We start from the raw sequence: 57671 nt of genomic DNA, 5'->3' as shown, positions 1-57671 counted from the left end.
GGTCTTGGGATACCTTTTTTACTTTATGGTCTTTTTATGTCTTCGGCGATATTCGAGTTTACACTCTTATTGGTAGTAGGTACTATGCTGAATTTTATTTTTGTAGCCTTGGCTTTTAATATAGCCCTGTCAAATGAAAATAAGATCAAAGGATTTGGCTATGCCATACTGATGTGGTTGTTTTTGGCAGTTATTTATGACGGTGTCTTCCTGATATCATTGGTGATGCTAAATGAATACCCACTTGATAAATTTGCCTTGTTCGCCACTATGTTTAACCCTATAGATCTTTCGAGAATATTGATCTTATTAAAGCTTGATATTTCTGCGCTTTTAGGTTATACAGGAGCTGTTTTTAAGAAATTCTTCGGCACTGACTTAGGGTTTTTCCTCTCTTTTGGCGTTATGGCGCTTTGGGTCATTCTTCCGGTTTGGAGGATACGGGTAAAACTAAAAAAGAAAGATTTTTAAGTCATTATTTTGAAGTGCCTCCAATAATGGGATGGCCTGCGTTGATCCAGTTAAAAAAACCTTCATCAATCACTGCCGTGTGTTTGTATCCTTTTTTTCTTAACATGTCAATTACTTTATCCGATGCGGCATGAGGGCAGGAACAATAAGCTATGATCCATGTATCGTCATTCGGTAAGCCCTTCGATACCTTAGCCTCAGAAATATAATACGGAATAGGAATGGCACCTGGAATATGCGCATTATGCCACTCTGAACTGGTCCTGGTATCCAGAAGCACGATTTTGTTTTTATTTTTTAATGCCTTGGCTACTTGCTCCATCGGAACATACCTATCTTGTTTTAAAGTAAAGTCAGGCCTTGCTCCTTGAGGATTGGTGACATAATCCTTTGGTTCTGGATAAGGCGATAATTCTCTTGGTTCTGGGCTCCAACCCGATGTCAGGCTTCTGATATAGGCGGTAAGATCGTCTAATTGTTCTTGAGATAATTGTGTTTTGAAGGCTTTCATTTCAGTGTCTTCCCTTCCGTTTTCTATGGCATGTTTGATATAGGCATCAGTGGCAAAAGCTAAAAATGCCGGATTGGCCAATGCAGGAGCAGTAAGGCCTTCTGCTTTTGAACCATGACATTCTGCGCATTTTTGAGCGAATAATTTAGAGCCTATTTTGAGATCTCCCTCAATGGGATCCATCGACAGTTCAATCGTTTCATGGCCAGCTTTGTATTTAAGCCAGATGGCCAAATTAAAAATCTCTTTCATTGACATAGGGCCTCCAGAGTCAGCCAAATAAGGCGCCATAGCGGTATTGGGTCTTCCAAAACCTATAGAGCTTGCTAAAAAATTTAAAGGCATGGTAGACATGAGTGACTTTGACTTAAGTGATGGAGCATAGTCTGCAGCCCCACCTTCGCGGTCAGCACCATGACAGAGCATACAGTATTTTTGATAATTTTGTTCAGCACGGTCCATGTCAATTTTAGTTAATGGGGCATTTCTTATTTGCCCATAACTCATGCTGGTAAAAAAAAGCAAAATAAGTATGAATTTGCGGTTTATAATCGAAGTGGAATTTACGGCTTGAGACATTAGAGCAAATTATAAAAAAGAATGCAAAATTACTAATGGGTTTTAATATCTTTGCAATCGAAAAATTAAATTTTTTTTAAGGTATGGAAAATCAAGTATCGACTGGTTCAAAAGAGCAATTAGGAATAAAAAGTTATCAAGCAGTGTTCATCACAAAAGTATACAATTGGATGGCATTGGCGCTTTTAATCACAGGATTGGTTGCCTATTTTACCGCTACAACTCCTTCATTAATGAATGCAATTATTGGTTCTAAAATTCTTTTTTTCGGACTGATCATTGGTGAATTAGGTTTGGTGATTTACTTGACTCGCTCTATCAATAAACTTAGCAGAAATGCAGCTATTGGCGCATTTTTGATTTATTCGATGCTTAACGGACTTACCATGTCTGTTATATTTTTGGCTTATACATCAAATTCAATTGCGACGACTTTTTATATTACTGCAGGAACCTTTGCTGCTATGAGTTTTTATGGATATACCACTAAAAGGGATCTTACTAGTATTGGTAATATGGCATTTATGGCCCTTATCGGAATAATCATTGCTTCTGTTGTCAATATGTTTTTACAGAACGAAATGATGTACTGGATCATTAGTTATTTGGGCGTTGCCATCTTCGTTGGACTTATAGCTTATGACACACAAAAACTAAAGGAAATCGGTAGTCGGGGTTTTGTAAATGAAGACAATATGGAGAAGACTTCGATTATGGGAGCTTTGTCATTATACCTTGATTTTGTCAATTTATTCCTTTTCTTACTAAGGATTTTTGGAGATAGAAAATAGTCCTGGATATTTAGACTTATTTTACAATTTTATAGAAATAAAAAGCTGTTAAACAGTAGTTTAAAAAAGGGTGAAAAAGATCAATTATCGATCTCTGTCTTTGCTTTTGGGGCTATCAATTTGTATATTTATCGAGTGAATGAGGCGGTGATCAACCTGGTCAAAGCCCAATCTTATCAAGTTTTATGGGAAATTACAAACCAAGAAAAAGACTAGAAGCAAATCAATATATTGATGGTGTCTTAAAAGGTGACAGGGTACTTTTGTCAAGGGCCATTACGATAGTTGAAAGTAATCTGGCGAGTGATAAAGTATTAGCAAAAGAGATTATTCAGTCTATATTGCCTAGTTCCGGAAATTCTTTAAGGATTGGAATAACCGGTGTGCCTGGAGTTGGGAAGAGCACCTTTATTGAGGTTTTTGGAAAACACCTAATAGAGCAGGGGCATAAAGTAGCGATTCTATCAATTGATCCTAGCAGCCAAAGATCTAAGGGAAGTATACTTGGTGATAAAACCAGGATGGAAGAACTTGCTAATCGCGAAGAGGCATATATTCGGCCATCAGCTTCAGGAGATACTTTAGGAGGTGTAGCAAATAAAACCGGAGAGACCATGTTGCTTTGTGAGGCAGCTGGATATGACATTATTCTTATTGAGACAGTAGGGGTAGGGCAGTCTGAAACGGCTGTACACGGTATGACAGACTTTTTCCTATTACTTATGCTTTCTGGTGCCGGGGATGAATTACAAGGCATTAAAAAGGGTATTATGGAAATGGCTGACATGCTTGTTATCAACAAAGCTGATGGCGATAATATTCAGAAAAGTCAGATAGCGAAGAGACAATATGAAAATGCCTTACACATTTTTCCACAGTCGGCATCTGGTTGGACTCCAGTTGTGACAACAGCATCTGCTTTAAAGAATATAGGCATACCTGAGGTTTGGGATAAAATGATGGAATTTAAAAAACTTGTGCACGGAAATGGCTATTTCGAAAAGAATAGAAGAGAGCAGCAAATTCAGTGGATGTATAACAATATTCATGAAGACTTAAAACAATTATTTTATGGTTCTGATCATATCGCAGAACACCTCGATATATTGGAAAAAGACATCATAGAAGATAAGATTTCCCCTGTGAAGGCTGCTGAAAAAATTATAGAAGAGTTTAAGTCAAGCCTTTAATTATCCATCATAAAAAAAGGCCTCATCATCGATAAGGCCCTTTAGTATAAGATCATTGTTCATTAATCTTCTAGATACATTTTCATCATTTTAATAGCTGATTCAGCGATTACAGTTCCAGGTCCAAAAACGGCTGCAACTTTTCTTTCAAATAGATAGTCATAGTCTTGAGCTGGAATCACTCCTCCGGCGAAGACCATAATATCAGTTCTTCCTAGCCTTTCAAGTTCATCAATCAATTGCGGAATCAAAGTTTTATGTCCGGCTGCTAAACTGGAAGCACCCACAAAATGAACATCATTTTCAATAGCCTGACGTGCTACTTCTTCAGGAGTTTGAAACAATGGACCCATGTCAACATCAAAACCAAGATCGGCAAAGCTGGAAGCCACTACCTTAGCACCTCTATCGTGGCCGTCTTGCCCCATTTTGGCAACCATAACTCTAGGTCTTCTTCCTTCAATTTCTGCAAAATGATCAGCTAATTTTTGAGCTTCTGCAAAAGTACGGTCATCACTCACTTCTTTTCGGTAAACGCCACTGATTAGTTTGGTATCAGCCTTATGTCTTCCAAAGTGTTTTTCCATGGCATCAGAGATTTCACCGAGCGTGGCAAAATTTTCAGCCGCATCAACAGCAAGTTCAAGAAGGTTGCCTTTTCCGTTTTCGGCACAGGCTTCAATTGCTTTTAATTTCTCAGATACTATAGACTGGTCTCTTTGTGCTTTTAGTTTTGCTAACCTTTCAATTTGAGAATCTCTAACCACAGTATTGTCAACTTCAAGAATATCAATATTTGAAGCTTCTTTAGTCTGGAATTTATTCACACCAACCAGGATGTCTTGACCAGAATCCAGCCTTGCTTGTTTTCGTGCTGAGGCTTCTTCTATTCTCATTTTAGGAACTCCAGTTTCAATAGCTTTGGCCATTCCGCCCAGTTCTTCTACTTCTTCAATAAGTTTCCAGGCTTTTTTAGCTATTTCCTGAGTCAGGTATTCCACATAAAAAGAACCAGCCCAGGGATCAACTGATTTCGTGATCTGGGTTTCTTCCTGAATAAAGATTTGCGTATTTCTGGCAATACGTGCTGAGAAATCTGTTGGTAGCGCTATGGCTTCATCCAAGGCATTGGTATGCAGTGATTGCGTTCCACCAAGACCGGCAGCCATGGCTTCAACGCAGGTTCGGGCCACGTTATTAAAAGGATCCTGCTCACTTAAACTCCATCCAGAAGTTTGGCTATGCGTTCGCAGTGCCATTGATTTAGGGTTCTTGGGGTCAAATTGTTTGATTATTTTAGCCCATAGCATTCTGGCGGCGCGCATTTTTGCAATCTCCATAAAATGGTTCATTCCAACCGCCCAGAAGAATGATAATCGCGGCGCAAATTCATCGATTTTTAATCCTGAATTTAATCCGGTTCGAATATATTCCAAACCATCTGCCAGCGTATAAGCCAACTCGATATCGGCGGTTGCACCTGCTTCTTGCATGTGGTATCCACTGATTGAAATTGAATTGAATTTGGGCATGTTTTTGGTTGTATATTCAAAAATATCTCCAATAATTTTCATTGATGGAAGTGGCGGATAGATATAAGTATTACGAACCATGAATTCTTTAAGAATATCATTTTGTATGGTTCCGCTTAATTTATCAAGACCAACTCCTTGCTTTTTTGCAGCAGCAATATAAAAAGCCATAATGGGCAGTACCGCTCCATTCATGGTCATCGAAACAGACATTTTATCCAAGGGAATTTGATCAAACAAAATCTCCATGTCTAATATTGAATCAATAGCAACTCCGGCTTTACCGACATCTCCCGTAACTCTGGGATGATCTGAATCATAGCCACGGTGCGTTGCAAGGTCAAAGGCTACTGATAGTCCTTTTTGTCCTGCAGCCAGGTTTCTTCTGTAGAAGGCATTTGACTCCTCTGCAGTTGAGAATCCGGCATATTGTCTTACCGTCCATGGTCTTGAAACATACATGGTGCTATATGGCCCCCTTGTAAAAGGTGGTAGCCCGGCAGCAAAATCTAAATGTTCCGCTTCTTTTATATCTTCTTTTGTAAAAACATTTTTTACAGGGATGCCTTCAGGTGTTATCCAAGGTTCTTGTTTATCTGAAGGTCTTGCTTTTTCTTCAACGCTCGTGTTGATACTTAGATCAGAAAAGTCAGGTCTCATATCTCCAAAGGTTTAGTGGTTTTTGAAATTTTGTTTTGAATAGCAGAGAGGGTTTTAAAAATATCGGATCTTACATGGACAAAGCCATCTAAGCCAGCATCTAAAAGCGACTCTTTAATTTGTTCAGGATATCCAGCCAGCATCAGTATTTTAGAACTGTTTTTCGATCTGAATTCGTTCACAAAGTCTAAGGCTGAGTTAAGATAGTCAGGGTCTGAACTACAAATAACAACTATATCAGATGCTGATGTAGCTGTTTGTTGTGCAGCCGTTTTGGCTGATTCAAAACTCTTCTCGTTTTCAATTTGGTATCCGCTTACACCTATGAAGTCATAAGCAAAGGCAGCTCTCGCTTTTCTCATGGTTAATTGACCAAAACTTGCTATTTCAACAGTTGGTCTAAAACCATTTTCACTGACGAATGTTTCGGTGACCAATCTTATTTTCTCTAATTCTAGTCCGGCACGTTGTGGAGCTAAAATTTTAGAATTTGATGGCGTATCCAGATCAGCAAGGAATTCTTTAGGTACAGACTCCATCAAATTTGGATATTTATTCACCCCAACCATGGCCAGTCTTCTTTGAGACAGCAATTTGGTCTTTTTCATTCTCATCTCAGCAATTTGAGATTGGATATTTTCATTTTCGATTTGTTTGTAAAAACCGCCAAAAGCTTCAATTTCTTTAAAAATTCCAAGCGCATTTTGAGCCAGTTTCAAACTCAATTCTTCAATATAATAAGAGCCATCTACCGGATTAGAAACTTTTCCAAAATAAGACTCTTCTTTTAAAATTGTAGCAATATTACCGGCTACCCGGCTAGAGAAATCACTTGAGTTTTTAAATTCATGATCATAAGGATCCAGTTCAATACCGTCTGCATTCCCTAGTAGTGCCGCCATGGCCTCAGTAGTAGTCCGCAGCATATTGGTATTTGCATCAGTAATTGATTTAGACCAGACAGATGTTTTCGCCGTTAAACCAACATTTAACTTGCTTATGCCATATTTCAAAGCGATCTCTGAAAGCAAACTGTTAAAAACCCTTAGTTTGGCGATCTCAACAAAATATTCAGCGCTTAGCCCTAGGATGAAGTGAAGGTTTTCAAATACCTGTTCATTGCTAATTCCATTTTCTGTCATTTTTTCAATGAGGAAAATTAAAGAATTTAAGGTGTATGCTATTTCTTGAACTTGATTGGAGCCAGCATCCTGATACGTACTTCCTGAAACTAACAAAGTTTTTAAATTTGGGTAAGCCGCATATAATTTGGTCAATTCACTTAATTCCTCAAACTTGTTTTTATCAAGTATTCCCGTGGTGAGGTAGTCATCAAAAAGTTGAAGGTCAACATATCCAATTACCAATTGAGGATCTATAGCCTGTGCTTCTAAAAAGCTTTTGTATGAATTTTTAAAGGAATAAGATTCCTTGTTAAGCACAAATGAAATTGATATGCCATTGAAATCAATATCTGCGAGCAATTGTTCAGCAGAAATTTCTGAATTAATCTCAAAAAGCAGCCCTGTCATTCCTTCTTCAAGGGCCTTCAATCCAAGTCGATTGGCTTCTTTTACTTCCTGTACATTAATCCTTCTGTAATTAACTACCTGGGCACTATTTTCGCCGGTATTTGCCAAGACCTTTTCTTGATCATTTTTTGTGTAAAATGGCTGCACGTCTATGCCATTAAGGTTTTTCCATACCAATTTTTTATCAAAATCAGCTCCTTTAAGATCAACTGTAACTTTTTCAATCCAGTCTTGCTTCGTTGGAGGAATGAAATCCTGAAACAGCATTTTGCTTTTGCTATCTTTATTCATAACCTGTGATTTATGTCTTTAATTTGATTTAATTTTTATGTTTGATAAATTTAGTGATTATATGCTCACAAGCGTACCTCCAAATCTTTCGTGGATAGCCTTGTCTAGATCTTCACGATGATCAGGATGTGCGATGTCTCTTAATGCTTGTGCTCTCTGTTTAAGGTTTTTACCAAAAAGTTCAGCCACACCAAATTCAGTCGCAACAAATCTTGCATGCGCTCTGGTTGTTACAACACCTGCACCTGGTTTTAAGGAAGGAACTATTTTAGAAACTCCTTTTGCCGTTGTTGAAGTGATGGCAATGATCGGTTTTCCTCCTAGAGAAAGCGCTGCGCCTCTCATAAAGTCCATTTGTCCACCAACACCTGAGAACATTCTCAAGCCTATTGAATCAGCACAAACCTGGCCACTCATGTCAATTTCTATCGCAGAATTAATGGCTGTTACTTTTGGGTTTTGTCTGATGACGGCGGTGTCATTAACGTAAGCGATATCTCTCATCTCTATCTCGGCATTGTCATCCATAAAATCATAAAGTCTTTTGGTACCCATCGCAAACCCTGAAACGATTTTATATGGATTGACTTTTTTATGAGCTCCGTTCACTATCCCTTTTTCTACCAGATCAACAATTCCTTCTGAAAACATTTCAGTATGTACACCCAAATCTTTGTGATTGTGCAAATAAGTAAGGACCGCATTTGGAATTCCACCGATTCCCATTTGTAAAGTGGAACCGTCTTCGATAATTTCGGCAATATTTTTACCGATTTGCTTCTCAGCAGCTGAAGGCGCCACAAATTTCATTTCATGAATGTCTTCATCAAGTAACACACAAGCATCAAAATTATTGAGATGGACAATTCCATCACCAAAAGTTCGAGGCATATTCTTGTTAATCTGTGCAATTACTTTTTTCCCCATTTCAATGGCAGAAACCACAATATCAACGGATACACCTAATGAGCAGAATCCATGCTTGTCAGGATGCGATACGTTGACCAAAACAACATCAAGATCCATATATCCCTGACGAAACAGGCTAGGAATATCACTAAGGAAGATTGGAATATAATCGGCAGTTACACCAATCATTTTTCTGATGTTTCCTCCAATAAAAAAAGCATTGGTATGAAAACTGTCTTTCATTTCAATTGATGTGTAGCCACATTCTCCCTCTGTGTGAAGATGGACTACTTCTACGCCTTTTAGTTCAGGGCCTCTGGCAACCATGGCTCTTACTAAAGCTTGTGGTGTAGCTGCTCCCCCTTGAATTAATACTCGGTCTCCTGATTTGATTAGCTTAACAGCTTGTTGGGCTGTCATTATATTGGGAATTTTCATTTGATCTATATTTAGTAGTTATAATTATTGTTCACGTTGTGTTTAAGATAAAAAACTAAGAATAATACCGGCCGCTATAGCAGAACCAATAACCCCTGAAACATTTGGTGCCATGGCGTGCATTAAAAGGTAATTATGAGGATCTGACTTGAGCGCCTCAGCATTTACCACCCTTGCGCTGTCAGGTACTGCAGAAACTCCTGCTGCTCCTATAAGCGGGTTGATTTTATTATCACCTTTTAAGAATCGGTTCATAAATTTAGCAAAAAGTAGCCCACCCATTGTTGCGATAACAAATGAAACTGCACCTAAGCCAAAAATTAATAATGAATCTTTAGTGATAAATATATCTGCTTGAGTCGAAGCACCTACCGTAACACCTAATAATATGGTCACAATGTCAATTAGTTTTGTTCTTGCTGTATCAGCTAGTCTTTCAGTTCTTCCAGATTCTTTTAAAAGGTTACCAAAGAATAACATTCCTAAAAGAGGTAAGGCACTTGGAGAAATAAATGTTGTTAATAGCAAAGCAACAACCGGAAAGATCATTTTTTCTTTTTGAGAAACTGCACGAGGTGGCTTCATTCGAATCTTGCGATCTTCTTTCGATATCAGTAATCTCATTAAAGGCGGTTGAATTACCGGAACCAGTGCCATATAAGAGTACGCGGCAATTGCTATAGGCCCTATAAGATTTTTAACTGTTGTTCCGTCGGCAAGGATATTCACTCCATTTGCCAGTTTAGAAGATAAGAAAATAGCAGTTGGGCCATCGGCACCTCCAATAATTCCTATAGCTCCGGCTTCGGGCAGGTTGAATCCTAAATAAAGCGCACCAATAAATGTGGCAAATACACCAATTTGTGCGGCAGCTCCAAGTAACATGAGTTTTGGATTGGCAATTAGTGACGAAAAATCTGTCATTGCACCAATACCGAGAAAGATCAATGGCGGATAAATCCCTTTAACAACACCGAAATATAAATAGTTCAGTACTGAGCCACTCTCGTAGATTCCTGTTTGATTTCCTGCGACAAAAGGTACATTTCCAATAATTACACCAGCTCCAATTGGGATAAGAAGTAAGGGTTCATAGTCGTATTTGATTCCGAGGTATATAAAAACGATACCAATCAAAATCATAATTAGGTTACCGGAAGTTGCATTGGCAAAACCGGTAAAACTATAAAATCGCTTTAAGCCATGGAATGCGCCTGAAACTGAAGAGTCAGCTTCAACGTCTGCGCTTTGGGTTATTACATTGTTGGAGGCAAACTCGATGGGCTCGGCCAGACTGCCCATGCTCAAAATGGGTTGGAGAAGTAGCAGTAAGGCTATGGCTCCAAATATGATAAATAATTTTTTCATTGTTTTTTCTTTTTCTGTAATAAATCAGTTCGATTTAGAAAACTCGTATCTATGAAGCCTTCTTATTCAATTTCTATCATAGGTTCATTCTGTAAAACCTTTTGATTTACAGTTACATGAATTGCAGTAATAGTTCCTGCTTTTTCAGAAATGATATTATTTTCCATTTTCATAGCTTCTAACTGTACAAGTCGGTCACCTATTTTTACTGTATCACCAACTTTGACATCTACAGCTAAAATAGTTCCCGGTATAGGAGCCAGTATTTTTGTTTTTTTCGAGGATGGATTTACTTTAAGCGGTTCTACCGGTCTTTTAGATGCTGATCGAACTAAAGTCGGGGTTTTAGTAGTTTTTATATCCTCTTTTAGTTTTACCTCGTATTTGGTACCATTGACTTCAAGCTCAATATTATTGCCTTCGTGCGACAATAGATTCACCTTGTAATTATTGTCGTGTATTTTGAATTTAAATGATTTCATTTTTTGTCGTTTTCTGGTTGTTCAATTTTTTTTGAAGAACGTTTCTACAATTTATTTTGGATACCATAAATTTTGGAACTCCAAGGTGAATATGATTTTTCTGCCTTTTTAATCGTTAAGATTGGATTCTCAAAATCGTGTTGCTCATTAAGATATAAATGGATTGCAGCGGCTATAACAGCAGCTTCTTCTCCAGTAAATTTCTGATTGGAACCTATTGCGATATCCTTTATCTTTTTATCAGGACCTTTAGTGATGATTTTATAAATAAAAAGCAGCACCGGTAGTCCGAACTTGAAGAATAGGGAGAGGGTCAAAAGGGCACTAAAGACTATGATCAAACCTGAAAACAGGATAAGATAACCTTCTTTTAGCGTTGACATTAAAATAATAGATGGTATCATTATAATGGAATATTTGAATGTTTCTTTGGAGGATTTACCTCTTTTTTATTGGCTAATAACTCAAGTGCTCTGATGATTCTAAAGCGGGTATTTCTCGGCTCTATCACGTCATCAATAAAGCCGTATTTGGCGGCTTCATATGGATTGGCAAATTTCTTTGTGTATTCGTCTTCTTTCTGACTGATATATTTGCTTTTCTCCTCATCATCTTGAATTTTACTGATGTTTCTTCCTTCGAGAACTTCTACAGCTCCTTTGGCACCCATTACAGCAATTTCTGCGGTTGGCCAAGCGTAATTAACATCTCCTCTTAACTGTTTACAGCTCATTACATCATGTGCTCCACCGTATGATTTCCGTAAAGTAATAGTCACTTTTGGAACAGTAGCTTCACCATAAGCAAAAAGCAGTTTAGCACCGTGAAGGATTATCCCTCCATATTCTTGACCTGTTCCCGGAAGGAATCCTGGCACGTCAACAAGTGTTACAATAGGAATATTAAATGCATCACAGAATCTTACAAATCGAGCTGCTTTTCTCGATGCTTCAATATCAAGAACACCTGCATAGTATTTGGGTTGATTGGCAACTATACCGGCTGGGCGTCCATTAAATCTGGCAAATCCCACCACAATGTTTCTTGCGTAGTTTCGATGAACTTCCATGAACTCTCCTCTATCGGTAATAGTGGAAATTACATTAACCATATCGTATGGTTCGTTTGGGTTTTCAGGAATAAATTCGTTCAGCCTGTCTTCAAGTCTGTCAATAGGGTCAGTACATTTTATAATTGGAGGATCTTCAAGATTATTTGAAGGAAGGTAACTCATGAGCTTTCTAATCAAAAGGATGTTTTCCTCATCATTTTCAGCCAAGAAATGCGAAACGCCTGATTTGGTTGAGTGAATGTGAGCGCCTCCAAGCTCCTCTGCTGTAACGATCTCTCCAGTAACTGTTTCGACCACTTTAGGACCAGTCACAAACATATAACTCGTTTGATCGGTCATGATGGTAAAATCAGTCAGGGCTGGTGAATACACCGCTCCCCCTGCACAAGGCCCTAGGATGGATGAAATTTGAGGTATAACACCTGATGCCATGATATTTCTTTGGAAAATTTCGGCATATCCCGCCAGTGATCTTACTCCTTCTTGAATACGTGCTCCACCACTATCATTTAGTCCTATTACTGGGGCTCCAATCTTCATAGCCATATCCATAATCTTACAGATCTTTAAGGCATATGTTTCAGAAAGAGACCCTCCGAAAACGGTAAAATCCTGAGAGAAAACATATATTATTCTTCCGTCAATTGTTCCGTGACCTGTGATGACTCCGTCTGAAAGAAATATCTGCTTGTCAAGTCCGAATGATTTGGTTCTGTGTGTAACGAACATATCGAATTCTTCGAAACTGTCTTCGTCAAGCAATAGATCTATTCTTTCACGGGCCGTTAGTTTTCCTTTTGCATGTTGGGATTCAATTCTCTTTTCACCCCCACCCAATTTTGCTTTTACTCTTTTTTGAATGAGTTCATTAATTTTTGTCTGATTAACCATGGTTTCTTATTTAACTGGTCTCTATAATTTTTTTTCTGCTTTTTGGATTCAGGTTCCTTATTTAGAGCAAAGCTCAGTTAAGACACCGTGGGTTGATCGTGGATGAAGAAAGCCAATGTGCAATCCTTCTGCGCCGGCTCTTGAAACCTTATCGACTAATTGAACTCCTTTTTCAGCAGCTGTTTCAAGTGCTTCAGTAGTGTTTGGTACAGCAAAGGCGATATGATGCATGCCTTCTCCTTTTTTTTCGATAAATTTTCCAATGGGCCCGTCCGGAGATGTGCTTTCTAGCAGTTCAATTTTTGTATCCCCAACCTGGAAAAAGGCAGTTTTTACTTTTTGATCTGCTACTTCTTCGACTGAATAGCATTTTAAGCCTAGTACTTCTTCGTAGTATTTAATCGATTCTTCAATGCTTTTTACTGCAATTCCGATGTGTTCAATGTGACTGATATTCATTTGTTGAGATTTTTGTTAATCGTGGTTGAATTATCCGACAAAATTATTGATAAGAAAGACTTCAAAACATGACGAATATCATCACTTACGTTATTAGGGTGACATATGAGAAAATTCTCACCAAGACGCGCTTTTTTTTTTAATTCTTTAACAAAATCTGTCGATTTGTAGAATTATTCGGAAAGAATTATTGCTATTATTATGAATTTTATAATAATAGCAATTTTTTGATTTTTGAGATTTAATGAAATGTTATGGCAGTTTATTGCTAATCTTTTAATGCAACTCCAAACTTTTGATCATTTTTCCTGTTTAAGATTCAAAAAGCCAATAAGCTGATAAAAAAATATATTTAACAATAGCTTGAAATCATTCTAGGAAGCAAGAAGCATCTTTATTTGGCTTGGTCTAATTTAAAAGTCTTTTTGAATTTGTAGACCCAAGACCAATTGCCTGATCATATCGATCTCCAAATTTTCTATAGTAGACAATCACGGTATATTCATTTTCTGTCTGATAAAATGAGCCCTCAACTTTATAAGGATTGATCCTGTAATTTTTGTCAACAGCAACATGGGTGTAGTTGAAAAAACCTTGTTTAAAGAGTATTCGGGCTTCATACAAGCCGCTTTCCTGATTATAGTGCATCTTATTCTCTGGAGTTATTTGCCAATCGTTAAAGTTGCCATAAATGTAAATATCATCCTGGTCAAAATTTTCATTGTATTTCAGAGAAAAATGAACAAATGAATAATCGCCTTCAAGACCCACATCTTCAGCATCCAATGTTCTTAAGACAAAATTTCCATTCACATCTGGGTAGAATGTATAAGGTCTGTTGCCACGGGCTTCGTTCGTATATAGAAAGGTGTTAAAAATGTTGTCCAATCTTGTTTTGAAAATATTGTTGGTCGCATTTCTAATCTCTTTACTATCAAAATACAAATACTCGTTTCCTGCCCAATAAGATATACCATCTACATGATTATACCAGAGCTGGGTACCTCGTACATTTTTCGGTTTGATATCTTTGATAACAGAGTTCCAATCATTATTTTGATACACATCAACTTTGATTTCACGATAAGGATCATTTAATCTTAGATTCGGATGATTTATTGCAAATTGTATACTGTGTTTTTCATTAATAACCGCCGGATCTGTGCTTCTATGAGCAGTTACAGCAACATTTACTTTTGGCTGATACACGATAAACCTTCTCGTAAATAAAACATTGCCATAATCATCAAGTATGCTAATCAAATAATTGCCGCTTATTTTAATCCTGTTATTTTCATTTGGGATTTGAAGTTCGTAATGTGTGTAATACTGTAATGTGTTAAAAGAATTCTGGTATTTTCTAATCCGGTCAGTGGCATAACCAGTCATGTATTCCGTTGAAGATAAGTTAGATTTTTGCCAGTTATAATCACAATGTTCAATTTTGTAGGAATAAATTCTTTCTTCTGAATTTATATCGTCAAAACTGAGCATCAATTTCTCACCTAGCTTCACAATTGGGGCATAAGCTTCGGGATTAAGAGGTTTGAACTCAATAGTTTTAATGTGTAATGGAGGTGGAATGATATTATTCTGCTGAGCTTGTGATTGACCATAAAACAAGAGAAGAGTCCATAATAGGAGTATTTTTTTTACACTAGCAGTTTTTATAGACATCTGTATTATAAGTTGTTGTATAGTTTTTGTGAATGATTTTTAAGCGAATGATGAACAAAAACAGGTTCGTTTAATCAATCCAAATAAATGTTAATTAAATGCTAATCTATAAAATATTAATTATTAAATTTGCACTCGATTAATAAACAATTGATTTTTCCTTTTTTAGGGCTCATGCGGGCCAAGGGGAATTAAATTTAATTAAGCAAAGTATGTCTACAGACATTAAAATTAAAAAGGGCTTAAACATTAAGCTTAAAGGAGTAGCCAATCATGTGATATCTACGGCGAATCGCTCTAAAGTTTTTGCTATAAATCCACCTGAATTTCACGGAATATTACCCAAATTAGCTGTAAAAGCAGGCGATAAGGTAAAGGTTGGTGATACGGTCTTTTATGCAAAAAGTAATGATCAAATGAAATTTGTTTCTCCCGTAAGTGGAGAAGTAAAGGAGATTGTGAGAGGAGCAAAACGCAAGATTTTATCTATTAAGATTAGCGCAGACGAAAAAGATACATTTGTTGATTTTGGTGCTAAAACACCTGGAAAATTAGCAGGTCCACAAGTTAAAGAATCATTGTTAGAAAGCGGATGTTGGCCAATGGTTAAACAACGCCCGTATGATGTTGTGGCAAACCCTGAAGATAACCCGAGAGACATTTATATATCAGCCTACGCAACGGCACCCTTGGCGGCTTCACACAGCGTTACCCTCGAAGGGAGAGAAAAAGAGTTTCAAGCTGGTATCGATGCTTTAAGCAAGTTGACAGAAGGGAAAATTCATTTGTCGGTTGGGGCTTCAGAAAGCTTTTTAGATGAAATAAATGGGGTTGTTTTACACAAAGTTAGTGGGAATCATCCAGCAGGAAATGTTGGTGTTCAGATTTCACATATAAACCCAATTAATTCTGGAGATCGTATATGGGTAGTTCATCCACAGGATGTTGCTTCTATTGGAAGCTTATTTTTAACAGGAAAATATAATCCTACGAAAGTAATTGCGCTAACTGGTAGTCAAGTAGAAGGTCCTCAATATTATTCAGTTATTCAGGGAACCCAAATAAAAGATATTCTTGCCGGGAAATTAAAAACAGGTAAAAGTAGAGTCATCAGTGGAAACCCTTTAACGGGAGACGCTGTTGGTCCTAAAGAATCTGTTGGTTTTTACCATGATTCTGTAAGTGTTATACCAGAAGGAGATCATTATGAATTTTTCGGTTGGATGCCATTTGTAGGGAATCATAAATTCAGTATGAGTAAAACATTCTTTTCATGGTTGTCACCTAATAAGGAATACGATCTTGATACAAACTTGAATGGTGAAGAAAGAGCTTTTGTAATTACAGGTGAGATGGAAAGGGTTTTCCCGATGGATATTTACCCAATGCAGTTATTAAAAGTTACGATGATCCAGGATATCGAAAAAATGGAAAATCTGGGAATATATGAAGTTGCACCGGAGGATTTCGCATTGATTGATTTCATAAGTTCCTCGAAGATTGAGGCACAACAGATTATACGTGAAGGATTAGATTTAATGATTAAAGAAGTAGGCTAAATGAATTTTATTAGAAAACAATTAGATAAAATTAAACCTCATTTTGATAAGGGGGGTAAATTTGAAAAATACGCTCCTGCATTTAACGGAATAGATACTTTTCTTTATGTTCCGAACCACACAACCAAATTCGGTTCACATATCAGAGATGGGATAGATTTAAAAAGGGTGATGATCACTGTGGTTATTGCTTTATTACCTGCCCTTATTTTTGGAATGTGGAATATTGGTTATCAAAATATGGGTGAAGGTCAGGGATTCATGGATTACTTTATTTTTGGGGCCCTGCGTTTTTTACCGATGATCATCGTTTCATACGGAGTTGGTCTTGGGATTGAATTTGCTTATGCCATTTTTAGAGGGCATGATGTGAATGAGGGCTATTTGGTCACAGGATTGTTAATACCTATGATCATGCCAATTGACCTTCCTTTATGGATGCTTGCAGTATCTGTAGTTTTTGCTGTAATTATTGGGAAAGAAGCTTTTGGAGGTACTGGAATGAATATTTTAAATCCGGCACTTGTTGCCAGGGCTTTTGCTTTGTTTTCGTATGCACCTTATATGTCTGGTAGTACAGTTTGGGTAGCAGATTCAGTTGCAGATGGTGTTTCTGGAGAGACTATTCTAGGAGCTCTTGCAGGTGGTACTGTTCCTGACACAAGTTGGATGGACATGTTTATGGGATATATACCCGGATCGGTTGGAGAAACTTCCGTACTGATGATATTGATAGGCGCCGCCTTGTTGCTCTTTACTGGTATAGCCAGTTGGAGGGTAATGATTTCATGTTTGCTGGGTGCGTCTCTTATGGGTCTTATATTTAACGCGATTGGTAGTGAAACCAATGAGTTGTTGAATTTCCCATGGTGGCAACATTTATTAGCCGGTGGTTTTGCATTTGGTTTGGTGTTTATGGCAACAGATCCTGTTTCGGCAGCGCAAACAACTAAAGGAAAATGGATTTATGGTTTCTTGATTGGAGTATTTGCAATTCTAATTAGAGTAGTGAACCCAACATTACCTGAAGGAATGATGATGGCCATATTATTATTGAACGTATTTGCGCCAACAATTGATCATTATGTGATTGAAGGCAATGTTAAAAGAAGAAAAAAGAGATTACAAAAAGTTAACGCATAGTTATGGATAGAAATAGCAACACATACACCTTTATTTTTGCCATTGTTATGGTTGTGGTGGTAGCAGCTGCACTTGCTTTTACGGCAACTACGCTAAAACCATTGCAAGCAGAGAATGTCAGGCAAGAAAAGATGCAAAATATTTTATCGACAATTGGCATCAACGTAACCAGAAAAGAAGCTAGCGATCAGTTTTCACAGTTTGTGAAAGAGGAGTTGGCCTTGAATTCAGACGGAACCGTCAATACTGACGTAGATGCTTTTAAAATAGAGTTGATGAAAGAAACGAAAAAGCCAAGCGATGAGCAGGCATTTCCGTTATATATCGCTGAAAAAGAAGGAAAGAAGTTTTATGTGATACCACTTTTTGGAGCTGGTCTCTGGAAAGAGATTTGGGGTTATGTCGCATTAGATCAGGATAAGAATACTATAGTTGGTGCATCATTTGATCACGCCGGTGAAACCGCTGGTTTAGGTGCTGAGATTAACCAATCTTGGTATGAAGACCAATACATAGGAAAGACCATTTTAGATGACAACAATAATTTTGTTTCGGTTCAAGCGGTCAAGTCAGGTGCTACTGCAGACCCTAAGCATTCAGTAGATGCAATTTCTGGAGGGACAATTACTTCAGACGGGGTTTCAGATATGTTAGAAGAAAGATTAGGAAACTATTTACCATACTTTAAAAATAATTAATGATGGCAGGAGAAAAAGAAGCTTTGTTTTCGCAAAAGAACAAAAGGTTATTAATTGATCCTTTGAATGATGATAATCCGGTAACGGTTCAAGTATTAGGGATCTGTTCAGCTTTGGCTATTACAGTTCAATTAAAGGCGGCTATAGTAATGTCATTGGCTGTTATGTTTGTATTGGTATTTGGAAATTTAATTGTTTCCTTATTGAGAAATCTTATACCTAACAGAATAAGAATTATTGTTCAGTTACTGATTGTTGCCTTTTTGGTGATCTTGGTGGATCAGGTTTTAAAAGCCTATTCATATGATGTAAGTAAACAGCTATCTGTATTCGTAGGTCTTATTATAACAAATTGTATTATCATGGGTAGGTTTGAAGCCTTTGCTTTAGCTAATGGCCCTTGGAAATCAATTCTTGATGGTGTTGGAAACACAATTGGTTATGCGGTTATATTGATCATTGTATCGTTTTTCAGAGAACTGTTCGGTTCAGGAAAATTAATGGGTATAGAAGTTTTAGGACATAAAGGAAAAACCATTGCAGAATCAACAGGTTTGTACCATTATGGATATGAGAACAATGGTTTTATGATGTTGGCACCAATGGCCTTGATTACGGTTGGTATTTTGATCTGGTTCCAAAGATCTAGGAATAGAAAACTGATAGAAGATTAAAATAAAAAGTTTAAACCTTTAGCTAAAGGATATAAAAAATAAAGCATGGAAGCATATTTAAGTTTGTTTGTTAGAAGTATATTCATAGATAATATGGTGTTTGCCTATTTTCTTGGAATGTGTTCTTATCTGGCTGTTTCGAAAACGGTGAAAACAGCAGTTGGTTTAGGAGCTGCAGTTATTTTTGTATTGATTATTACAGTACCTGCGAATTACCTGTTAGACACCTATATTTTAAAGGAAGGCGCTCTTGTATGGTTAGGCCCGGAATATGAATCGATTGACTTAAGTTTCTTAAGTTTTATCATGTTCATTGCGGTAATTGCTTCAATGGTGCAGTTGGTAGAGATGATTGTAGAAAGATTTGCTCCGGCCTTGTATAGTGCTTTGGGTATATTTCTCCCGTTAATTGCCGTTAACTGTGCAATTTTAGGAGGTTCATTATTTATGCAGCAAAAGAATTTCACCACCGTAACTGAATCGGCAGTATATGGTTTAGGTTCAGGAATTGGATGGTTTTTAGCTATCGTAGCAATTGCTTCGATTAGAGAAAAGATTGCCTATTCTAATGTGCCGAAACCGCTTAAAGGATTAGGGATCACCTTTGTTATTACAGGGTTGATGGCTATAGCTTTTATGAGTTTTTCAGGAATTAAATTATAACTATTTAAGATTATATAGATAATGAGTCCAATCGTAGCAAGTATCGTATTTTCATTAGTGTTAATACTCATCTTAGTAACTGTTTTACTTGTAGCTAAAGCAAAATTGCTTCCTTCAGGTAAAGTGAAACTTTTGATCAACGGGCAAAAAGAAATTGAAGTTGAAACAGGTAATACTGTATTGACTACATTAAGTAACGCTAAAATATTTTTACCATCTGCATGTGGAGGTGGTGGTACTTGTTTGCAATGTGAGTGCCATGTGTTAAAGGGTGGAGGGGAACCGCTTCCAACTGAAGTACCAAACTTTACCAGAAAAGAACTAGCAGCTGGTGCCAGGTTGGGTTGTCAGGTGAAGATTAAAGAGGACATGGAAATTACCATTCCGGAAGAAATTTTTGGAATTAGAAAATTTGAGGCAACTGTGACATCGAATTATAATGTCGCCTCTTTTATAAAAGAGTTTGTTGTTGAATTGCCAGAGGATATGGATTATAAGCCTGGAGGTTATATCCAGATTGAAATCCCTTCAACTGAGGTGAATTTCAGTGACATGGATATCACTGCGCACCCTAAGGAGCATCCTGGTGATCCAGAAAAATTTAAACTAGAGTGGGATAAATTTGATTTGTGGCCTTTAAAAATGAAGAATACAGAGAATGTAGAAAGAGCTTATTCTATGGCCTCTTATCCTGCAGAAGGCAGAAATGTTATGCTAAATGTACGTATTGCTACGCCACCTTGGGACAGAGCTAAGAACAACTGGATGACTGTTAATCCTGGGATAGCATCATCTTATATATTTAATCAGAAACCAGGTGATAAGGTAATCGTTTCAGGACCTTATGGTGAGTTCTTTATCAATGAATCAGATGCTGAAATGCTTTATGTTGGTGGTGGTGCTGGTATGGCACCGATGAGATCTCATTTATACCATTTGTTCCAAACGCTCCATACAGGTAGAAAAGTAACCTATTGGTATGGTGGAAGGTCTAAAAGGGAACTATTCTATTTAGATCATTTTAGAGATTTAGAGAAAGAATTTCCAAATTTCAGATTTTTTGTGGTCTTGTCAGAACCATCAGAAGAGGATAACTGGAAGGTAATGAAAGATATTGATGACAAAGAGGGTGATGGATTCTTAGGATTTGTACACCAAGCGGTTATTGACCAATACTTATCTAAACACGATTCTCCGGAAGATCTTGAATTGTATTTCTGTGGACCTCCAATGATGAACCAGGCGGTTCAGAAAATGGGTGAGGATTTCGGAATGGCAGATGAGAATATTAGATTTGACGACTTTGGAGGATAAATAAATCCTTTGTATATAGTATATAAAAAAGGCACCATCTAGGTGCCTTTTTCATTTTTCTTTAACTTTTTGATTACAATGAATGCAGTCAAAAAGATGTAATTTGCACAAAATTAAATATGAAATGTCGATCACACTTGTAATTTTTGGAGTGCTTTTAACAGGTGTTTTGGTCGTTAGCCTGACACTTTATCTACTTCAGGAAAAGTTTATCCTTCACGCAGAGAAATTACCCTGGTCGTATAATTTTCGTTTCGCAGGAGACTTTGAAGAGTTGAATTTAATGATGTCTGATGGAGTCAATCAAAATGGCATATTGTTTAAAACGAACAACTCGAAAGGTCTCATTATGCTCATGCATGGGCATTCTGGGAATGTTGAGCATTGGGGAACCATAGCGTATAGATTTAATAAGTTAAACTATGACCTTTTAGTAATGGATTACCGCGGTTATGGAAAGAGTGAAGGGAAGTTTAGCGAACAGGATACGTTTCTAGATGTACAGCAGTGGTATAAGCATATGATTTCAATTTATTCTGAGTCAGAAATCACCCTATATGGCAAAGGTATTGGATCAACATTTGCATCTTATTTAGCGAGTAAATTTAGTCCTAATAAATTAATTCTTGAATCACCCTTATATGACCTAAAGTTTACGGCCTTAAAGTATTATCCTTTATTTCCGTTTATTAGATATATACCTACTTACAAATTCGATACAGCGGCTTATTTTAAGAAAATTCGAATTCCGGTTTATATGGTTCATGGTAAATTGAATAAACTGGTGCATTATGAGAATAGTACCAAGCTACTTGCAGCTAACACAGAGTATGCCGACCTGTGTCTTATAGAAGATGGTGACCACCACAACCTAGTAAAACATCCCACTTATATACAATATGTTGTCAAACTATTAGAAGCATAAAAAAACCCTTCAGATAACTGAAAGGTTTTTTTTATGCTGTACTATTACGAACTACTCAGGCTTTTGCTCAAGTATATCGAAAAACTCTTCTAATTTTGGAAGAATAACAATTCTGGTTCTTCTGTTAGTAGATCTTCCTTCTGCAGTATCATTAGATGCTAAAGGAACATACTCACTTCTACCTGCAGCAATTAACCTGCTAGGAGCAACGTCAAAATCAGTCTGAAGAACTCTCACTACTGAAGTAGCTCTGGCAACACTTAAATCCCAGTTGTCTTTCATGTTCTTAGTACTGATCGGCACATTATCTGTATAACCTTCAACTTGTACTTCCATTTCTGGTTTGCTATTTACTACTGTAGCAACTTTACCAAGAACTTCTTTTGCTCTGTCAGAAACAGTAGCACTTCCGCTTTTAAATAACATTTTGTCGGCTATAGAAATATAAACTACCGTTTTTTCTACATCAATTTGAATGTCTTCATCCTGGATTCCAGCTGCAAGATCTTTCTTCAACTGAAAAGCAAGCGCTAAGTTGATAGAATCTTTTTTCGTCATGGCATCACGAACTCCGTTGATGTATTTGTCTTTCTCACTCAACTGTGCAATAACTTCTTTGATATTGTCAGATGAAGATTGGGTCAAGACTGTCAAATTCTCTACTTGTTGTATTGAACGTGCTTTGTCTTCTTTTAGTGACTTGTTTAATTCCATCAAGTGATCTTTGTCTACTAAACAACCTTGTAATTCAGCTTTTGCGTCAACCAGTTCGTCCTTTGTTTTACTGTGCTGAGACTCAAGATCTGCGTATTTTTTGGTTGAAACACATGAAGTTAACAGAACCGAAAGTATTATGGTTCCAAAAAATAATTTTTTCATAATTTGAATAGAATTTAATTTAAAAACAAAACTATTAAATATTTTGCTTTGTTTGACATATTTTGCTAAAAAAAAGCTAAAGCCAAAAGTAAGATAAATCTTATCTTTGTGTGTTAAATAATCTATAATTTTTAGCATGAAAAAAGTATTCATTATTATTTTGATTTTTCTGGTATATTCTTGTGAGAAGAAAAGCCAAAAAGTTTATCAACAGTTGGAAGGCTTGGCCTTTGGAACGAGTTTTCATATCACAATGGATGACGGTGAAAATCAAATTTCGGAAGCCGATATTGACAGTTTGATTCATGCTATGAATCGTTCCTTATCGACCTATATTCCCAATTCAGACATTTCAAGAATCAATAATGGAGACACAACAGTTATTGTAGATGAATTATTCAAGGAAGTTTTTGAAAAATCTGCTCGAATTTATAAAGAAAGTGAAGGTGCATTTGATCCGACTATTGGAACTTTGGTCAATGCATGGGGTTTTGGCCCTGCAGATCGAATAGAAAATATGGAACAAAAGGATATTGATAGTCTTTTGGTTTTTGTAGGATTCCAAAAATTAAAGTTGGAGAATTCAAAACTGATCAAGATGTATCCAGAAATGTTTCTTGATTTTAATGCCAATGCAAAGGGTTATGCAGTGGATGTAATTGGACGGTTTTTAGAGCAAAAAGGTGTTGTGAATTATTTGGTTGAAATAGGTGGTGAAATCAGAGCGAGAGGTAAAAACGCGAAGCGTCAGATTTGGAGGGTCGCGATTGAGAAGCCTAATTTTGATGGCTCGAGATCTTTTCAGACCATAATCGTATTAAACAATGAAGCGATCGCTACGTCTGGCAATTACAGAAAGTTCAAAATTGATACGTCAACGGGCGAAAAGTATGCCCATACTATTGATACCAAAACGGGATATCCTAGTAAAAGCAACCTCCTTAGCGCTTCTGTAATAGGAGATATTGATTGCGCCGATGTTGATGCTTATGCTACAGCATTTATGGCCATGGGATTGGAAAAAACCAAAGCATTTCTGGATCATCACAAAGATTTAAAAGCTTTTTTGATTTATGGAGATGAAAACGGAGATTTACAAACGTATACAACAAGTAACCTCAATCTAGAAGAAAATTAAGAAGTATACTTAATTTTGGCGCTGTAAATTGCATTTCTTTAAATTGTTCTATTAGTCATTAATTCTTTTTGACCGTTTTCAATATGGCTTCCAATTCAAAAACAACATCTCTTTTCTTAGAAGAGGGTGAATAACTGAAACCCTCAATAACAATGAGTCTTTCATTTTCTGGGTCTTCGATGGTGTAACTAACAAATGGCCCTCCCATGAAGTCTCCTTCAACAAACCAAAGCCCTCTCGATTCAATGGCCGTCATACCATCAAGTTCAACTTGGCTGGTGATTGGTGTAAAATTGGGTTCGGTTCTCATATAAGTATCGTCAAACTGACCAGGGATAAAACTCTTACCAATTGAGTCTCTGAATGAAACCAAAGATTCCTTGGTATAAGGCTCTCCAAAAGTTGGTATCTCGTATGCAATAATATTTAACAATCCTCTGGCAAAAGAATTTCTATACCAAAGGAATTGACCGGTGTCTTCAACCATTTTATAATCAAATGGTATTTTTAGTGTAACACCTAAGTTTTTAAACGTTTCGATATTATCTGAATCATGTATGTCTTTTGTGACCTTTCTTTGATATAAGACCAAATCATTTTTCTTAAATGTATTGATGATTTTATCTCCGTTTGATTCAATACTATTTATAAGGGCATCTTTATCTTCGGCCAAAATGGTCAATGTAGTCTGCGGACTTGAATAAATATCTGTATTTGCGTATACAACGCTAGTGGTATCAATCCCAACAAATAATATGTTTCTATTTCTTTTAAAGAGCGCATTAAATGTTCTAGGATCTACTTGAGTTACTGAGAATTGATTCTCTTCTTGTGGCAAGCCTATTACAGGCTCTGCAATTATTTTTTTAAGCGCATCTCCAACTTTTCCATTCCAGTCTTCATCGTTCATCACAATTAGTACATGGTTTATTCTACCGGTGGAAGAGACAAGAATAACCTTATCACTTTTGCCGCATGATAAGAATAATCCCAGACCAAAAAGAAGGAGGGTAAATCTTTTAAACATTATTAAGGTTTTATTTGGGTAACCTAAGGTCGGAAAATTCTAGTAAATTTTGAGCTTGGTTCCTGGTTTCAGACTTTTCGTACTCCAAATATCGTTCCATTCTTTTAATTGAGCAACAGAAACTTGGGGATACTTTTGAGAAATCAACCATAATGAATCTCCTTTCTTCACTACATATGTAGCGTATTTTCCTTTAGGGGCAGGTTTTTTAACTGTAGTCTTTGCTTTGTTTGGTTGTGAATTGCTTGTAGCGATAGCCCTTCTAGGATATATTGTAAGTCTTTGTCCTACCCTGAGGTTATTGCTTTTTAAACCATTCCATCTTTTGATACTGCTTACCGATACGCCATATTTATTGGCAATTTTTCCTAAATAGTCACCACTTTTAACCTTGTATCGGATTCTGTCATTGGCCTCAAAATATTTTGGAAGTGGCTTTTCTCTTTTAGCATCTTCTGCCTCCGCATAAGCATAGATTTGAGCTTCATTAGACACAAAACTTCCAGAAATAAATTTTGGTAAGGTAAGCGTGTAATCTCTTCCTTTTACAACTGGAATTATTTTAAGTTTATACTGTGGATTAAGAAAAGTAAGTAATTCCATATCAGTACCTAAAATATTATTTACCTGCTCAAAGCTTATTTGCCTTTTGACAACAATTGTATCGGTTTCAAAGGTGTTGAGGATGTCATTTTTCGCATATAATTGATGCTCATCTGCATATTCAAAAATATAGTAAGTTGCATAAAAAGCGGGTAGATAGCCAGCCGTTTCACGTGGTAAATAATGGCGAATATTCCAGTAATTCTTTTGTCCTCCTGATCTTCGTATTGCTTTGTTTACATTACCAGGGCCTGAATTGTAGGCTGCCAGGGCAAGATCCCAATCATTAAAAATACCATGAAGTTTTGACAAATATTGACAGGCCGCTTCAGTAGCTTTAATTGGATCACTTCTCTCATCGACATAAGAACTCACTTTTAAATCGTATTCCTTTCCTGTTCCGTACATGAACTGCCAAAGTCCTTTTGCACCAACTCGAGATGTCGCATTCGCTTTTAGAGCAGATTCAACTATAGCAAGATATTTCAACTCCATTGGAATATCATATTTGGCAAGATGTTCTTCGAACATTGGGAAATAGTACTTGGCTTTTCCCATTAAATTGGCAAGGGTCTGTTGCCGATTCTTTAAATAATGTTTGATGATTTTTTCAAGAGAAGGATTATATTCAAAATTAAAAGGAGTTTGACTGTCTAAATAGGCGATTCTCTCTTTTAGTTGTTCTGTTGTAAAGTTTTCAATAACTACTTTTCCTATAGTGTCTTCAGGCTTGATGATTAAGCTGCTGTCGATGACATTATTTTTCCATGATTCCAGCCATTTTTTGTCAAACTCACTCACTTCAACGTGGTCTATTAGTGCTATCGTTTGTCCTGCTAAAAGTGTCGTATCAATTTTTACAGTGTCGATTACACGAAGTTCAGCAATAGTGCTCGTTTCAAGTATGGAGTCTTTCTCAGTTAGTATTGGCTCTGAATTCTCATTGACTACTGCTTCTTGTGCATAAGAAATGCTGAGTGTCAAGCAAAAAAATAGGGTAAAATATCGGCGCATCATATTCATTTATATCATCGTTATTGTCAGTATCTTCGGTATGAAAACGGTAAAAATAGAACAAAATTTTATTTATTCTATATTTTTTGAAATAATGCCATGGTTTTAGCAAAATCTTATGATTTGCTTATGGTTTGCGATGGGTTATTATTCTTTTCGTTTCTTATTTTCAGTTCCATACCTGGTTTCAAATAATTCACATCGTAAAGGTTATTGGTCATCCTTAGCTCAGAGATCGGAATGTTATCAAATTTTCTGGAAATCTTGAATAAGGTATCACCATGCTCTACTGTGTAATGAATGAATCCATTTGTTTTTTTAAGTAATGTAGTTTTACGTGTTTGATTGAGCCCAGAATTTGATGTGGTTTTTAGTAGTGCTGTTTTTTTGGATGTAATGACTAGGCGTTGCCCTTCGATTAAAAAATTTGTATCAAGACCGTTCCATATTTTTAATTGCTCCAGACTTATTCCATGAATTTTTGCTATGCTATTCAGGTTGTCGCCTTTTCTTACCAGATAACTATTTGTTGCCGTTACACGAATAACTTTGTTGCTTTTACTCATGTTAGCATTCGATTTGTTATGATAGGCTTCGCTTTCATTTTCTAGAAAAACAGGCATCATATTAACTGGTAATGTCAAAGACATTACCCGATTTGGGACCAAGGGTATAAAGTCTTTTTTGTATTGGGTATTGAGCGCCTTCAACAACTCATTGTCTATTCCAGTGTGATTTTTAATGGCCTCAAAACTTAGATTTCCCTTTAAATGTAATGTGTCTGTATTGAAATAGGATACATCACTTTTTTCAGGTTTTAGACTGTGATAATCGGCATACGTAAATAAATACATCGTGGCATAAAAAGCAGGTACATAGCTGCTTGTTTCTCTGGGTAGGTATTTTCTTATCTCCCAATAATTTTTATTCCCTCCAGCGCGTTTAATAGCTTTTTTAACGTTCCCAGGACCTGAATTGTAGGCAGCTAAGGCCAGATCCCAGTCGCCAAAAGTTTTATGCAGGTGCTTTAAGTAAATACAGGCTGCCTCAGTAGATTTAATAGGATCCAAACGCTCATCAACATATGAATCAATGTATAGGTCATATTCTAAACCTGTGCCATACATAAATTGCCACATTCCTTTAGCTCCAGAAGGAGAAACTGCAACCGGATTTAAAGCAGATTCAACTACTGCTAAATATTTTAATTCTAAAGGCAGTTCGTATTTGTCTAAATACTGTTCGAAAATCGGAAAGTAGTAAATTGACTTGCCAAGTAGTCTGTCTAAATTCTCACGACGATCCTTAAGATAAACCCTTATGAATCTTTCTAACGTTGCATTATGAGATACGCTGAATGGCGTTACATTATTTAACTGGCTTAGGTGATCAATCAATATTAGCGATGAAAAATCTTTTGAATCAGTTTTTTCATTTACGATGTCTTTGTCAATTAACCAATTGTTATTATAGGTTTTATTTGTTTGAATAGACACCGGAATTAAATTTTTTATTGTTAAAAGCGGTGGCTCGACGATTTCATCATTGAAATTTGAAACAAAATAATTGTCTTGAATGTTTACACTATTTTGCCCAATGATTTGGGGCGATAGCGTCAGTAAATAAAGAATAAGTAAGTTTTTCATAGCGTTCTTATTTAGGTTATTGTTATTCGTTTTTCTATCCAGTCACAAATTATGTCTAGGACCATTTGTTTTTCAATATCATGGTGAAGTTCATGAAAACCATTTTCTATAGGATGGAATTCTACCTTGCCTTTAGAATTTTCTGCAAACTCTTTTGACGCCAGATGCGATGTGATCCTGTCTTTGGTTCCATGTAGCAGCAGCATTGGTATTTTCAATGAGGAAGCATTCTTAATGGCCCATTCTCCGGTTTTCATAAACGCTAAAGAAAAGCGAGTACTCACCTTGTCATGAATCATGGGATCGTTGAGATAGGCCTCAACCTCTTTTTTATCTTTAGAGAGTGCCTCTGCGTCTAATTCATTGGGCATAGTTAGTGATGGGTAGAGCTGCTCTATGATCTTTCCAAAAGACATTTTCCATGCAGGAGGATTGAAGGCAAGCTTTAGAAACGGACTTGTAGCAATTACACCATTTAAATTGTTTTTTCGCCTAAGCGCATAGTTAATCACAACATTCCCTCCCATACTATGACCGTAAAGAAAAGTTGGAAGCCTTTGAAATAAGCTTTTAGCTTTGTCCAGCACTTGGTCAAGGCCATCTAAAATATAGTCATATCCAGGATTGTCACCTATTTTACCTTCTGAAAGCCCATGCCCGAACTGATCATAAGAGACCACGGCAAAGGATTGTTTTAAAAGTTCTGGTACAATGGTTTGTTCATAGCGTCTGGAATATTCACCCATTCCATGAACCAAAACGATTACTGCTTTAGCCTCTTTAGGCTGATAATACTGACCATGAAGTGTTAATCCACATATTTGAAATTCAAAAGGTTTTCGAGTCATGGTTCAGATGATTGTACTCAAAAATAGAGAAGGACAGCCTTGAAATTGCAAAATTGTTGAAAACTGATAAAAACTTCGGTATTAACTATTATAAAATCAATCACTTAAGTCTGGCATCCCCTATTTTATAGCTAATTTTAGCATCATTTACCTGCTCAGAAGCAGCAATATATTTCATAATTAAGCTAATATTTGTCTTCATTTTAAATATAGGACTGCCACTTATTTCGTAACTTTAGAAGACACATTAAATGCCGATGATAATGACTTCACTAAAATCGAATTCCAGCCAAAATCCAGAAAAAAAAACATTGACCATTGTTCATTTACTTCACCCTTATTCAAAACAGCGAATCAGAGTGGGAGAGAGGCTAGGCTATTTCCCAAGGAATATGTATAAATCAAGTGAAATTATTGATGAAGTTGTATTGGAAGTCTATGAAAAGGGATTGCATAAATCTAAGGACGCAGAAGAACTAAGAATGGCCATGTTTGCTTTTCTAAATACTAGAATGTCAGCCTTGTTCAAATCTGAAGCCTGGCACAAAGATTCTATTAGCACCAAATTGATTCTTGAAGAAGAATTAAAGCAACTTGAAGAGAATTTTACTTCTGATGCAGGAAATGATTTGATCATGAATGAAGACCTTGATGACATTTCTTACCATCAGCAGAATGGCGGGCCAAAAGAATTGCCATATGACGAATCAGAAGAAGGAGTTAAAACTTTTTTGGGTTTAGACCAGATAAAAACTTTCCAAGAAAAGAGTGACAGAAATGCCTTGCGTAAAGTCTATTATAAACTGCCGGTGAATACGTCAAATATAGTTGACTTGTATATTTTAGGTAAATTAAGCTTTCATGAAATTGCTTCAATATTAAATATGGAGGTTTCAGAAGTTAAAGAAATTGTTAATTCTGTAAGAGAAACAATTAAAAACCAGCTCGAATAATGGTTGATTCTCAATAGATTTTGATTTTGATTGAAAAATGTTGAATGTTTTCTTTTTCAGAATGAATTAATATTGTAATATTGCAGGGTGAATACGAAAACGCTACATACTACAGATAGAGAGAATCGCCGCCGCCCCTTGCGCCGCTTAGGCCAATAATTAGGTTAGATCAATTTTTCAATTCACATTTCAATTTATTACAATGCATTTTCAGAACAATTTAAGAACGATAAAAGTTTATAAAAGTCAAACTTCGATTAATGTTGTTCGTATTTCTCGCCGTCGCCCGTAAGGGTATTCTATATTATTGGAGATAGGTGAGTCCATCTCTGCACAATCTTTATTCTATTTCAAAAACTTACTTTATTTCAATACAATGGAAATTGTAATTGCTACAGATAAACATATTAAATACGCCATTAAAATCAGTCAAACGATTGATAAGTCGGCAGAACAGAGAGGGACCGGTATTGCCAAAAGAACTCCCGAGTATATTGAAAAGAAAATAAAAAGCGGCAATGCTGTTATCGCCCTGGAAGGTGAGAAATTTGCTGGTTTTTGTTATATCGAAACTTTTGGTGATAAGAATTTTGTTGTTCACTCAGGTCTAATTGTACACCCTGATTTCAGAAATCAAGGATTGGCAAAAAAGATAAAAACAAAGGTTTTTGAGTATTCTCAGAAAAGGTATCCTAAGTCGAAAATTTTTGGCATTACCACAGGGCTGGCCGTCATGAAGATCAACTATGAATTGGGTTATAAGCCAGTTACATTTTCTGAGTTAACAGATGATCCTGAATTCTGGAAGGGTTGTCAGACATGCACTAATTATGATGTGCTGCAACGAACAGACAAGAAAATGTGTCTTTGCACGGGAATGTTATATGACGGGAAAAAAGATAAAAAAAAGGAACATCCTTATAATTCTAAAAGTTTGAGCAGACTAAAAAGAATTAAGCAGAGCTTGTTTTTGAAAAAGAAAGACCAGACTAAGAACAAATAAAACAATTCATAAGTCGATAACCAACTTAAAATGATGGTATCGGAAACATAAATATTTAAAAAATGAAAAAATTAGTATTGGCATATAGTGGAGGTTTAGACACTTCTTACTGTGCAAAATACCTCTCGCAGGTTGAAGGATTTGAAGTGCATGCTGTAAGTGTCAACACAGGAGGATTTGAAAAAGAAGAAATTGCTTCAATCGGAGAGAAAGCGGTTCAATTGGGAGCGACTAGCTACACTTCGATAGATGCCGTTCAAACCTTCTACAATAAGGTTGTGAAATATTTGATTTATGGTAATGTACTCAAAAACAATACGTATCCGCTTTCAGTGAGCGCTGAAAGAATTGTTCAGGCGATTGAAATCGTTAATTATGCTAAAAAAGTTGGGGCTCAATACATAGCCCATGGTAGTACCGGAGCAGGTAATGATCAGGTCAGGTTTGATATGATTTTCCAAACCTTGGCTCCGGAAATTGAGATTATTACTCCCATTAGAGATTATAAATTGTCAAGACAGACTGAGATTGATTTTTTAAAGGAGAATGGTGTTGACTTACCTTGGGAAAAAGCCAAGTATTCAATTAATAAAGGCCTGTGGGGCACTAGTGTTGGAGGTGAAGAAACCTTAACATCGCATGCCGGATTGCCAAGTGAAGCCTATCCAAGTCAATTGACAAAAAACGACCCAAGTGATGTAAAACTAACTTTTGAAAAGGGTGAATTAATTGCCGTTAATGGTAAAAAGGATAGCCATGTTAACAATATTGAAGCCTTGGAAAAGTTGGCTTCAGCTTATGCCATTGGCAGAGATATACACGTTGGAGATACGATTATTGGAATCAAAGGCAGGGTTGGGTTTGAAGCAGCCGCGCCACTAGTGATCATCAAAGCCCATCACTTACTTGAAAAACACACGCTTACTAAATGGCAACAACATCACAAGGAGCAATTAGGGAATTGGTATGGAATGTTATTACATGAAGGTCAGTATCTGGATGAGGTGATGAGAAATATCGAAGTCTTTTTGGAAGACACACAAAGAAATGTAAATGGAGATGTTTTTGTTACGTTGCACCCTTATAGGTTCACCCTTAACGGAATTTCATCAGCGCATGATTTGATGAGCTCATCTTTTGCCAGTTACGGTGAAACAAATGAAGGATGGACAGCTGAAGATGCTAAAGGGTTTATTAAAATTACTTCGAATCAGGGTAAAATTTATAACCACGTAAATTCATAAAAATGATCAAGGCAGGCATAATAGGAGGAGCTGGCTATACAGCTGGAGAACTGATAAGGTTGATTCTGAATCATTCCAAAGTTACATTGGATTTCATTTATAGCACATCAAATGCCGGAAATGAAATTCAAGAAGTGCATCGGGATCTTTTGGGTGATACCGATATGAAGTTTGACAGTGAAGTTAACCCTGATATTGACGTCTTATTTTTATGCCTGGGTCATGGAAATTCTTCAGCTTTTTTAAAGGAGAATGAATTTAGTGATAAGACCAAAATTATCGATCTCAGTAATGATTTCAGGTTGACCAAAGACAGTTTTTTTATGAATAAAAAGTTTGTCTATGGCTTGACCGAAGTGTTTAAAGAAGAGATCAGTAAAGCACAATATATCGCTAATCCAGGCTGTTTTGCAACGGCGATACAATTAGGATTGCTTCCGTTGGCAGATGCCTCTTTGTTGAAAGATGATATCCATGTCAACGCCGTTACGGGCGCAACCGGAGCAGGAGTATCCTTGTCAAAAACAACACATTTTACTTGGAGAGACAATAACTTTTCTCACTATAAGGCTTTTAACCATCAGCATCTGGGAGAAATTAATCAAAATATTGAAATCCTTCAGCCAGGTTTTGACCATGAGGTGAATTTTGTTCCTAACAGAGGTAATTTTAGCAGGGGAATTTTTGCGACGGCTTATACCAAATTTGATGGGAGTATTGAAGAGGCAAAAAATTTGTACAAAGATTTTTACAAAGAGGCCATGTTTACCCATGTATCTGATCTAGAGATATTCTTAAAACAGGTGGTTAATACGAATAAATGTTTGATACATCTTCAAATACACAAAGACAAGTTGCTCGTCACAAGTGCGATTGATAACTTATTGAAAGGGGCCTCGGGTCAGGCCATTGAAAATATGAACCTTATGTTCGGTTTTAACCAGGCAGAAGGTCTTAAACTAAAAGCTAACTTTTTTTAAAACGAACACATGAAAATAGCCATTATAGGAGTGGGAAACTTGGGCTACTCAATAGCAGTAGGTATTCTGAGCCAGAAGAAAGAAATTAATTGTAAATCTTTGTATTTGACCAAGAGGAATACTGCTTCACTCAGCCATTTTGAAAAAGTATCACTTGTCAAGACAACTGATGATAACAGGAGAGCGGTCAAGTATTCAAACGTGATTATCCTAGCTGTTCAACCTGCCCAATTGATGGAGGTGCTAGAGGAGATTCAAGACCTGATTGATCCTAAAAAACACACTATTATTTCTGTAGCAACAGGAAGAAAGATAGAGGAAATTGAAGCCATGGTTAAAAAGGATGTGCCGGTAATCAGATGTATGCCGAACACGGCTATTTCTGTTGGTCAATCAATGACCTGTATCAGCGCGAATGAAAAAGGAAAGGAGAATTTTCATATTGCCAAGAGCATATTTAATGCCTTGGGCGAAACCATGTGTATTGATGAGAGTCTCATGCAGGCAGCAACTGTTATTTGCGCAAGTGGTATTGCCTTTTGGATGAGATTGATAAGAGCTACCACCCAGGGAGCTGTACAGCTAGGTTTTCATAGTGAGGAAGCCCAAAAATTATCAATGCAGACCTGTTTAGGAGCAGCAAGTTTACTAATAGATTCTCAAAGTCATCCTGAACAAGAAATAGACAAGGTGACCACACCAAGTGGCTGTACGATTGAAGGCTTAAATGAGATGGAGCATCAAGGTTTAAGTTCATCGATCATTAAAGGCTTGGTAACGTCCTACGAAAAAATTAATCAGATTTAAGAACAGGCATATGGAATTATTTGATGTTTATCCTTTGTATGATGTGACGCCTGAAAAAGCGAAAGGATGTTATGTGTACGATAATCATGGGAAGAAATACCTGGATCTTTATGGAGGTCATGGCGTGATTTCCATCGGTCATTCGCATGAACAATACGTTTCAGCGATACGCGATCAAGTGGAAAAAATGGGGTTTTATTCCAATTCTATAAAGAACCCGTTGCAAGTATCTTTTGCGGAAAAGCTTGGATCGGTTTCTGGATGCGAAGCCTATAATTTGTTCTTGTGTAATTCAGGAGCAGAGGCGAATGAAAACGCTTTAAAAATGGCTTCGTTTGAAACGGGAAAAAGCAAAGTAATTGCCTTTGAAAAGGCTTTTCACGGTAGAACATCTGCCGCCGTTGCAGCCACCGATAACAAAAAAATAAACGCGCCAATAAACAGTCAGCAAGAGGTTGTTTTTCTCCCATTAAATGATGCGGAATTATTAGAAAAAGAGTTGCTTAAAAATGATGTGGCTGCGGTCATTATAGAAGGAATTCAGGGAGTAGGAGGTTTGAATCAAGGTTCTACAGCTTTCTTCCAGGATTTAGAAAGATTATGCAAGCAATATGGCGCTATGCTTATCCTTGACGAGATTCAGTCGGGCTATGGGAGAAGTGGGAAATTTTTCTCATTTCAACATCATGGAATTCAGCCTGATATCATCAGTATGGCAAAAGGGATGGGAAATGGTTTTCCGATAGGAGGGATTCTTATTTCTAATCGTATCAAAGCATCCTATGGTTTGCTAGGTACTACCTTTGGTGGGAATCACCTGGCCTGTGCGGCAGGGCATGCTGTATTGAATGTTATTGAAGAGGAGTCATTAATGGAGAATGTAAATACGGTTTCTTCTCATTTTTTAGAAAGAATAAAGGAAGTTGATGGGATCATATCAATTAAAGGAAAGGGATTGATGTTAGGTGTTTTGTTTGATTTCCCTGTATCTGAGATGAGGAAGGCATTGATTTTTGAGGAAGGTATTTTTACTGGAGGATCAGCTGATCCAAATCTATTGAGAATATTACCACCGCTTTCAGTTACAAAAGAGGAAATTGACAGTTTTGTAGAAGCATTAAAACGGGTATTGACTAAAATTACCAATAAAGAAACGAGAATTTAAAAGAATGGAAACAATGCTAACAATAGACCAAAGAAACGCTGTGCTGCTTAGTATGGCAAGATTGGTTGATGAAGAAAAAGAAAGCATTTTACAGGCCAATGCATTGGATATGGAGGCATTTGATAAGAATGACTTAGCCATGTATGATCGATTAAAGGTGGATGAGGAGAAAATTGAGGGCATGGTGCTGTCACTTGAACAATTGGAGAGTCAGGACGACCCCGTTGGAGTAGAAAGATTTCATTTTACACACGATAACGGCCTAGAGATATATAATAAAACGGCATCATTTGGAACGATCATGATTATTTATGAATCGAGACCTGATGTGACTATTGAAGCGGGAGGAATAGCTTTTAAGTCAGGTAATAAAATTTTACTTAAAGGAGGTAAAGAATCTTTGAATTCAAATCTTTCTATAGTTGCCTTATGGCATAGGGCATTAGCTGAAAACAATTGTAGTTCAGATTGGGTCACTTATTTAAACTATAATCGAGAGAAAACGAGAGAATTTTTAAGAAAACCCGATCAAAAAATAGATTTGATTATTCCGAGAGGAGGTGAGAAATTAATTGCCTTCGTCAAGGAGCACGCTAATTGCCCGGTGATTGTTAGTGGCAGAGGAAATAATTTTGTCTATGTAGCGCGAGACGCTGATAAAGCAAAGGCACTTGACATCATTATCAATGCCAAAACGGCAAAAATTTCAGCCTGTAATGCTTTGGATAAGGTGCTTATTGATACTGCGTTGCCTGGATATGAATTATTTGTAAAGGAATTAATCGAGAAACTGAATGCGGAAAAGGTGACTGTTTTAGCCTCAGGAGATCTGTCAAAATTCGAAGGCGTTGATGCAAACCAGGATGAATCCTTATGGTTTAAGGAGTTTTTAGATTATAAGATTTTAATGGGAAGTATAGATTCGCTATCCGAAGCAATTAACATGATCAATACCTATGGAGGAGGTCATTCGGCATCAATTGTTTCTGAGAATACAAAGGAAGTTGACTACTTTTTAAGTGCAGTTGATGCAGCTGCAGTGTATCATAATGCATCGACAAGGTTTACAGATGGTTTTCAATTCGGACTTGGAGGTGAATTGGCAATTAGTACAGATAAATTACATCAAAGAGGGCCTATTGGTCTTCAACATTTGGTGACTAACAAATGGTATGTATACGGGAATGGACAAATCAGATAAGAAAAGAGTACTTCTAAAAATAGGAACCAATACTTTGACAAAAGAGACTAATCAAATCTCTAGAGGAAAAATTGAAGATATAGGCAGGCAAATATCTGAACTAAAAGATAGCCATGATTTTATTATTGTTAGTTCAGGTGCCATCGCAGTGGCGAAACAATTTGTAAAATTGGAATCGAGTGGTAAAGAAATCAATGTGAAGCAGGCTTTGGCTGCTATTGGTCAGCCGCATCTTATGCGTATCTTTCAGGAGAGTTTTAGAGAATTAGGTTTGTTGACCTCTCAGTGTTTGCTTTCTTATGCTGATTTTAAGAGAGATAAATCAAAGGAAAATATTTATAACACAATCAACGTGCTCCTAGACAATTCTTATATCCCAATCATTAATGAGAATGATACCGTGGCAACGGAAGAAATTCAATTTGGAGATAATGATAAATTGGCGGCGCTCACCGGGGCACTTATGGAAGTTGACCTGGTAATTATCGCAACCAACACTGATGGAATCTATACAAAAGAGAGTATAGGTGAAAAAGTTAAATCGACTATTCGAACTGTGACAGATTTGAAGGCTTTGGAGAAAGAAGTAATTGATGGGAAATCTTCTCAGGGAACCGGCGGTATGCAGTCAAAGATTGAAGCGGCTGAAATACTAAAAAAAGAGCAAATAGAAACTTGGATTGTAAATGGTATAGGAGATAATTTTATTCTCAATGCCATGAATGAGCAAATAGCATTTACTAAAATTTTAAATAGTTAATCATGAATTATGTATCGGTGAAGGATATAGATTCCATAGATAAGTGGGTAAAAGAGGCCAGAGAATTAAAACAAAGCCCTTTTAAACATCAAAGCTTGGGAACCAATAAGACAATTGGTTTATTGTTTTTTAACCCAAGTTTAAGAACAAGACTTAGTACCCAAAAGGCGGCTCAGAATCTTGGCATGACCACGATGGTAATGAATTTTGACAAAGAAGGTTGGGCGCTGGAATATGAAGATGGTATTCGAATGGATCAGGGCAAGTCAGAACATATTAAAGAAGCTGCTCAGGTGATCTCTCAATTTTGTGACATTATTGCCATAAGGGCTTTTGCTTCTCTTGAAGATAAGGAGAAAGACAAGGCAGAAATTGTATTGAATGGATTTAAAAAACACGCTTCGGTTCCTATTGTAAATATGGAAAGTTCTGTCGGGCATCCGCTACAGGCACTTGCAGATGCCATAACGCTGGATGAGCAAATGGAATCTTTAATGGGAAGAAAACCAAAAGTAGTCCTTTCGTGGGCTCCGCATCCTAAGGCTTTACCGCATGCTGTAGCCAATTCTTTTGTTGAAATGATGCAGCAACAAGACGCTGACTTTGTGATTACACATCCCAAAGGTTATGAGTTGGATGCTGAAATTGTAGATGATAGCCAAATAGAATACGATCAGGACAAAGCATTTATAGGTGCTGATTTTATTTACACCAAAAATTGGAGCTCATTTGATGATTATGGTCAGGTGCTCCATCAAGATCTTTCATGGACCATCAGTAAAGAAAAAATGGCTTTGACCAATTCGGCTAAGTTTATGCACTGTCTCCCGGTAAGGAGAAATGTTGTTGTATCAGACGCTGTTTTGGATAGTGAAAATTCATTGGTGATCGAGCAAGCCAATAACCGAACTTTTTCAGCCCAATTAGTATTGAAAAAGATATTAGAGAATCTTAATAAGTAGTATGTAGACTATGAAAAAGCATCTTAGCATTATAAAAATTGGAGGGAATGTGATCAACAGCGAGACTGAGCTTGATTCTTTTCTTGCTGATTTTGCCCAATTGCAAGGTTTGAAGATATTAGTACACGGAGGTGGCAGAAAGGCTACAGAAATTGCAGATTCCATGGGTCTTGAACCCAAAATGATTGGTGGTCGGCGTGTTACTGATCAGGCAAATTTAGAAGTGGTTACGATGGTTTACGCAGGTTTACTTAATAAAAGTATTGTCGCAAAACTTCAGTCAAAAGCATGCAATGCTTTAGGTTTGTCAGGCGCAGATGCCAATGTGATTAAAGCCCATAAAAGAATCGTAAAAGAAATAGACTATGGTTTTGCCGGAGACATAGACGAAGTGGAGAGCAAAACAATTTCACTTTTTTTAAATGCTGGTATTACACCTGTTTTTTCTGCTATCACGCATAATAAACAAGGTCAGTTATTGAATACCAATGCTGATACCATTGCAGCGGAAGTAGCAAAAGGCTTATCTGCTGATTTTGAAGTTGAACTGATTTATTGTTTTGAAAAAAATGGTGTTCTCAAAGATGTGGAGGACGATGCATCGGTAATTGAAAATATTAACAGCGAAACGTATGCGTTCCTGAAAAGTGAAGGAGTCATAAACGAAGGAATGTTGCCAAAACTTGAAAATTGTTTTAATTCGCTGCAAAATGGGGTTGACAGGGTGATTATTGGTAAAACGGAGTTAATTAGAGACAGAACTATAAAACATACAATGCTTACATTATGATAACTGACTTGAGCAAAAAAGCAAAACAGTTGTTGATTGATTTGATTAACACGCCTTCTTTTTCAGGTGAAGAAGAGGGTACTGCAAGCCTGATAGAAGAATTTCTAAAGGTTGAGGATATCGTTTATCAAAGAGATCAACACAATATCTGGGCCTTGAATGAAGATTTTGATGATTCGAAACCCAGTATTTTATTGAATTCACATCATGATACTGTCAAACCTAATAAGGGTTATACCAGAAATCCTCATAAGTGTGAGATAGAAGAAGGTAAAATATTTGGATTGGGGTCTAACGATGCAGGAGGGTGTTTGGTATCACTTATAGCCACTTTTAAGCATTTCTACAAGCAAAAAGGGCTCAAGTATAATTTGATACTTTTAGCTTCGGCTGAGGAAGAAAATTCAGGTAATAAAGGTATTCGTTCAATGATACCCAAGTTGCCCGAGATAGATTTTGCTATTATTGGGGAGCCTACACTCATGCAATTGGCCATTGCCGAAAAAGGATTGCTTGTACTTGATTGTTATGCCCATGGAACCGCAGGTCATGCAGCGCATTCAAGAGGCGATAATTCGATTTACAAGGCGATGAAAGCCATCAAATGGTTTGAAAGTTTTAAATTTCCAAAAGTATCGGAAACATTACACGACACTAAAATGACAGTTACTCAGATTGAGGCAGGGAATCAGCACAATGTAGTGCCATCAACATGTCATTTTGTAGTAGATGTCAGGGTTAATGATCTTTATTCAAACAAAGAAGTATTAGATCTTGTAAAAGAACATGTAGAAGTCGAGGTCAAAGAAAGATCACTTAATTTGAACTCATCATCTATTCCAAAAGACCACGGGGTTGTTTTAGCCGGTATGGCTCTTGGGAGAGAAGTTTATGGATCACCAACACTATCTGATCAATCAAACCTCAGTTGCCCTTCGCTAAAATTAGGGCCTGGTGACTCCTTGAGGTCTCATACGGCAGATGAATTTATTTATGAAAATGAGATAGATGAAGGCATCGATCTATATATTAAAATTTTAAAAGGAATATTATAGTTTCGTGAGAAACAAGAAAAATAAGGATTTATGAAATTATGGGATAAGGGATTTAGTACTGACAAGAAAATAGATTTGTTCACCGTTGGCAATGACAGGGAGCTTGATTTGGTTCTCGCAAAATACGATGTAATTGGTTCTTTGGCGCATGCTAAAATGCTCCATAAAATTGGTTTACTATCTGCCGATGAAATGAAGCTGGTTGAAAAGGAATTAGTTTCAATTATATCATTAATTCAGCAAGGTGATTTTATCATTGAAGAATCATTTGAAGATGTGCATTCAAAAGTAGAGTATATGCTTACTGAAAAGTTGGGTGACACAGGTAAAAAAATACATACAGCCCGTTCCAGAAATGATCAGGTCTTGGTGGATGTCCATTTGTATTTAAGAGATGAAATTAAAGAAATCAGGGGATTGATCACCGGGTTTTTTGATCTTTTGATGGAGTTGTCAGAATCCTATAAAAACAACTTGTTACCAGGTTACACCCATTTTCAGGTAGCCATGCCCTCTTCTTTTGGGATGTGGTTTTCTGCTTATGCCGAAAGTTTGATCGATGATATATACATGCTGAATGCCGCTTATCGCGTTGTGGATCAAAATCCATTGGGCTCAGCTGCTGGCTACGGCAGTTCTTTTCCGATAGATCGTGACTTTACTACAAAAGAGATGGGGTTTTGTGAGTTAAAAGTAAATTCTGTTGCGGCACAAATGAGCAGGGGTAAAACGGAACGAAATGTTGCTTTTGCAATGAGTTCTATAGCTGGTACGCTTTCAAAATTTGCCATGGATATTTGCTTGTATATGAGTCAGAATTTTGGATTTGTTTCTTTTCCAGATGAGTTAACAACCGGATCGAGTATCATGCCGCACAAAAAGAACCCTGATGTTTTTGAACTCATAAGAGGGAAATGTAATAAGATTCAGGCACTTCCTTTTGAGCTAACCTTGATTATCAATAACCTTCCAAGTGGTTATCACAGGGATTTGCAATTATTAAAGGAAGGCTTAATACCATCTATTCAAGCGCTAAAATCATGTTTGGAAATGTTTACATTTTCATTGAGTAATATTCAGGTAAATAAGCATATAGTAGACCAAAAGATTTATGACTACTTGTTTACTGTTGAAGAGGTTAATAAACTTGTTCAGGATGGTGTTCCATTTAGAGATGCTTACAAAATTGTTGGTGGAAAAGTAGGAGACGGAAGTTTTATGCCGAATAAGGATGTTGTGCATACACACATAGGTAGTGTTGGGAATTTATCTTTGGATAGAATAAAAGCCAAGATGAAAAAAGCAAACGCCCATAATTCGTAAATAATTGAGAAGTTAAAAATGAAATGGAACGTAGACCTTTATAATGAAAAACACGGTTTTGTCCATCAGTATGGTTCCCAGCTGATTGATTTACTCAATCCCAAATCAGGAGAACTAATCCTTGATTTAGGTTGCGGGTCAGGGCAGTTGACTTCTAAGATTTCGGAGTCGGCATCGGTAATTGGAATCGACAGTTCTGAAGAAATGATCAAAGCCTCTCGGGAATTGTTTCCTGGAATAGATTTTTATCAGATGAATGCCGATTCATTTTCGTTCGATCAGCCCTTTGACGCTATTTTTTCAAATGCTGTTTTGCACTGGGTAAAAGACCAAAAGGCGGCAACGGCTAATATGTTCAATCACTTGAAGCCAGGAGGAAGGCTGGTAGTTGAATTCGGAGGGTATGGAAATGTTGCCACTATTGTTGATGCCTTAAAAGTGAGTTTGAAAAATCATGGATTTATTAAAAATGCCGTTTTAGAAAGATGGTATTTCCCGAGAATAAGTGAATACACTTCTCTTTTGGAAGATGCTGGTTTTGAAGTGAACCTCGCGCAACTTTACGACAGGCCCACGCTTTTAGAGAGTAAAAATGAAGGGATAAAAGATTGGATTGAAATGTTTGGAACTCATTTTTTCCATGGAATCGACACAAAAGATAAGGCTGCTATCTTAACTGAAGTGCAAGACAAGGTCAGGTCAACATGTTATAAAGATGGGCAATGGTATGCAGATTATCGCAGAATAAGAATTATGGCTATCAAAAAATAGGGTCAACCTGTCAAGGCCTCTTTCAAGGCTTTTGCCTTTAAAAGGCATTCCTCATATTCATTTTCTATAACTGATAGAGAAGTAATGGCGCTGCCAACTGAGAAGGAGGCATACTTTTTTGAAGCATTGTAAAGTATGCTTCTGATTACTACATTAAAATCAAAATTACCCTCCGGACTAAAATAGCCAACGGCCCCTGAATAAAGACCTCTTTTTGTAAGTTCTTCTTCTTCAATAATTTCCATAGCAGAAATTTTAGGCGCACCCGTCATACTGCCCATAGGAAATAAATTCTTGATAATGTCAACGTCATTATCATCCTTGTCTACGGTGCAAACAACAGTAGAAATGAGTTGATGAACTTGCTTAAAGGAATATACTTTACATAATTCTTCAACATGCACACTCCCCTTTACTGCGTTCTTAGAAAGATCGTTTCTTATCAAATCAACGATCATGATATTTTCAGCTCTTTCTTTGGGGTCATTTACCAACGATTGAGCAAGTTGTTTGTCTGCTGTTTTATCGCTTAATCGTCGCGCTGTGCCTTTTATTGGTTGCACAATGATCTTGTTATTTTGTTTTTTAACAAATCTTTCGGGAGAGGCGCACAGCAAGAACTTATCGCTGAGTTTGACATAGCTGGCAAATGGTGCCTGAGAAATTCGATTTAGTTTTTGATAGACATCAATAGTGTTGATTTCACAAGATTCAGCATAAAATTCCTGACAATAATTAACCTCGTAGATGTCTCCTCTATGAATGTGTTTTAAGACATTAGTGACTTTGTCAAAATAGTCTTTCTTAGAGAGTCTTGATGAAATTTGGCAATTTTTTGAAGGGGCATCCAATGCAATATTTGCTTGGCTGATTTCATGTATATCTTTTTCTAGCTCATCCTGATACGCTTCTAAATATAAAAATTCAACCGCACCATTTTTCCAAAGAAGCACCTTTTTTGGTTGAAAAAAACACATTTCAGGGAAATCCAAATGATCAGGGTTGGTTGAGCTTAGTTCTTCTGTGTCGTTTTTAAGATCATAACTGAGGTAGCCAAAAAGAAAATCTTTATGCTTTTGTTTAAAATGCTTGAGCTTGTCAAAAGCACCTTTTGAATCTGTAGAAAGAATGTCATGAGCTCCAATGGCCAGAATCGCTTCTATTTCACCGTACTTTTCCTGTTCAGCCTGGGTGTCTTTATTAGATTCCAGGAAGATTAATTCATCGAATTGTTGTGCCCACTGTAACGCGTGTTCCTTTGAAAGTTCGGATAGACCATTCGGTACAGTTTTTGAGATCCGGTTCACAGTTAAATGAAAGTTTTAATTTTATTGAAAAATATAGACTTTTTTGTCTACTTCTGATAATCTGAAATACCCGAATGCATAGTTCTCAGGATTTGATTGGTTTATGCAATTTCCTTTGATCTCAGCTGGAATCGTGCTAAACGGACCACCACTTTGTGATTGTTCTATCAGCAATTTTATGTAATTGTAATATGGTTCTGAAAGCCCTAGGAGAGAAATGTCTACAATATCTCCAGGTACAAATTCCATTTCTCCAGCATCTTCATCCTCTAATTTCTCGTAGAAGATAGACATTTTATTTCCATCTGTGAATTCATCTTTTACGTCAAACAGTGTTTGAAATGGATCTCCTCTCCGTTGAAATTTTGATAAATAATAATTATCAATACCCTCAGGATCTATAAATTCGATATTCACTTCTAAAGCTTCTTTATCAAATCCATTTTCTCTTGATTGATAAACTTCGGTGATGTCTGTAACGGGAGTCATGGTTTCTGAAGCGAGATAAAGTTCCTCATCATAGATTACCATGAGTGTATAGGATTGGCCCATAATAGGAACAAAAAGCTCAGTGGCATAATTGCCATTATTCAGATCAGTGAATACCACTTCTGATTGGTCGTTGTTATTAATTACTTTCACGCTTGCACCAGATACAGGTGTTTCAAGTAAATTGTCAAAATAAGGAGTAGACATACTCAACTTGATTACTTGTGAATTGCCTGGGGTCCCTTTTTCCCAGTCGAGAGATGCTTCTACTACAAGTCTGGGTGCAGCCTCGGGCACTTCAACATCGATTACGTCAGTACAAGACATAAAAAGAAGGCTGATTGCAAAACTTAGTTTTAAAATATAACTTTTCATTTGCCTAAAATTTAAAATTATACGTTACAGATGGAACAATACCAAAAATGGCTGTTCTTGTTGCTTCATTTAAGCCCGTTTCCCGATTTTGGGAAAAGGAAATAGAGGCCGCATTCCTGCGATTATAAATATTATAAATACCGAATACCCATTCTCCTTTCCATTTCTTATTTGGTTTTCCAGGAACGAGGATAGCCGATACATCTATTCTATGATAGGCAGGTAACCTGTCAGAATTTCTGTCAGAATAACTCGCTATCGATAAGCCTTCATATTCGTATTGCCCGTCAGGGTAGGTTACGGGCCTTCCAGTTTGGTAAATGATATTCGCAGAAAACCTCCATTTGTTGTTTAACCTATAAGTTCCTGTAAATGAAAAATCATGAGTTCTGTCATAGGGGGTATAATACCAATTACCATCATTAATCCCAGGACCACCAGCATTACCTCCAGGTGTGCGTTGTTCAGATTTTGACCAGGTATAGGCCAGCCATCCGGTAAAACTACCTTTCGTCTTGCGCAGTAAAAATTCAAGCCCATAAGCCTTAGATTCTCCATTTAGAATTTCAGTTTCTATGGTATTGTTTCCTATGAGATCAGAACCATCTATATAGTCGATCCTATTTTCAATATCCTTGTAATAAGCCTCTATCTCAATTGAGTAGTTGTTGTCTCTGAGTTTTCTAAAGTAGCCAACAGCATATTGGTTTGACAGCTGAGGTTCAATATAGGGTCCGCTTGGCGCCCATACGTCTAAGGGGGTCACTGAGGTTGTATTAGAGATCAGGTGGATGTATTGGGCAACTCTTGAATATCCTGCCTTGACAGAAGATGATTCGTTTAGCTGATACGAGAATGCCAATCGAGGTTCTAAGTTTCCAAATGAATTGATCACATCACCTTTCTCATAATCAGTTGCTCCTACAGGAGTTCCTCTCTCGTAGATTCCTAATACCTCATTGTAAACAACAGGTTGGTCATTTTCATAATTGACGATTGCCTGACCACCCAATCTGGCAAAGTCACTGTACCTTAAACCGTATTGCAGTGATAGCTTAGGAGAAATTCTGTGCTCAACACCTGCATATATCCCTCCTTCAATGGCGGTTTTTTGATCTAGTTTTAAATAATTTATCCCTGAGGTTTCAGAAGTTGGACTTATGATACCAGGGTTAAAAAGATAATGTATGCCATTGATACCAAAATCAAGTGTAATATCATTATTGATATAGTAACTAAGTGCATACTTCACATTATAGTTGTCAATTTGTGAGATCCAGTCAAATTCGAAAGCATTAATCTCTAATTGATAATCGTATTTACTGTAGTTAACAGATAGATTAGAAAATATTTTGTCATTAAAAACATGGTTCCATCTTAGGTTTCCAGAAGAGTTCCCATAAGAACTATTGAAATTTTCATTGAATTTAAACACATCACGACCAAAGTATCCTGAGAGAAACAATTGGTTATTTTCATTGATCTCAAAATTGGTTTTCAGGTTCAGATCATAAAAATAAGCGCTGTTATCTTTTAAATCCTCATCGAACTTCAGAAACAAATGTGCATATGAACCACGACCTGCTATCAAAAAAGAACTTCTATCCTTCACAATTGGTGCTTCAATAGCCAGCCTGCTTGAAACCGTTCCTATACCACCTGTCATCACGAATTTTTTACTATTGCCATCTTTTTGCCTTACGTCAAGCACTGAAGAGGCCCGCCCGCCAAATCTTGCCGGGATATTACCTTTGTATAATTTGATATCCTTTATGGCGTCTGAATTGAAAATGGAGAAAAAACCAAGTAAATGAGAAGTATTATAAATAATCGTTTCATCCAGAAGAACAAGGTTTTGATCTACTGAACCACCCCTTACATTAAAACCGCTTGAGCCTTCACCATTATTGGTAACACCAGGTAATAATTGAATGGATTTAATAATGTCTACTTCTCCTAATACTGCTGGCATTTGTTTTATCGTTGCAACATTAAGTTTTGAAACACTCATTTGTGGTTTTCGCAGGCTGATATCTTCAGAATCCTCCGTTTTTAGAACTATTTCGTTTAGTTGGGTGCTGCTTTCTGTGACCTCAATGTTGAGGTTTTGATCACTATTTAATTCGATCTCTTTTATGACGTCATCAAAACCCATATAAGAAACGACAATAGTGTAATTTCCTTCTGGAGCCGTTATGGAATAGAATCCATATTCGTTGGTTGTTGTGCCGATCGAGGAATCTAAAATAAAAACAGTTGCACCAAATAGGGTTTCGCCATTACTTTGGTCTTTTATAGTACCGCTGATAGAAAAATTGTTCTGAGACCACATCAGTGACGTAAACAATAGAAACAGGATAGGTAATTTATTCATATTTTTGGGGGTAGTAGGTGTGTTTTTTAACACCAATAAAATAATTACAACTCAGATCAATATTTCTAAAAAAAATTAACTGTGAAGTGCCCTTCCGTCAACTGCCAGACAAGCTTCCTTAATGGCCTCAGTAAAAGTTGGATGGGCATGAGACATTCTGGCCACATCTTCACTTGAAGCTCTGAATTCCATGGCAACCACGGCTTCAGCAATCATGTCAGCAGCTCTTGCTCCAATCATGTGCACACCAAGAATTTCATCAGTCTTAGCATCTGCTAATACTTTCACCAAACCATCAATATCCATACTGGCTCTTGCTCTTCCTAAAGCCCTCATTGGAAAACTTCCCATTTTATAATCAATACCAGCGTCCTTAAGTTGGGCTTCTGTCTTGCCAACCGAAGCCACTTCAGGCCAGGTATAAACAACACCTGGAATTAGGTTATAATCTATATGTGGTTTTTGGCCTGCTATAATTTCTGCAGCCATTGTACCTTCTTCTTCCGCTTTATGCGCAAGCATAGCCCCTCTGATAACATCTCCAATGGCATAAATATTCGGAATATTTGTTTGAAGGTGATCATTCACTTCAATCTGACCTCTATTGTTTGCCACGATACCCGCAGCATCAAGACCAAGACCATCTGTATAAGCGCTTCTACCTACTGAAACAAGGCAATAATCACCCTTTATTTCAACTTCGTTTCCTTTTTTATCATCTGCCAGCACGATTACTTCATTACCTTTTCTACTAACAGCTTTTACTTTGTGAGAAACATTGATCTTAAATTTTTGTTTTTTTAAGACCTTGGTTAGCTCTTTTGAAAGACCAGCATCCATTGTTGGAATGATACGGTCCATGTATTCAACTACAGTTACTTCGGCCCCTAATCTTTTATAAACCTGACCAAGCTCAAGACCAATTACGCCGCCACCGATTACAACCATATGTTTAGGGACTTCTTTCAATTTTAAAGCCTCAGTCGAGGTGATGATTCGTTCTTTGTCGAGCTCAATAAATGGAAGGTTAGAAGGCTTACTTCCTGTAGCAATAATTGTGTTTTTTGATTCGATTTCTTCAGCGCTTTTGTCTTCTTTACTAATCACAATATGTGTAGCATCTTTAAAACTTCCAAGCCCGTGAAAGACATCAATTTTGTTTTTCTTCATTAAGAAATCTATACCACCCGTAGTCTGGTCAACCACCGCTTGCTTTCTAGCAATCATTTTCTCTAAATTCACTTTGATTTCACCCGGAATTTCTATTCCATGCGTGTCAAAATGCTTTACGGCATCTTCATAATGATGAGAGGAATCAAGAAGCGCTTTACTTGGAATACAACCAACATTAAGGCAAGTGCCTCCAAGGGTGTTATATTTTTCAACTAAGGCAGTTTTTAAACCTAATTGCGCACATCTAATTGCAGCAACATATCCTCCAGGACCAGATCCAATTACGGTAACATCATATGATTTCATAAGCGGTTTTCGATTTTAATGCATGCAAAAATAAGATATTTCAATCTATATAAGAAAGGATTGATCCAATGATTTAAGAGATTTGTCGTTCTCATGAGAGCAATTGAAATATTACAAAACAAGCATGTTTTAAATAGGTTTTTATTATTCGAGTAAACCGGCTCGTTTCAATAAGGCATCGACACTAGGTTCTTTGCCTCTGAATTTTTTATAAAGCGCCATTGGTTTCTCAGTTCCACCCTTGCTTAGGATATTATTTTTGAATTTTGTCGCGGTTTCTTTGTCAAACAGACTACGCTCTTTAAACGCTTCAAAAGCATCTGCATCCAAGACTTCAGCCCATTTGTAACTATAATATCCAGCAGAATAGCCACCTTGAAAAATATGCGAAAAGGCAGTACTCATGCAATTCTCTTCAACATCCGGATATAATTGGGTGTCAGCAAAGGCTTCCTTTTCAAATTCTTTTACATTTTTAAGCTCGCTTGGATCATGAGCATGGTAAGCCATGTCAAGCATCCCAAAACTTAGTTGTCTTAGCGTTGCAATGCCTTCCAAAAAGTTTGAAGAATCTTTTATTTTTTGCACCAGGTCCATAGGAATCACTTCACCAGTCTGATAGTGTTTGGCAAATAATTCTAAGGCCTCTTTTTCATAACACCAGTTTTCTAAAATCTGACTTGGTAGCTCTACGAAATCCCAGTAAACATTAGTTCCAGACAAGTTGGGAAAAGTAGTATTAGCCAACATCCCGTGTAAAGCATGTCCGAATTCGTGAAATAAGGTAGTGACCTCGTTAAAAGTTAACAAAGAAGGCTTCGAGGTAGTTGGTTTAGTGAAATTACAAACGATAGAAATATGAGGTCGCGAATTGAGTTCTTCTACCTTCCATTGCGCTTTGTAACTCGTCATCCAAGCCCCATTTCTTTTTCCTTTTCTAGGGAAGAAATCAGCGTAAAAAAGCGCTACATACTCCCCATTTGAATCGGTGACCCTGTACGTTTTCACATCTTCGTGATATGTGTCAACATCAGTTATGGCTTCAAAATGCAGGTCATACAATTTTCCTGAAATATCAAAAACACCTTGTATGACATTCTCCAATTTAAAATAAGGCTTTAATTGCTCATCATCTAAGGCAAATAAGGCTTTTTTTAGTTTCTCGGCATAATAAGATCCGTCCCATTTTTCAACGGTATCAATGCCGTCTTTTTGGGCCATTTCTTTGATTAGTTCAAATTGTTTTATAGCTGCTGGTTTGGCTTTAGCTAATAGTTTATGAAGAAATTCTGTTACTTTTTCAGGTTCTTCAGCCATTCGTTCTTCCAATACATAATGAGCATGTGATTTATAACCGAGTAAATTTGCCCTTTGATGCCTTGTTTTAACAATGTCAATAACATTTTGTTGGTTGTCATGCTCATTGTTTTTCATAGCTCTAGAGCCAAAAACCTTGGCTAATTGCTCCCTCAATTTCCTATTATCTGCATAGGTCATAAAAGGGATATAGCTTGGATAATCTAAGGTAAAAACCCATCCCTCAATTTTTTTTTCATCTGCAAGCATTCTTGCCGCTTCTATAACTCCATCGGGTAAACCTGCAAGGTCGGCTTTATCATTTAAGACCAACTCAAAATCATTTGTTTCAGCCAGAACATTCTCACCAAATTTCAATCCTAGTTTGGATTTACTCATGTCGATTTCTCTCAAGATTTGTTTATCCCCTTCACTGAGATTTGAGCCATTTCTTATAAAGGCTTTATAATTCTTTTCAAGCAACATTTTTTCTTCAGCATTGAGATTGAATGAATCTCTGTTCTTATAAACTTTTTCAATTTTTTTGAATAAGGATACATTCAGTCGAATGTCATTGGAAAATTCGCTGAGCATAGGAGAAACCTGTTGGGCGATACCCTGTATTTCATCATTGGTTTCTGCTGCATTAAGGTTGAAAAATATACTTGAAATTCTGTTGAGTTTGTTGCCCGAAAATTCTAAAGGAACCAAGGTGTTTTCAAAACTGGCTTCTTCGTCATTAGATACAATCTGATCAATTTCAAGTTTCGCTTCTTTGATGGCTGCTTCAAATGCAGGTACAAAATATTCGTTTTTAATCTTTGAAAAAGGAGCTGATTCGTAAGGCGTATCGAAATTTTTCAGTAGTGGGTTGTTCATAATTATAAATTATTTGATACCCTTTGTAGGGCATTGAAAATTTGATTGTCAGTTAATAGCACTAAAAATAAGTGGGTAGAATTGATAGAGAAATCTATTTCTTTATTCCTTCAGAAGCTTTAATTACTTTCTCTTTTAGGCCTTCTTTATACGAGATAATTTTATTCTGAATTGTCTTATCTGCTGTGCCTATTATCTGTGCGGCAAGGATGCCTGCGTTTTTTGCACCGTCTAAGGCAACGGTTGCTACAGGTACACCTCCAGGCATTTGTAAAATAGAAAGAACCGAATCCCATCCGTCGATAGAATTTCTTGATTTTACCGGAACTCCAATGACTGGCAAAGGGCTCATCGAAGCGACCATTCCAGGTAAATGAGCAGCGCCACCGGCACCAGCTATAATTACGTGAATACCTCTTTTGTGTGCCTCAGTTGCATAGCTGTATAGTTTTTCAGGTGTACGATGCGCGGAAACAATATCAACCTCAGTTTCTATCTCAAAACTTTCTAGAATTTCGATTGCTTCTCGCATAATTGGTAGATCTGAATCGCTACCCATGATTATTCCAACCTTGGCCATAATATGTTTATTTATAAAACTTGTTGAATTCGACTGATAAAAATTGTATTTTTAAAGGCTAAAGGTAAGATAAAAAAGTGTTTTCATAGCAATGCAAATTCCATTATTTAATACAGTTCTATCCTGGATTTTAAAGAAGCGAAAGTATCAGGTTGATATGTTTTTGGACCATCCTGTAGAGGTACAAAACGAAGTTTTATACGAACTTCTTTCTGAAGCCAAACAGACCTCTGTTGGAAAAAAATACGGCTTCGAGGATATAAAAAATTACGCCTCTTTTGCAGAAAAAGTACCTATACAGCAGTATGAAAGTGTTGAGCCATTAATTGAGAGAAACAGGCGAGGAGAGCAGAATGTTTTTTGGCCTTCAAAAATTCAATGGTTTGCAAAATCCAGTGGAACTACTAATGCAAAAAGCAAATTTATCCCTGTAAGTGATGAGGCTATCGATGATTGTCATATGAAGGCAGGAAAAGATATGTTATGTCTCTTTATCAATAATAATGAAGACACTGAAATCTTTAAGGGAAAAGGCTTAAGACTTGGGGGGAGTTCGGCAATTTATGAAGACAATGATACTTTCTTTGGAGATTTATCAGCGATCATAATTGAAAATATGCCTTTCTGGGCAGATTTCAGCAGTGCTCCGAGTACGAAGACGGCTTTAATGAGTGAATGGGAAACCAAGATGGACGCGATTATAGCTGAAACAATCCAAGAAGACATTACGAGTTTAACAGGAGTGCCATCATGGATGCTTGTTCTTTTAAACAGGGTTTTGGAAGTTACAGGAAAAGATAATATCCTTCAGGTTTGGCCAAATCTGGAAGTGTATTTTCATGGTGGAGTGAATTTTAAGCCTTACAAAGAGCAATACGAAAGATTAATTCCCAAAAAGAGTTTTAGATATTACGAAACCTATAATGCATCAGAAGGATTTTTCGCAATACAAGACAGAAATAATAGCGATGAATTGCTGTTGATGCTAGATTACGGGATATTCTATGAGTTTATTCCAATGGATCAATACCAAGGAGAAGAGTCAGTAGCTATTCCGCTTGAGCAGGTAAAAAAAGGAGTGAATTATGCCTTGGTTATTTCTACGAATTCCGGGCTGTGGAGGTATTTGATTGGGGATACTATTAAATTCACCAATATTAAGCCCTATAGAATTAAGATTACTGGAAGAACCAAACATTTTATAAATGTTTTTGGAGAAGAATTAGTCATCGAAAACGCCGAAGACGCCCTAGAGGTTGCTTGCTCAAAGCACAATGCCACAGTTTTAGAGTTTACGGTTGCCCCCATTTTTATGGAAGCAGAAAATAGCGGTGGTCATGAATGGTTAATTGAGTTTAAAAAAGCTCCAGACGATGTTATAGATTTTGCTGAAACCCTTGATGAGGCCTTAAAAGAAATAAACTCTGACTATGAGGCGAAAAGGTATTTGAATTTGACTATTGCCATGCCGATAATACATCAGGCTCCTAAGGGTCTTTTTTATCAATGGTTAAAGAAGAATGATAAATTAGGAGGTCAACATAAAGTGCCCAGATTAAGTAATAAAAGATCTTATTTGGAAGAGCTGTTAGAATTGCGTCACAGTGAAGCTGGTTGAGTTATAATAACATCATTTGTAATCCATGCTTCACATAAGACCGGAAATTCACCGGTCAAATCTCCTGCCTCTTGAAATGCCTTGTAATCAATCCATATAAAGCCTTCATTGCCCCAGTTTTTACCCCATGAATTCACTACTTTAAATGCATTCCTGTCATCATCGTATCCAACCACCAGCATAGCGTGTCCACCATCAGAACTTTTAAATTTTCTATAGATGTATTCACCATTCTCATCTCTGGCTCCAAAATAGTTCCTGTCAATAGTTATTGCAATTACGACAGGCTGATCATTTAATAAGGAAGCTTTCGTATAGTCAAAAACCAGTTCTTCGTCGAAATAAAAATAATTTTCAATTTTGTTGGGCTCAGCTAAAACCTTTTGAAGATTATTAGGTTGTGTTTCACACTCATTATCATTATAGACCATAATATTCCATCCCACAATTCCTTGGCTTACAAGAGTGTCTAATGCTTGCTGTACAAATGATCCACCAGCACAATCTGTTACTTTAATCTGGTTGTAGATATACGCAGGGCTCATTTCAAAATTGGAATTGAAAATTCCATTTTGAACACTTTCATAATTTTCTTGATAGCTCTTTAAATAGTAACCTGTTGCCCAGGCAACACAAGATCCTTGTCTGCCTTGTGACCTCACCTCGGGTAAGTATTCTGAGATGTCATATTGGGTCGGTAAAATAAGGGTTGTATCTATTTCAATTTCTGCCATTTCAGCGTTTTGAGGTTCCGAATAACCATAACATGATCCGCCTCCAACTCCTAATTGATGAATATCGACATTCTCTACGTTTTCAATTACCGGGTCTCCTTCATCATCATTAGTATATTCTTGTCTGATACCTGTGTCAAGGTCAAAACTACTGTCACAAGAAAATAGAATGATTAAGAATAATAGGGGGATGATTTTTTTCATGAATAGTACTGATAAGTTCAATCCTAGAGCAGCAAAAGCTATGCCATTAATAATCTGGGCCTTATTTTTCGCGGTCTATAACATAGTTTACCATAGTCATCAAAGATTCTTTATATGAAGAATCAGGGTAGGTGTTTAAAATATTAATAGCCTCGGTCTGATAGGCTTTCATTTTTTGGATAGTGTATTCGATACCTCCATTTGATTTCACGAATTCAATTACTTCTTTTACCCTTGATTTATCCTTATTGTGATTTTTCACAGAATTGATAAGCCATTTTCGTTCTTTTTTAGAGCAATTGTTGAGGGTATAGATCAAAGGCAAAGTCATCTTTTGCTCTTTAATATCTATTCCGGTTGGTTTGCCAATTTTTTCTTCAGAATAATCAAACAAATCATCTTTAATTTGAAAGGCTATTCCAATCAGCTCACCAAATTTCCTCATTTTTTCTACCTCCTCTTTCGGAGCATCAACAGAGGTTGCGCCAATGGCAGTGCAGGCTGCAATAAGTGTCGCCGTCTTTTTACGGATAATTTCAAAATATACTGCTTCAGTTATATCCAGGCGTCTTGCTTTTTCAATTTGCAACAATTCTCCTTCGCTCATTTCTCTTACGGCGATTGAGATATGCTTTAAAATATCAAAATCATCATTGTCAATTGACATTAACAAACCTTTTGACAATAGATAATCACCTACCAACACAGCAATCTTGTTCTTCCAGAGCGCATTTAAAGAGAAAAAACCACGACGTCGGTTACTATCATCAACCACATCATCATGTACTAAAGTAGCAGTATGAATCAATTCAATAACAGAAGCTCCTCGATATGTACGTTCTTTGAACTCACCATTAGAAACCATTTTTGCGACGAGAAATACGAACATGGGCCGCATTTGTTTCCCTTTTCTTCTAACAATATAATGAGTGATTCTATTAAGTAGGGATACATTTGAAATCATGGAAGCTTTGAATTTTGTTTCAAAGAATTCCATTTCCTCAAGAATGGGAAGTTTTATATGTTCGACGGTCTTCAAAGGCTTTCCAATTTACAACAAAAAAATTATTTTTTTTGTTGAATTTTCGCCCATGAATCTCTCAATGCCACAGTTCTGTTAAATACTAGTTTTTCATTCGTTGAATCAGGGTCCACATTAAAATAGCCTAACCGCTGAAACTGAAAACTGTCTCCAGCTGTTGCTGTAGCCAGACTAGGCTCAATAAAAGCCTTGTCGATTTTTTTCAGGGATTCAGGATTCAAAAATTCTTTAAAATCCTTGTCTTTGTGTGCGTCAGGAGCCTCATCTGTGAACAATCTGTCATATAATCTAACCTCAGCTTCCAAAGCGTGATCAATAGAAACCCAGTGAATGGTTCCTTTTACTTTTCTTTGACTGGCTTCAGATCCGCTTCCGCTTTTTGAATCAGGATCATAGGTACAATGAATTTCAGTTATTTCGTCATTTTCATTTTTTACGACGTCGTTGGCCTGAATGATATATGCGTTTTTAAGCCTTACTTCTTTGCCTAATTTAAGTCTGAAGAATTTTTTATTGGCCACCTCTCTAAAATCTTCCCTTTCGATATAGATCTCTCTTGAAAAAGGAACTGTTCTAAATCCAGCATCTTCATCTTCAGGGTTGTTCTCAGCAGTTAGCATTTCTTCTTGCCCTTCAGGATAATTAGTGATGACCAGCTTTACAGGATCAAGCACTGCCATAACTCTTGGAGCAACTTTATTTAATTCTTGTCTTATATGAAATTCTAGTAAAGCTAAGTCTGTTACATTATCTCTTTTAGCAATTCCTGCGGTTTCACTGAAATCACGAATCGAAGTAGGAGTATAGCCACGTCTTCTCAAACCTGATATGGTTGGCATTCGCGGATCATCCCAGCCATTTACATGGCCTTCTTCAACTAACTGTAGCAATTTTCTTTTGCTCATTACAGTATAACTCAAATTTCTTCTGGCAAATTCTCTTTGTTTAGGCCTGACATCCTTCGCGTCATATACCTGATCTAAGAACCAATCGTATAATTCTCTATGATGTTTAAACTCTAAAGTACACAAGGAGTGAGAAATTTGTTCAATATAATCTGATTCTCCATGGGTCCAGTCATACATTGGATAGATCTTCCAAGACTCCCCGGTTCGGTGATGCGCTCTGTGCAGAATACGATACATTAAAGGATCCCGCATAAGCATGTTAGGAGAAGTCATGTCAATTTTTGCCCGCAAGACATGTGTTCCTTCATTGAAGTCTCCATTCTTCATTTTTTCAAATAAATCAAGATTCTCTTCAATACTTCTATTTCGAAAAGGACTATTGACCCCAGCTTGGGTAGGTGTGCCTTTTTGTTCAGCAATAAGTTTGCTATCCTGATCATCAACATAGGCTTTCCCATCTTTGATCATGCGTACGGCCCAATCATATAATTGCTGAAAATAATCAGAAGAATAAAGCACTTCGGCCCATTCAAAACCCAGCCATTCAATATCTTTTTGAATCGCATCTACATATTCCTGTTCTTCTTTTTCAGGATTTGTATCATCAAAGCGGAGGTTGACTGGTGCGCCATATTTGATGCCTAATCCAAAATTTAAACAGATTGATGCAGCGTGTCCTATATGTAAATATCCATTTGGTTCAGGTGGGAATCTGAATTTTAATTTGGACCTTTCCATACCTTTTGCAAGGTCTTCCTCAACGATTTGTTCCAAAAAATTGAGAGATTTTTTTATTTCTGACATACTTTCAAATAAATGAAAGGCAAAATTACGTAAAATTGCTTAGTGAAAAAGCGAAAAGGGATAAAATTAAATCTGGAAACAGTATCCTTAAAATACCTTAAAAACCCAGTATTAATTTTGCGATATAAAAGAAAATAAAGATTCCAAAAATATCATTACTTGTAGTTATAAACGGACCCGTGGCAACTGCAGGGTCGATTCCTTTTTTGTCTAAAATAAGCGGAACAAAAGTGCCTATTAAAGAAGCAAGAATAATTACCAAAACCATGGCAATTGAAATTGTGATGCTGATATTGATATCATAATTAAGGAAAAAGCCAAAAATAAAAATCAGGCCAGCCAAAATTACGCCGTTGACAATACTCAGTCCAATTTCCTTAAACATTCGATTGACCATGCTCCCTTTGATATCATCATTGGCCAAACCTTGAACAATAATAGCTGAAGACTGTACCCCAACATTACCAGCCATAGCTGCAATGAGTGGCGTGAAAAAGAACAATTCAGGATAGTTCAATAAGGCGTCTTCAAATCCGCCCATGATTGAAGCTGCTGCAAGCCCCCCAACTAAACCTAATATTAACCATGGAAGCCTTGCTTTCGTTTTTTCTAAAATACTATCATCAGCATCGATATCTTCAGTGATACCCGCAGCCATTTGGTAATCTTTTTCGGCTTCTTCTTTTATAAGATCTACAATATCATCAATGGTAATTCTTCCAATAAGCACGTTATCATCATCTACAACAGGAATGGCTTCTAAATCATACTTTTGCATAAGCCTAGCCACGTCTTCACCTTTGTCATTAACATGAACAGCATCAACTTTTGGAATGTAAATATTGGCGATTTTGTCTTTAGCCGAGGCAACCAAAAGATCTTTTAAAGACAATCTACCAATGAGGTGGTTTTCCTTATCAACAACATAAATCGAATGAACTCTTCTTACTTCCTGAGCTTGAGACCTCATTTTTCGAACACAAGTAGGAACCATCCAATTTTCTTTGACTTTAACCAATTCTTTTGCCATTAAACTTCCAGCAGTTCCTTCTTCGTAACGCAAGAGTTCAACAATGTCTTTGGCATGATCATCATCTTCAATTTCTGAGATAACTGCAGTAACTCTTTCTTCAGGAAGCTCGGAAATAATATCAGCCGCATCATCTGTGTCTAATTCATCTAATTCATCAGCAATTTCCTGGGCCGACAGATTTTTAAGAATCTTTTCCCTGTCGTCCTCATCAATTTCCAATAAGGCCTCTGCAGAAAGCTCACTATCCAATAATTTAAAAAGATACGTGGCATCGCTAAGATTTAAGTCGTCAATTATTTCAGCTATATCAGCGGGGTGTTCTTCGGATAATAAATCGAGAAGTGCCCGATCATCCTTGTTGGAAATCAGTAATTCAATATGGTCAATGAATTCTTTCGTGATCTCAGATGCCATCTTCCTCAAGTCTTTTGGTTAGTTCAAGAAATTGCTCGACGCTTAATTGTTCTGGTCTTTGAGCAAATATAACATCTTCCTTCAATTTATCAGAGATCTGCAAAGATTTTAAACTATTACGCAGCGTTTTTCTTCTT

51 protein-coding genes (2 of these 51 cut by a window edge) are annotated in these 57671 nt (G+C 36.9%); 25 read left to right on the top strand and 26 right to left on the bottom strand.

Translation table 11 applies throughout. The annotated features are described in order from the left end of the window. Positions 1 to 471 carry the 3' portion of an ABC transporter permease gene (locus tag QWY87_RS08340; protein ID WP_290290204.1) on the top strand. The gene continues 312 nt to the left of window position 1, outside the view, so 471 of the gene's 783 nt are visible here — the last part of the coding sequence; the start codon falls outside the window, past its left edge; the stop codon is at positions 469 to 471. A gap of 4 nt (positions 472 to 475) precedes the next feature. Here the strand turns inward: QWY87_RS08340 and QWY87_RS08335 are convergent, their stop codons facing one another. Continuing rightward, positions 476 to 1444: a c-type cytochrome gene (locus tag QWY87_RS08335; protein ID WP_290290203.1), complete on the bottom strand. Its 969-nt coding sequence runs from the start codon at positions 1442 to 1444 to the stop codon at positions 476 to 478. A gap of 200 nt (positions 1445 to 1644) precedes the next feature. On the opposite strand from QWY87_RS08335, the gene QWY87_RS08330 reads away from it, so the two are divergent. Together QWY87_RS08330 and meaB are read left to right on the top strand one after the other, a co-directional pair. After that, on the top strand, positions 1645 to 2352 hold the full coding sequence (locus QWY87_RS08330; RefSeq protein WP_290290201.1) for a Bax inhibitor-1/YccA family protein: 708 nt from the start codon (positions 1645 to 1647) through the stop codon (positions 2350 to 2352). A 185-nt stretch (positions 2353 to 2537) separates the two neighbouring features. Then, complete coding sequence (gene meaB / locus QWY87_RS08325) at positions 2538 to 3542, top strand: methylmalonyl Co-A mutase-associated GTPase MeaB (RefSeq protein ID WP_290290199.1); 1005 nt, start codon at positions 2538 to 2540, stop codon at positions 3540 to 3542. A gap of 62 nt (positions 3543 to 3604) precedes the next feature. On the opposite strand, the gene scpA is transcribed toward meaB, so the two are convergent. The 9 genes from scpA to QWY87_RS08280 all read right to left on the bottom strand — a co-directional run bounded on the left by scpA (position 3605) and on the right by QWY87_RS08280 (position 14853). Next, entirely contained in the window at positions 3605 to 5734 is a 2130-nt protein-coding gene (scpA, locus tag QWY87_RS08320) for a methylmalonyl-CoA mutase (protein ID WP_290290198.1), read from the bottom strand. Further along, the gene (locus QWY87_RS08315; protein WP_290290197.1) at positions 5731 to 7557 is read right to left on the bottom strand and encodes a methylmalonyl-CoA mutase family protein; all 1827 of its coding nucleotides are present in this window, start codon (positions 7555 to 7557) and stop codon (positions 5731 to 5733) included. The genes scpA and QWY87_RS08315 overlap by 4 nt, the downstream gene beginning before the upstream one ends. A gap of 57 nt (positions 7558 to 7614) precedes the next feature. After that, complete coding sequence (locus QWY87_RS08310; RefSeq protein ID WP_290290195.1) at positions 7615 to 8904, bottom strand: acetyl-CoA hydrolase/transferase family protein; 1290 nt, start codon at positions 8902 to 8904, stop codon at positions 7615 to 7617. 42 nt (positions 8905 to 8946) lie between these two features. Continuing rightward, on the bottom strand, positions 8947 to 10272 hold the full coding sequence (locus tag QWY87_RS08305) for a sodium ion-translocating decarboxylase subunit beta (RefSeq protein ID WP_290290193.1): 1326 nt from the start codon (positions 10270 to 10272) through the stop codon (positions 8947 to 8949). A gap of 62 nt (positions 10273 to 10334) precedes the next feature. Further along, complete coding sequence (locus QWY87_RS08300; protein WP_290290192.1) at positions 10335 to 10754, bottom strand: acetyl-CoA carboxylase biotin carboxyl carrier protein; 420 nt, start codon at positions 10752 to 10754, stop codon at positions 10335 to 10337. Between the two features lie 44 nt (positions 10755 to 10798). Continuing rightward, positions 10799 to 11158 (bottom strand): OadG family transporter subunit, encoded by a 360-nt coding sequence (locus tag QWY87_RS08295; protein ID WP_290290190.1) that lies wholly within the window; start codon positions 11156 to 11158, stop codon positions 10799 to 10801. Beyond that, entirely contained in the window at positions 11158 to 12717 is a 1560-nt protein-coding gene (locus tag QWY87_RS08290; protein WP_290290189.1) for an acyl-CoA carboxylase subunit beta, read from the bottom strand. Before QWY87_RS08290 ends, QWY87_RS08295 begins: the two co-directional genes overlap by 1 nt. Before the next feature lie 57 nt (positions 12718 to 12774). After that, on the bottom strand, positions 12775 to 13176 hold the full coding sequence (gene mce / locus QWY87_RS08285; RefSeq protein ID WP_290290188.1) for a methylmalonyl-CoA epimerase: 402 nt from the start codon (positions 13174 to 13176) through the stop codon (positions 12775 to 12777). 408 nt (positions 13177 to 13584) lie between these two features. After that, positions 13585 to 14853 (bottom strand): type IX secretion system plug protein, encoded by a 1269-nt coding sequence (locus tag QWY87_RS08280; RefSeq protein ID WP_290290186.1) that lies wholly within the window; start codon positions 14851 to 14853, stop codon positions 13585 to 13587. A 212-nt stretch (positions 14854 to 15065) separates the two neighbouring features. Between QWY87_RS08280 and QWY87_RS08275 the strand changes: the two genes are divergently transcribed. From QWY87_RS08275 to QWY87_RS08245, 7 genes are all read left to right on the top strand, one after another. After that, positions 15066 to 16412: a Na(+)-translocating NADH-quinone reductase subunit A gene (locus tag QWY87_RS08275; protein WP_290290185.1), complete on the top strand. Its 1347-nt coding sequence runs from the start codon at positions 15066 to 15068 to the stop codon at positions 16410 to 16412. Beyond that, positions 16413 to 17555 carry an NADH:ubiquinone reductase (Na(+)-transporting) subunit B gene (locus tag QWY87_RS08270; protein ID WP_290290184.1) on the top strand — a complete coding sequence of 381 codons (1143 nt, stop codon included), beginning with the start codon at positions 16413 to 16415 and terminating at the stop codon, positions 17553 to 17555. A 2-nt stretch (positions 17556 to 17557) separates the two neighbouring features. Further along, positions 17558 to 18253: an NADH:ubiquinone reductase (Na(+)-transporting) subunit C gene (gene nqrC, locus QWY87_RS08265; RefSeq protein ID WP_290290182.1), complete on the top strand. Its 696-nt coding sequence runs from the start codon at positions 17558 to 17560 to the stop codon at positions 18251 to 18253. Continuing rightward, positions 18253 to 18927 carry an NADH:ubiquinone reductase (Na(+)-transporting) subunit D gene (locus tag QWY87_RS08260; protein ID WP_435389489.1) on the top strand — a complete coding sequence of 225 codons (675 nt, stop codon included), beginning with the start codon at positions 18253 to 18255 and terminating at the stop codon, positions 18925 to 18927. The genes nqrC and QWY87_RS08260 overlap by 1 nt, the downstream gene beginning before the upstream one ends. A 45-nt stretch (positions 18928 to 18972) precedes the next feature. After that, positions 18973 to 19590 carry an NADH:ubiquinone reductase (Na(+)-transporting) subunit E gene (nqrE, locus tag QWY87_RS08255; RefSeq protein ID WP_290290180.1) on the top strand — a complete coding sequence of 206 codons (618 nt, stop codon included), beginning with the start codon at positions 18973 to 18975 and terminating at the stop codon, positions 19588 to 19590. A gap of 21 nt (positions 19591 to 19611) precedes the next feature. Further along, positions 19612 to 20904, top strand: a complete 1293-nt coding sequence (gene nqrF / locus QWY87_RS08250; RefSeq protein WP_290290178.1) for an NADH:ubiquinone reductase (Na(+)-transporting) subunit F — start codon at positions 19612 to 19614, stop codon at positions 20902 to 20904. 124 nt (positions 20905 to 21028) lie between these two features. Further along, positions 21029 to 21829 (top strand): alpha/beta hydrolase, encoded by an 801-nt coding sequence (locus tag QWY87_RS08245; RefSeq protein ID WP_290290176.1) that lies wholly within the window; start codon positions 21029 to 21031, stop codon positions 21827 to 21829. A gap of 51 nt (positions 21830 to 21880) precedes the next feature. On the opposite strand, the gene QWY87_RS08240 is transcribed toward QWY87_RS08245, so the two are convergent. Next, positions 21881 to 22708 (bottom strand): OmpA/MotB family protein, encoded by an 828-nt coding sequence (locus QWY87_RS08240; protein ID WP_290290174.1) that lies wholly within the window; start codon positions 22706 to 22708, stop codon positions 21881 to 21883. Between the two features lie 136 nt (positions 22709 to 22844). Here QWY87_RS08240 and QWY87_RS08235 point away from each other — a divergent pair, with 136 nt between their 5' ends. Then, positions 22845 to 23846, top strand: a complete 1002-nt coding sequence (locus tag QWY87_RS08235) for an FAD:protein FMN transferase (protein ID WP_290290173.1) — start codon at positions 22845 to 22847, stop codon at positions 23844 to 23846. A 58-nt stretch (positions 23847 to 23904) separates the two neighbouring features. Here the strand turns inward: QWY87_RS08235 and QWY87_RS08230 are convergent, their stop codons facing one another. The 4 genes from QWY87_RS08230 to QWY87_RS08215 form a co-directional block, all read right to left on the bottom strand. Further along, positions 23905 to 24873 (bottom strand): DUF4837 family protein, encoded by a 969-nt coding sequence (locus QWY87_RS08230; protein WP_290290171.1) that lies wholly within the window; start codon positions 24871 to 24873, stop codon positions 23905 to 23907. 39 nt (positions 24874 to 24912) lie between these two features. Beyond that, positions 24913 to 26460 carry a lytic transglycosylase domain-containing protein gene (locus QWY87_RS08225; RefSeq protein ID WP_353959159.1) on the bottom strand — a complete coding sequence of 516 codons (1548 nt, stop codon included), beginning with the start codon at positions 26458 to 26460 and terminating at the stop codon, positions 24913 to 24915. A gap of 146 nt (positions 26461 to 26606) precedes the next feature. Beyond that, positions 26607 to 28136: a lytic transglycosylase domain-containing protein gene (locus tag QWY87_RS08220; protein WP_290290168.1), complete on the bottom strand. Its 1530-nt coding sequence runs from the start codon at positions 28134 to 28136 to the stop codon at positions 26607 to 26609. Positions 28137 to 28147: 11 nt separating this feature from the next. After that, positions 28148 to 28984, bottom strand: a complete 837-nt coding sequence (locus QWY87_RS08215; protein ID WP_290290167.1) for an alpha/beta hydrolase — start codon at positions 28982 to 28984, stop codon at positions 28148 to 28150. Between the two features lie 263 nt (positions 28985 to 29247). Here QWY87_RS08215 and QWY87_RS08210 point away from each other — a divergent pair, with 263 nt between their 5' ends. From QWY87_RS08210 to QWY87_RS08150, 13 genes are all read left to right on the top strand, one after another. Then, a complete protein-coding gene (locus tag QWY87_RS08210) occupies positions 29248 to 29937 on the top strand; it encodes a sigma-70 RNA polymerase sigma factor region 4 domain-containing protein (RefSeq protein WP_290290165.1) in 690 nt (229 codons plus the stop codon). A gap of 376 nt (positions 29938 to 30313) precedes the next feature. After that, complete coding sequence (locus QWY87_RS08205; RefSeq protein ID WP_290290164.1) at positions 30314 to 30940, top strand: GNAT family N-acetyltransferase; 627 nt, start codon at positions 30314 to 30316, stop codon at positions 30938 to 30940. A 62-nt stretch (positions 30941 to 31002) separates the two neighbouring features. Then, positions 31003 to 32184 (top strand): argininosuccinate synthase, encoded by a 1182-nt coding sequence (gene argG / locus QWY87_RS08200; protein ID WP_290290162.1) that lies wholly within the window; start codon positions 31003 to 31005, stop codon positions 32182 to 32184. Between the two features lie 2 nt (positions 32185 to 32186). After that, the gene (gene argC / locus QWY87_RS08195; RefSeq protein WP_290290161.1) at positions 32187 to 33164 is read left to right on the top strand and encodes an N-acetyl-gamma-glutamyl-phosphate reductase; all 978 of its coding nucleotides are present in this window, start codon (positions 32187 to 32189) and stop codon (positions 33162 to 33164) included. 9 nt (positions 33165 to 33173) lie between these two features. After that, a complete protein-coding gene (gene proC, locus QWY87_RS08190; RefSeq protein WP_290290160.1) occupies positions 33174 to 33971 on the top strand; it encodes a pyrroline-5-carboxylate reductase in 798 nt (265 codons plus the stop codon). Positions 33972 to 33981: 10 nt separating this feature from the next. Further along, complete coding sequence (locus tag QWY87_RS08185; RefSeq protein WP_290290158.1) at positions 33982 to 35136, top strand: aspartate aminotransferase family protein; 1155 nt, start codon at positions 33982 to 33984, stop codon at positions 35134 to 35136. Positions 35137 to 35140: 4 nt separating this feature from the next. Next, positions 35141 to 36337 carry a glutamate-5-semialdehyde dehydrogenase gene (locus QWY87_RS08180; RefSeq protein ID WP_290290157.1) on the top strand — a complete coding sequence of 399 codons (1197 nt, stop codon included), beginning with the start codon at positions 35141 to 35143 and terminating at the stop codon, positions 36335 to 36337. After that, positions 36321 to 37097: a glutamate 5-kinase gene (gene proB, locus QWY87_RS08175; protein WP_290290156.1), complete on the top strand. Its 777-nt coding sequence runs from the start codon at positions 36321 to 36323 to the stop codon at positions 37095 to 37097. Before QWY87_RS08180 ends, proB begins: the two co-directional genes overlap by 17 nt. Positions 37098 to 37099: 2 nt before the next feature. After that, entirely contained in the window at positions 37100 to 38059 is a 960-nt protein-coding gene (locus tag QWY87_RS08170; RefSeq protein ID WP_290290155.1) for an N-acetylornithine carbamoyltransferase, read from the top strand. 10 nt (positions 38060 to 38069) lie between these two features. Continuing rightward, the gene (gene argB, locus QWY87_RS08165; protein ID WP_290290154.1) at positions 38070 to 38849 is read left to right on the top strand and encodes an acetylglutamate kinase; all 780 of its coding nucleotides are present in this window, start codon (positions 38070 to 38072) and stop codon (positions 38847 to 38849) included. Further along, positions 38846 to 39904, top strand: coding sequence for a M20 family metallo-hydrolase (locus QWY87_RS08160; RefSeq protein WP_290290151.1), 1059 nt, complete (start codon positions 38846 to 38848; stop codon positions 39902 to 39904). Before argB ends, QWY87_RS08160 begins: the two co-directional genes overlap by 4 nt. 30 nt (positions 39905 to 39934) lie before the next feature. Further along, complete coding sequence (argH, locus tag QWY87_RS08155; RefSeq protein WP_290290149.1) at positions 39935 to 41227, top strand: argininosuccinate lyase; 1293 nt, start codon at positions 39935 to 39937, stop codon at positions 41225 to 41227. An 18-nt stretch (positions 41228 to 41245) separates the two neighbouring features. Beyond that, a complete protein-coding gene (locus QWY87_RS08150; protein WP_290290147.1) occupies positions 41246 to 41998 on the top strand; it encodes a class I SAM-dependent methyltransferase in 753 nt (250 codons plus the stop codon). Between the two features lie 2 nt (positions 41999 to 42000). On the opposite strand, the gene QWY87_RS08145 is transcribed toward QWY87_RS08150, so the two are convergent. The 6 genes from QWY87_RS08145 to purE all read right to left on the bottom strand — a co-directional run bounded on the left by QWY87_RS08145 (position 42001) and on the right by purE (position 50777). Then, positions 42001 to 43305 (bottom strand): anthranilate synthase component I family protein, encoded by a 1305-nt coding sequence (locus QWY87_RS08145; protein WP_290290145.1) that lies wholly within the window; start codon positions 43303 to 43305, stop codon positions 42001 to 42003. Between the two features lie 21 nt (positions 43306 to 43326). Next, positions 43327 to 44169 carry a DUF4249 domain-containing protein gene (locus QWY87_RS08140; RefSeq protein ID WP_290290143.1) on the bottom strand — a complete coding sequence of 281 codons (843 nt, stop codon included), beginning with the start codon at positions 44167 to 44169 and terminating at the stop codon, positions 43327 to 43329. 4 nt (positions 44170 to 44173) lie between these two features. Beyond that, positions 44174 to 46543, bottom strand: coding sequence for a TonB-dependent receptor (locus QWY87_RS08135; RefSeq protein WP_290290141.1), 2370 nt, complete (start codon positions 46541 to 46543; stop codon positions 44174 to 44176). A 75-nt stretch (positions 46544 to 46618) separates the two neighbouring features. Then, complete coding sequence (lpdA, locus tag QWY87_RS08130) at positions 46619 to 48022, bottom strand: dihydrolipoyl dehydrogenase (protein ID WP_290290140.1); 1404 nt, start codon at positions 48020 to 48022, stop codon at positions 46619 to 46621. A gap of 144 nt (positions 48023 to 48166) precedes the next feature. Then, positions 48167 to 50197, bottom strand: coding sequence for a M3 family metallopeptidase (locus tag QWY87_RS08125; RefSeq protein ID WP_290290139.1), 2031 nt, complete (start codon positions 50195 to 50197; stop codon positions 48167 to 48169). A 94-nt stretch (positions 50198 to 50291) separates the two neighbouring features. After that, entirely contained in the window at positions 50292 to 50777 is a 486-nt protein-coding gene (purE, locus tag QWY87_RS08120) for a 5-(carboxyamino)imidazole ribonucleotide mutase (protein ID WP_290290138.1), read from the bottom strand. 91 nt (positions 50778 to 50868) lie between these two features. Here purE and QWY87_RS08115 point away from each other — a divergent pair, with 91 nt between their 5' ends. Beyond that, complete coding sequence (locus QWY87_RS08115; protein WP_290290136.1) at positions 50869 to 52395, top strand: GH3 auxin-responsive promoter family protein; 1527 nt, start codon at positions 50869 to 50871, stop codon at positions 52393 to 52395. On the opposite strand, the gene QWY87_RS08110 is transcribed toward QWY87_RS08115, so the two are convergent. The 5 genes from QWY87_RS08110 to rsmA all read right to left on the bottom strand — a co-directional run. Further along, the gene (locus tag QWY87_RS08110; protein WP_290290134.1) at positions 52377 to 53333 is read right to left on the bottom strand and encodes a C1 family peptidase; all 957 of its coding nucleotides are present in this window, start codon (positions 53331 to 53333) and stop codon (positions 52377 to 52379) included. The two genes, QWY87_RS08115 and QWY87_RS08110, sit on opposite strands and share 19 nt — an antisense overlap. Before the next feature lie 61 nt (positions 53334 to 53394). Continuing rightward, complete coding sequence (locus QWY87_RS08105; protein WP_290290132.1) at positions 53395 to 54372, bottom strand: polyprenyl synthetase family protein; 978 nt, start codon at positions 54370 to 54372, stop codon at positions 53395 to 53397. Between the two features lie 26 nt (positions 54373 to 54398). Beyond that, positions 54399 to 56087, bottom strand: coding sequence for a glutamine--tRNA ligase/YqeY domain fusion protein (locus QWY87_RS08100; RefSeq protein ID WP_290290130.1), 1689 nt, complete (start codon positions 56085 to 56087; stop codon positions 54399 to 54401). A gap of 97 nt (positions 56088 to 56184) precedes the next feature. Beyond that, positions 56185 to 57534 (bottom strand): magnesium transporter, encoded by a 1350-nt coding sequence (mgtE, locus tag QWY87_RS08095; protein ID WP_290290128.1) that lies wholly within the window; start codon positions 57532 to 57534, stop codon positions 56185 to 56187. Further along, positions 57524 to 57671, bottom strand: partial view of a 16S rRNA (adenine(1518)-N(6)/adenine(1519)-N(6))-dimethyltransferase RsmA gene (rsmA, locus tag QWY87_RS08090; protein WP_290290127.1) — the final stretch only. 629 nt of this gene lie beyond the right edge of the window; the window shows 148 of its 777 coding nt (coding positions 630–777); the start codon falls outside the window, past its right edge; the stop codon is at positions 57524 to 57526. The genes mgtE and rsmA overlap by 11 nt, the downstream gene beginning before the upstream one ends.

The sequence above is a fragment of the Lutimonas halocynthiae genome, from assembly GCF_030409835.1.
In the GTDB taxonomy this organism is placed as follows: Bacteria; Bacteroidota; Bacteroidia; order Flavobacteriales; family Flavobacteriaceae; genus Lutimonas; species Lutimonas halocynthiae.
Note: the sequence above shows the minus strand (reverse complement) of the source record. Positions and strands in the feature narration are given on the sequence as shown.

Excerpts from the sequence above, each read along its gene's own strand:
- QWY87_RS08220 (WP_290290168.1), bottom strand. The coding sequence starts at position 28,136 with ATGAAAAACTTACTTATTCTTTATTTACTGACGCTATCGCCCCAAATC.
- QWY87_RS08110 (WP_290290134.1), bottom strand. The coding sequence starts at position 53,333 with ATGAAAAAAATCATCCCCCTATTATTCTTAATCATTCTATTTTCTTGT.
- QWY87_RS08230 (WP_290290171.1), bottom strand. The coding sequence starts at position 24,873 with ATGTTTAAAAGATTTACCCTCCTTCTTTTTGGTCTGGGATTATTCTTA.
- QWY87_RS08235 (WP_290290173.1), top strand. The coding sequence starts at position 22,845 with ATGAAAAAAGTATTCATTATTATTTTGATTTTTCTGGTATATTCTTGT.
- QWY87_RS08160 (WP_290290151.1), top strand. The coding sequence starts at position 38,846 with ATGATAACTGACTTGAGCAAAAAAGCAAAACAGTTGTTGATTGATTTG.
- QWY87_RS08295 (WP_290290190.1), bottom strand. The coding sequence starts at position 11,158 with ATGATACCATCTATTATTTTAATGTCAACGCTAAAAGAAGGTTATCTT.
- QWY87_RS08180 (WP_290290157.1), top strand. The coding sequence starts at position 35,141 with ATGGAAACAATGCTAACAATAGACCAAAGAAACGCTGTGCTGCTTAGT.
- QWY87_RS08300 (WP_290290192.1), bottom strand. The coding sequence starts at position 10,754 with ATGAAATCATTTAAATTCAAAATACACGACAATAATTACAAGGTGAAT.
- QWY87_RS08125 (WP_290290139.1), bottom strand. The coding sequence starts at position 50,197 with ATGAACAACCCACTACTGAAAAATTTCGATACGCCTTACGAATCAGCT.
- QWY87_RS08205 (WP_290290164.1), top strand. The coding sequence starts at position 30,314 with ATGGAAATTGTAATTGCTACAGATAAACATATTAAATACGCCATTAAA.
- QWY87_RS08335 (WP_290290203.1), bottom strand. The coding sequence starts at position 1,444 with ATGGACCGTGCTGAACAAAATTATCAAAAATACTGTATGCTCTGTCAT.
- argH (WP_290290149.1), top strand. The coding sequence starts at position 39,935 with ATGAAATTATGGGATAAGGGATTTAGTACTGACAAGAAAATAGATTTG.
- QWY87_RS08270 (WP_290290184.1), top strand. The coding sequence starts at position 16,413 with ATGAATTTTATTAGAAAACAATTAGATAAAATTAAACCTCATTTTGAT.
- nqrE (WP_290290180.1), top strand. The coding sequence starts at position 18,973 with ATGGAAGCATATTTAAGTTTGTTTGTTAGAAGTATATTCATAGATAAT.
- QWY87_RS08245 (WP_290290176.1), top strand. The coding sequence starts at position 21,029 with ATGTCGATCACACTTGTAATTTTTGGAGTGCTTTTAACAGGTGTTTTG.
- argC (WP_290290161.1), top strand. The coding sequence starts at position 32,187 with ATGATCAAGGCAGGCATAATAGGAGGAGCTGGCTATACAGCTGGAGAA.
- QWY87_RS08115 (WP_290290136.1), top strand. The coding sequence starts at position 50,869 with ATGCAAATTCCATTATTTAATACAGTTCTATCCTGGATTTTAAAGAAG.
- nqrC (WP_290290182.1), top strand. The coding sequence starts at position 17,558 with ATGGATAGAAATAGCAACACATACACCTTTATTTTTGCCATTGTTATG.
- QWY87_RS08260 (WP_435389489.1), top strand. The coding sequence starts at position 18,253 with ATGATGGCAGGAGAAAAAGAAGCTTTGTTTTCGCAAAAGAACAAAAGG.
- QWY87_RS08310 (WP_290290195.1), bottom strand. The coding sequence starts at position 8,904 with ATGAAAATTCCCAATATAATGACAGCCCAACAAGCTGTTAAGCTAATC.
- QWY87_RS08135 (WP_290290141.1), bottom strand. The coding sequence starts at position 46,543 with ATGAATAAATTACCTATCCTGTTTCTATTGTTTACGTCACTGATGTGG.
- proC (WP_290290160.1), top strand. The coding sequence starts at position 33,174 with ATGAAAATAGCCATTATAGGAGTGGGAAACTTGGGCTACTCAATAGCA.
- argG (WP_290290162.1), top strand. The coding sequence starts at position 31,003 with ATGAAAAAATTAGTATTGGCATATAGTGGAGGTTTAGACACTTCTTAC.
- purE (WP_290290138.1), bottom strand. The coding sequence starts at position 50,777 with ATGGCCAAGGTTGGAATAATCATGGGTAGCGATTCAGATCTACCAATT.
- QWY87_RS08170 (WP_290290155.1), top strand. The coding sequence starts at position 37,100 with ATGAATTATGTATCGGTGAAGGATATAGATTCCATAGATAAGTGGGTA.
- nqrF (WP_290290178.1), top strand. The coding sequence starts at position 19,612 with ATGAGTCCAATCGTAGCAAGTATCGTATTTTCATTAGTGTTAATACTC.
- QWY87_RS08305 (WP_290290193.1), bottom strand. The coding sequence starts at position 10,272 with ATGAAAAAATTATTTATCATATTTGGAGCCATAGCCTTACTGCTACTT.
- QWY87_RS08315 (WP_290290197.1), bottom strand. The coding sequence starts at position 7,557 with ATGAATAAAGATAGCAAAAGCAAAATGCTGTTTCAGGATTTCATTCCT.
- proB (WP_290290156.1), top strand. The coding sequence starts at position 36,321 with ATGGACAAATCAGATAAGAAAAGAGTACTTCTAAAAATAGGAACCAAT.
- QWY87_RS08140 (WP_290290143.1), bottom strand. The coding sequence starts at position 44,169 with ATGAAAAGTTATATTTTAAAACTAAGTTTTGCAATCAGCCTTCTTTTT.
- lpdA (WP_290290140.1), bottom strand. The coding sequence starts at position 48,022 with ATGAAATCATATGATGTTACCGTAATTGGATCTGGTCCTGGAGGATAT.
- scpA (WP_290290198.1), bottom strand. The coding sequence starts at position 5,734 with ATGAGACCTGACTTTTCTGATCTAAGTATCAACACGAGCGTTGAAGAA.
- QWY87_RS08280 (WP_290290186.1), bottom strand. The coding sequence starts at position 14,853 with ATGTCTATAAAAACTGCTAGTGTAAAAAAAATACTCCTATTATGGACT.
- QWY87_RS08185 (WP_290290158.1), top strand. The coding sequence starts at position 33,982 with ATGGAATTATTTGATGTTTATCCTTTGTATGATGTGACGCCTGAAAAA.
- QWY87_RS08150 (WP_290290147.1), top strand. The coding sequence starts at position 41,246 with ATGAAATGGAACGTAGACCTTTATAATGAAAAACACGGTTTTGTCCAT.
- QWY87_RS08275 (WP_290290185.1), top strand. The coding sequence starts at position 15,066 with ATGTCTACAGACATTAAAATTAAAAAGGGCTTAAACATTAAGCTTAAA.
- argB (WP_290290154.1), top strand. The coding sequence starts at position 38,070 with ATGAAAAAGCATCTTAGCATTATAAAAATTGGAGGGAATGTGATCAAC.
- QWY87_RS08210 (WP_290290165.1), top strand. The coding sequence starts at position 29,248 with ATGACTTCACTAAAATCGAATTCCAGCCAAAATCCAGAAAAAAAAACA.
- mce (WP_290290188.1), bottom strand. The coding sequence starts at position 13,176 with ATGAATATCAGTCACATTGAACACATCGGAATTGCAGTAAAAAGCATT.
- meaB (WP_290290199.1), top strand. The coding sequence starts at position 2,538 with ATGGGAAATTACAAACCAAGAAAAAGACTAGAAGCAAATCAATATATT.
- QWY87_RS08290 (WP_290290189.1), bottom strand. The coding sequence starts at position 12,717 with ATGGTTAATCAGACAAAAATTAATGAACTCATTCAAAAAAGAGTAAAA.
- QWY87_RS08215 (WP_290290167.1), bottom strand. The coding sequence starts at position 28,984 with ATGACTCGAAAACCTTTTGAATTTCAAATATGTGGATTAACACTTCAT.
- QWY87_RS08240 (WP_290290174.1), bottom strand. The coding sequence starts at position 22,708 with ATGAAAAAATTATTTTTTGGAACCATAATACTTTCGGTTCTGTTAACT.
- QWY87_RS08330 (WP_290290201.1), top strand. The coding sequence starts at position 1,645 with ATGGAAAATCAAGTATCGACTGGTTCAAAAGAGCAATTAGGAATAAAA.
- QWY87_RS08100 (WP_290290130.1), bottom strand. The coding sequence starts at position 56,087 with ATGTCAGAAATAAAAAAATCTCTCAATTTTTTGGAACAAATCGTTGAG.
- mgtE (WP_290290128.1), bottom strand. The coding sequence starts at position 57,534 with ATGGCATCTGAGATCACGAAAGAATTCATTGACCATATTGAATTACTG.